At 68.7% G+C, this 56,673-nt stretch carries 52 protein-coding genes and 1 pseudogene (1 of these 53 cut by a window edge); 26 read left to right on the forward strand and 27 right to left on the reverse strand.

Annotation, left to right across the window (positions count from 1 at the left end; all coding sequences use genetic code 11):
• From ACIBG8_RS20780 to ACIBG8_RS20805, 6 genes are all read right to left on the reverse strand, one after another.
• The coding region (locus ACIBG8_RS20780; protein ID WP_397344493.1) for a hypothetical protein at window positions 1–954 on the reverse strand (954 nt) is incomplete at its 3' end.
• A gap of 173 nt (window positions 955–1,127) precedes the next feature.
• Window positions 1,128–2,120 carry an ABC transporter ATP-binding protein gene (locus tag ACIBG8_RS20785; protein WP_397344495.1) on the reverse strand — a complete coding sequence of 331 codons (993 nt, stop codon included), beginning with the start codon at window positions 2,118–2,120 and terminating at the stop codon, window positions 1,128–1,130.
• Entirely contained in the window at window positions 2,117–3,208 is a 1,092-nt protein-coding gene (locus ACIBG8_RS20790) for an ABC transporter ATP-binding protein (protein WP_397344496.1), read from the reverse strand. The genes ACIBG8_RS20785 and ACIBG8_RS20790 overlap by 4 nt, the downstream gene beginning before the upstream one ends.
• Window positions 3,208–4,170: an ABC transporter permease gene (locus tag ACIBG8_RS20795; RefSeq protein WP_397344497.1), complete on the reverse strand. Its 963-nt coding sequence runs from the start codon at window positions 4,168–4,170 to the stop codon at window positions 3,208–3,210. The genes ACIBG8_RS20790 and ACIBG8_RS20795 overlap by 1 nt, the downstream gene beginning before the upstream one ends.
• 10 nt (window positions 4,171–4,180) lie before the next feature.
• Entirely contained in the window at window positions 4,181–5,653 is a 1,473-nt protein-coding gene (locus ACIBG8_RS20800; RefSeq protein WP_397344498.1) for an ABC transporter permease, read from the reverse strand.
• 228 nt (window positions 5,654–5,881) lie between these two features.
• Complete coding sequence (locus ACIBG8_RS20805; RefSeq protein ID WP_397344499.1) at window positions 5,882–7,615, reverse strand: ABC transporter family substrate-binding protein; 1,734 nt, start codon at window positions 7,613–7,615, stop codon at window positions 5,882–5,884.
• Between the two features lie 748 nt (window positions 7,616–8,363).
• Between ACIBG8_RS20805 and ACIBG8_RS20810 the strand changes: the two genes are divergently transcribed.
• From ACIBG8_RS20810 to ACIBG8_RS20825, 4 genes are read left to right on the forward strand one after another with little or no spacing between them, the layout of a single operon-like run.
• Entirely contained in the window at window positions 8,364–9,320 is a 957-nt protein-coding gene (locus ACIBG8_RS20810) for an ABC transporter permease (protein WP_397344500.1), read from the forward strand.
• Window positions 9,320–10,159: an ABC transporter permease gene (locus ACIBG8_RS20815; protein WP_397344501.1), complete on the forward strand. Its 840-nt coding sequence runs from the start codon at window positions 9,320–9,322 to the stop codon at window positions 10,157–10,159. Before ACIBG8_RS20810 ends, ACIBG8_RS20815 begins: the two co-directional genes overlap by 1 nt.
• Window positions 10,156–12,234: a dipeptide ABC transporter ATP-binding protein gene (locus tag ACIBG8_RS20820; RefSeq protein WP_397344502.1), complete on the forward strand. Its 2,079-nt coding sequence runs from the start codon at window positions 10,156–10,158 to the stop codon at window positions 12,232–12,234. The genes ACIBG8_RS20815 and ACIBG8_RS20820 overlap by 4 nt, the downstream gene beginning before the upstream one ends.
• 10 nt (window positions 12,235–12,244) lie before the next feature.
• Entirely contained in the window at window positions 12,245–13,954 is a 1,710-nt protein-coding gene (locus ACIBG8_RS20825) for an ABC transporter family substrate-binding protein (protein WP_397344503.1), read from the forward strand.
• Here ACIBG8_RS20825 and treZ read toward each other — a convergent pair.
• From treZ to ACIBG8_RS20850, 5 genes are all read right to left on the reverse strand, one after another.
• The gene (gene treZ / locus ACIBG8_RS20830) at window positions 13,944–15,638 is read right to left on the reverse strand and encodes a malto-oligosyltrehalose trehalohydrolase (protein ID WP_397344504.1); all 1,695 of its coding nucleotides are present in this window, start codon (window positions 15,636–15,638) and stop codon (window positions 13,944–13,946) included. The genes ACIBG8_RS20825 and treZ overlap by 11 nt on opposite strands.
• Window positions 15,639–15,661: 23 nt before the next feature.
• Window positions 15,662–17,821, reverse strand: a complete 2,160-nt coding sequence (gene treY / locus ACIBG8_RS20835) for a malto-oligosyltrehalose synthase (RefSeq protein ID WP_397344505.1) — start codon at window positions 17,819–17,821, stop codon at window positions 15,662–15,664.
• Window positions 17,814–19,907 carry a glycogen debranching protein GlgX gene (glgX, locus tag ACIBG8_RS20840; RefSeq protein WP_397344506.1) on the reverse strand — a complete coding sequence of 698 codons (2,094 nt, stop codon included), beginning with the start codon at window positions 19,905–19,907 and terminating at the stop codon, window positions 17,814–17,816. The genes treY and glgX overlap by 8 nt, the downstream gene beginning before the upstream one ends.
• A 77-nt stretch (window positions 19,908–19,984) precedes the next feature.
• Window positions 19,985–20,536, reverse strand: coding sequence for a hypothetical protein (locus tag ACIBG8_RS20845; protein WP_397344507.1), 552 nt, complete (start codon window positions 20,534–20,536; stop codon window positions 19,985–19,987).
• Window positions 20,533–20,745 carry a hypothetical protein gene (locus ACIBG8_RS20850; protein WP_397344508.1) on the reverse strand — a complete coding sequence of 71 codons (213 nt, stop codon included), beginning with the start codon at window positions 20,743–20,745 and terminating at the stop codon, window positions 20,533–20,535. The genes ACIBG8_RS20845 and ACIBG8_RS20850 overlap by 4 nt, the downstream gene beginning before the upstream one ends.
• A gap of 306 nt (window positions 20,746–21,051) precedes the next feature.
• On the opposite strand from ACIBG8_RS20850, the gene ACIBG8_RS20855 reads away from it, so the two are divergent.
• From ACIBG8_RS20855 to mscL, 5 genes are all read left to right on the forward strand, one after another.
• Window positions 21,052–21,939 (forward strand): helix-turn-helix domain-containing protein, encoded by an 888-nt coding sequence (locus ACIBG8_RS20855; RefSeq protein ID WP_397344509.1) that lies wholly within the window; start codon window positions 21,052–21,054, stop codon window positions 21,937–21,939.
• A gap of 230 nt (window positions 21,940–22,169) precedes the next feature.
• Window positions 22,170–22,382 carry a DUF397 domain-containing protein gene (locus tag ACIBG8_RS20860; protein WP_397344510.1) on the forward strand — a complete coding sequence of 71 codons (213 nt, stop codon included), beginning with the start codon at window positions 22,170–22,172 and terminating at the stop codon, window positions 22,380–22,382.
• 375 nt (window positions 22,383–22,757) lie between these two features.
• Window positions 22,758–22,952 carry a DUF397 domain-containing protein gene (locus ACIBG8_RS20865; protein WP_397344511.1) on the forward strand — a complete coding sequence of 65 codons (195 nt, stop codon included), beginning with the start codon at window positions 22,758–22,760 and terminating at the stop codon, window positions 22,950–22,952.
• Window positions 22,953–22,957: 5 nt separating this feature from the next.
• The gene (locus ACIBG8_RS20870) at window positions 22,958–23,101 is read left to right on the forward strand and encodes a hypothetical protein (protein ID WP_397344512.1); all 144 of its coding nucleotides are present in this window, start codon (window positions 22,958–22,960) and stop codon (window positions 23,099–23,101) included.
• A 29-nt stretch (window positions 23,102–23,130) separates the two neighbouring features.
• Entirely contained in the window at window positions 23,131–23,580 is a 450-nt protein-coding gene (gene mscL / locus ACIBG8_RS20875) for a large conductance mechanosensitive channel protein MscL (protein WP_397344513.1), read from the forward strand.
• Here mscL and ACIBG8_RS20880 read toward each other — a convergent pair.
• Complete coding sequence (locus tag ACIBG8_RS20880) at window positions 23,543–25,168, reverse strand: hypothetical protein (RefSeq protein WP_397344514.1); 1,626 nt, start codon at window positions 25,166–25,168, stop codon at window positions 23,543–23,545. The genes mscL and ACIBG8_RS20880 overlap by 38 nt on opposite strands.
• Before the next feature lie 108 nt (window positions 25,169–25,276).
• Between ACIBG8_RS20880 and ACIBG8_RS20885 the strand changes: the two genes are divergently transcribed.
• Window positions 25,277–25,858 carry a hypothetical protein gene (locus ACIBG8_RS20885; RefSeq protein WP_397344515.1) on the forward strand — a complete coding sequence of 194 codons (582 nt, stop codon included), beginning with the start codon at window positions 25,277–25,279 and terminating at the stop codon, window positions 25,856–25,858.
• Here the strand turns inward: ACIBG8_RS20885 and ACIBG8_RS20890 are convergent.
• Window positions 25,845–26,276 (reverse strand): hypothetical protein, encoded by a 432-nt coding sequence (locus ACIBG8_RS20890; protein ID WP_397344516.1) that lies wholly within the window; start codon window positions 26,274–26,276, stop codon window positions 25,845–25,847. The two genes, ACIBG8_RS20885 and ACIBG8_RS20890, sit on opposite strands and share 14 nt — an antisense overlap.
• Window positions 26,277–26,287: 11 nt before the next feature.
• Window positions 26,288–27,199 carry a threonine/serine dehydratase gene (locus ACIBG8_RS20895; RefSeq protein WP_397344517.1) on the reverse strand — a complete coding sequence of 304 codons (912 nt, stop codon included), beginning with the start codon at window positions 27,197–27,199 and terminating at the stop codon, window positions 26,288–26,290.
• Window positions 27,200–27,246: 47 nt separating this feature from the next.
• On the opposite strand from ACIBG8_RS20895, the gene ACIBG8_RS20900 reads away from it, so the two are divergent.
• On the forward strand, window positions 27,247–29,430 hold the full coding sequence (locus ACIBG8_RS20900; protein ID WP_397344518.1) for an immune inhibitor A domain-containing protein: 2,184 nt from the start codon (window positions 27,247–27,249) through the stop codon (window positions 29,428–29,430).
• Here the strand turns inward: ACIBG8_RS20900 and ACIBG8_RS20905 are convergent.
• Together ACIBG8_RS20905 and ACIBG8_RS20910 are read right to left on the reverse strand one after the other, a co-directional pair.
• Window positions 29,427–29,936: a phosphatase PAP2 family protein gene (locus ACIBG8_RS20905; protein WP_397344519.1), complete on the reverse strand. Its 510-nt coding sequence runs from the start codon at window positions 29,934–29,936 to the stop codon at window positions 29,427–29,429. The genes ACIBG8_RS20900 and ACIBG8_RS20905 overlap by 4 nt on opposite strands.
• Window positions 29,937–30,004: 68 nt before the next feature.
• The gene (locus ACIBG8_RS20910; RefSeq protein ID WP_397344520.1) at window positions 30,005–30,295 is read right to left on the reverse strand and encodes a hypothetical protein; all 291 of its coding nucleotides are present in this window, start codon (window positions 30,293–30,295) and stop codon (window positions 30,005–30,007) included.
• Window positions 30,296–30,371: 76 nt separating this feature from the next.
• Here ACIBG8_RS20910 and ACIBG8_RS20915 point away from each other — a divergent pair, with 76 nt between their 5' ends.
• Window positions 30,372–31,166 (forward strand): universal stress protein, encoded by a 795-nt coding sequence (locus ACIBG8_RS20915; protein WP_397344521.1) that lies wholly within the window; start codon window positions 30,372–30,374, stop codon window positions 31,164–31,166.
• An 11-nt stretch (window positions 31,167–31,177) separates the two neighbouring features.
• On the forward strand, window positions 31,178–33,226 hold the full coding sequence (locus ACIBG8_RS20920) for a histidine kinase (RefSeq protein WP_397344523.1): 2,049 nt from the start codon (window positions 31,178–31,180) through the stop codon (window positions 33,224–33,226).
• Here the strand turns inward: ACIBG8_RS20920 and ACIBG8_RS20925 are convergent.
• Window positions 33,163–33,996, reverse strand: a complete 834-nt coding sequence (locus tag ACIBG8_RS20925; protein WP_397344524.1) for an alpha/beta fold hydrolase — start codon at window positions 33,994–33,996, stop codon at window positions 33,163–33,165. The genes ACIBG8_RS20920 and ACIBG8_RS20925 overlap by 64 nt on opposite strands.
• A gap of 5 nt (window positions 33,997–34,001) precedes the next feature.
• Window positions 34,002–34,610 carry a DNA-binding response regulator gene (locus ACIBG8_RS20930; RefSeq protein ID WP_397346152.1) on the reverse strand — a complete coding sequence of 203 codons (609 nt, stop codon included), beginning with the start codon at window positions 34,608–34,610 and terminating at the stop codon, window positions 34,002–34,004.
• A 98-nt stretch (window positions 34,611–34,708) separates the two neighbouring features.
• Here ACIBG8_RS20930 and ACIBG8_RS20935 point away from each other — a divergent pair, with 98 nt between their 5' ends.
• Window positions 34,709–35,440, forward strand: a complete 732-nt coding sequence (locus tag ACIBG8_RS20935) for an ABC transporter ATP-binding protein (protein ID WP_397344525.1) — start codon at window positions 34,709–34,711, stop codon at window positions 35,438–35,440.
• Window positions 35,440–37,743, forward strand: a complete 2,304-nt coding sequence (locus tag ACIBG8_RS20940) for an ABC transporter permease (protein WP_397344526.1) — start codon at window positions 35,440–35,442, stop codon at window positions 37,741–37,743. Before ACIBG8_RS20935 ends, ACIBG8_RS20940 begins: the two co-directional genes overlap by 1 nt.
• Here the strand turns inward: ACIBG8_RS20940 and ACIBG8_RS20945 are convergent.
• Both ACIBG8_RS20945 and ACIBG8_RS20950 read right to left on the reverse strand, forming a co-directional pair.
• On the reverse strand, window positions 37,703–38,842 hold the full coding sequence (locus tag ACIBG8_RS20945; protein WP_397344527.1) for a glycosyltransferase: 1,140 nt from the start codon (window positions 38,840–38,842) through the stop codon (window positions 37,703–37,705). The two genes, ACIBG8_RS20940 and ACIBG8_RS20945, sit on opposite strands and share 41 nt — an antisense overlap.
• Window positions 38,839–39,801, reverse strand: a complete 963-nt coding sequence (locus ACIBG8_RS20950) for a glucosyl-3-phosphoglycerate synthase (RefSeq protein ID WP_397344528.1) — start codon at window positions 39,799–39,801, stop codon at window positions 38,839–38,841. Before ACIBG8_RS20950 ends, ACIBG8_RS20945 begins: the two co-directional genes overlap by 4 nt.
• Before the next feature lie 105 nt (window positions 39,802–39,906).
• Here ACIBG8_RS20950 and ACIBG8_RS20955 point away from each other — a divergent pair, with 105 nt between their 5' ends.
• The gene (locus tag ACIBG8_RS20955; RefSeq protein ID WP_397344529.1) at window positions 39,907–40,839 is read left to right on the forward strand and encodes a Gfo/Idh/MocA family protein; all 933 of its coding nucleotides are present in this window, start codon (window positions 39,907–39,909) and stop codon (window positions 40,837–40,839) included.
• A complete protein-coding gene (locus ACIBG8_RS20960; protein WP_397344530.1) occupies window positions 40,832–41,932 on the forward strand; it encodes a zinc-binding alcohol dehydrogenase in 1,101 nt (366 codons plus the stop codon). The genes ACIBG8_RS20955 and ACIBG8_RS20960 overlap by 8 nt, the downstream gene beginning before the upstream one ends.
• A gap of 9 nt (window positions 41,933–41,941) precedes the next feature.
• Here ACIBG8_RS20960 and ACIBG8_RS20965 read toward each other — a convergent pair.
• From ACIBG8_RS20965 to ACIBG8_RS20975, 3 genes and pseudogenes are all read right to left on the reverse strand, one after another.
• Window positions 41,942–43,186: pseudogene (locus ACIBG8_RS20965) on the reverse strand (MGH1-like glycoside hydrolase domain-containing protein); the annotation flags it as partial.
• Window positions 43,117–43,902 carry a sugar phosphate isomerase/epimerase family protein gene (locus ACIBG8_RS20970; protein WP_397344531.1) on the reverse strand — a complete coding sequence of 262 codons (786 nt, stop codon included), beginning with the start codon at window positions 43,900–43,902 and terminating at the stop codon, window positions 43,117–43,119. The pseudogene ACIBG8_RS20965 and the gene ACIBG8_RS20970, both read right to left, overlap by 70 nt.
• Window positions 43,899–44,933 (reverse strand): zinc-binding alcohol dehydrogenase, encoded by a 1,035-nt coding sequence (locus tag ACIBG8_RS20975; RefSeq protein ID WP_397344532.1) that lies wholly within the window; start codon window positions 44,931–44,933, stop codon window positions 43,899–43,901. The genes ACIBG8_RS20970 and ACIBG8_RS20975 overlap by 4 nt, the downstream gene beginning before the upstream one ends.
• Before the next feature lie 252 nt (window positions 44,934–45,185).
• Between ACIBG8_RS20975 and ACIBG8_RS20980 the strand changes: the two genes are divergently transcribed.
• The 5 genes from ACIBG8_RS20980 to ACIBG8_RS21000 all read left to right on the forward strand — a co-directional run bounded on the left by ACIBG8_RS20980 (window position 45,186) and on the right by ACIBG8_RS21000 (window position 49,670).
• Complete coding sequence (locus ACIBG8_RS20980) at window positions 45,186–46,547, forward strand: ABC transporter substrate-binding protein (RefSeq protein WP_397344533.1); 1,362 nt, start codon at window positions 45,186–45,188, stop codon at window positions 46,545–46,547.
• Between the two features lie 232 nt (window positions 46,548–46,779).
• Window positions 46,780–47,523 carry a carbohydrate ABC transporter permease gene (locus ACIBG8_RS20985; RefSeq protein ID WP_397344534.1) on the forward strand — a complete coding sequence of 248 codons (744 nt, stop codon included), beginning with the start codon at window positions 46,780–46,782 and terminating at the stop codon, window positions 47,521–47,523.
• Complete coding sequence (locus ACIBG8_RS20990; protein ID WP_397344535.1) at window positions 47,484–47,690, forward strand: hypothetical protein; 207 nt, start codon at window positions 47,484–47,486, stop codon at window positions 47,688–47,690. Before ACIBG8_RS20985 ends, ACIBG8_RS20990 begins: the two co-directional genes overlap by 40 nt.
• Window positions 47,680–48,525: a carbohydrate ABC transporter permease gene (locus ACIBG8_RS20995; protein ID WP_397344536.1), complete on the forward strand. Its 846-nt coding sequence runs from the start codon at window positions 47,680–47,682 to the stop codon at window positions 48,523–48,525. The genes ACIBG8_RS20990 and ACIBG8_RS20995 overlap by 11 nt, the downstream gene beginning before the upstream one ends.
• Before the next feature lie 2 nt (window positions 48,526–48,527).
• Window positions 48,528–49,670: an ROK family transcriptional regulator gene (locus ACIBG8_RS21000; protein ID WP_397344537.1), complete on the forward strand. Its 1,143-nt coding sequence runs from the start codon at window positions 48,528–48,530 to the stop codon at window positions 49,668–49,670.
• On the opposite strand, the gene ACIBG8_RS21005 is transcribed toward ACIBG8_RS21000, so the two are convergent.
• A complete protein-coding gene (locus ACIBG8_RS21005; protein WP_397344538.1) occupies window positions 49,656–50,360 on the reverse strand; it encodes a helical backbone metal receptor in 705 nt (234 codons plus the stop codon). The two genes, ACIBG8_RS21000 and ACIBG8_RS21005, sit on opposite strands and share 15 nt — an antisense overlap.
• A gap of 82 nt (window positions 50,361–50,442) precedes the next feature.
• Between ACIBG8_RS21005 and ACIBG8_RS21010 the strand changes: the two genes are divergently transcribed.
• Entirely contained in the window at window positions 50,443–50,976 is a 534-nt protein-coding gene (locus ACIBG8_RS21010) for a YceI family protein (RefSeq protein WP_397344539.1), read from the forward strand.
• A 208-nt stretch (window positions 50,977–51,184) separates the two neighbouring features.
• On the opposite strand, the gene tpx is transcribed toward ACIBG8_RS21010, so the two are convergent.
• Together tpx and ACIBG8_RS21020 are read right to left on the reverse strand one after the other, a co-directional pair.
• The gene (gene tpx, locus ACIBG8_RS21015) at window positions 51,185–51,709 is read right to left on the reverse strand and encodes a thiol peroxidase (RefSeq protein ID WP_397344540.1); all 525 of its coding nucleotides are present in this window, start codon (window positions 51,707–51,709) and stop codon (window positions 51,185–51,187) included.
• Window positions 51,710–51,727: 18 nt separating this feature from the next.
• Window positions 51,728–52,669: a hypothetical protein gene (locus ACIBG8_RS21020; protein ID WP_397344541.1), complete on the reverse strand. Its 942-nt coding sequence runs from the start codon at window positions 52,667–52,669 to the stop codon at window positions 51,728–51,730.
• A gap of 331 nt (window positions 52,670–53,000) precedes the next feature.
• On the opposite strand from ACIBG8_RS21020, the gene ACIBG8_RS21025 reads away from it, so the two are divergent.
• From ACIBG8_RS21025 to ACIBG8_RS21035, 3 genes are read left to right on the forward strand one after another with little or no spacing between them, the layout of a single operon-like run.
• On the forward strand, window positions 53,001–53,921 hold the full coding sequence (locus ACIBG8_RS21025; RefSeq protein WP_397344542.1) for a sensor histidine kinase: 921 nt from the start codon (window positions 53,001–53,003) through the stop codon (window positions 53,919–53,921).
• Window positions 53,894–54,529: a response regulator gene (locus ACIBG8_RS21030; protein ID WP_397344543.1), complete on the forward strand. Its 636-nt coding sequence runs from the start codon at window positions 53,894–53,896 to the stop codon at window positions 54,527–54,529. The genes ACIBG8_RS21025 and ACIBG8_RS21030 overlap by 28 nt, the downstream gene beginning before the upstream one ends.
• 30 nt (window positions 54,530–54,559) lie before the next feature.
• Window positions 54,560–55,081: a DUF6609 family protein gene (locus ACIBG8_RS21035; RefSeq protein WP_397344544.1), complete on the forward strand. Its 522-nt coding sequence runs from the start codon at window positions 54,560–54,562 to the stop codon at window positions 55,079–55,081.
• Window positions 55,082–55,120: 39 nt separating this feature from the next.
• On the opposite strand, the gene icmF is transcribed toward ACIBG8_RS21035, so the two are convergent.
• Window positions 55,121–56,673, reverse strand: the 3' portion of a protein-coding gene (gene icmF / locus ACIBG8_RS21040; RefSeq protein WP_397344545.1) for a fused isobutyryl-CoA mutase/GTPase IcmF. It continues 1,639 nt past the right edge of the window; 1,553 of the gene's 3,192 nt are visible here — the last part of the coding sequence; its start codon lies off the right edge, out of view; the stop codon is at window positions 55,121–55,123.

A 56,673-nucleotide genomic window follows, 5' to 3' on the forward strand; every position in this document is an offset into this window, starting at 1 on the left:
GGTGGGCGGGGTCGTTGGGGTGGGCGGGGTCGTTGGGGTGGGCGGGGTCGTTGGGGTGGGCGGGGTCGTTGGGGTGGGCGGGGTCGTTGGGGTGGGCGGGGTCGTTGGGGTGGGTGTGGGGGTGCACCTGGTGGTTGGGGTTATGGGGCGGGCGGGGGTTGGGGGTGGGGGGTAGGGGGTTAGGTGGACGGTGAAGGGTGGGGATTGGGTGGTGTTGGGTTCGCCCCAGAAATGGGCCTGGTCGGCGGACTGCACGTGCAAGTGGTCGCTGATCGTCCTGGATCGGGCGGTCGGGTGGGATCTCAGGTAGGCCAGGTGGTCGGTCAGTAGGCGTTGGGCCACTGTGCGCAGGAGGGTGATCGCGCACAGGTTGTGGGCGCAGGCCGCACCGTCCAACGTGATCTCGGGCAGGGCGAACCTGCGCAGACCTCGGGAGGTCACGCGTAGGCAGGTGCAGGTTCTTGTCTCCGCCGGGTTCCAGGGTGGGCAGGTGGCGTCGTTGTGGACTTCCACGTCCCAACCGAGCCAGTCGTCGCCCAGGCGGAACTGGGCGCGTTCGCCGTCGCAGCCGGTGCAGCTGAAGACGCTGCCCCCGGCTATCGGGTCTATGACCAGGCCTTCGCAGTCTTCCGCGATCGCTCTCGCCGCGGCCCTGGCCATCTGGGCGTAGGTGGGTTGGGCGCTGGGCGGGGCCGTGCTGGAGACGATCACGTGGGTGCGGGATCGGCGCAGGGCTCTGCGGTCCTCGTCGGTGAGGTTGATGCCCTTGGGACGCCACGGGGACTTGTTGTGGGTGATGGTCAGGCGTGGGGTGCCGAAGGATCTCATGGCGGTGCGTCTGAAGGGGCGGCCCATGCGCCATGGCAGCAGTCTGTCGTTGGCCTGCGGCGTCTTGGTGATGGGGACGATGAAGGTGGTGGTCAGCTCCGGCGGGATGGGGAGGGTGATGGGCATCCTGGGCTCCTTGGCGAGGTGGGGTTCCAGGATGGGGAAGGTGGGGTGGGGGTTGGGGGGCCGAATGGGGCTCTGTGGACAACGGGGAGGGAAGGGGTGGGGGCTGTGGAAAAGCGCCCGGGAAACAGTGAAGCCCCGACCAAAGAGGTCGGGGCTTCACTGGACAAACGGGGCTACACGACGCGGCTGTTCACCTCGGCGAAGTGGCAGGCGACCGGGTGGCCGTTCCCCCGGTCCACCAGCTGAGGCTCCTCCGTCGCGCAGATCTCCTGCGCCTTCCAGCACCGCGTGCGGAACCGGCACCCGCTCGGCGGGTCCAGCGGCGACGGCACGTCCCCGGTGAGGATGACGCGCTCGCGCCGCCGTTCCTCCTCAGGGTTGGCCGTCGGCGCGGCCGACAGCAGCGCCTGCGTGTAAGGGTGCGCCGGCCGGTCGTACAGGTCGTCCCGGGGGCCGGTCTCGACGACCTTGCCCAGGTACATCACCGCGACCCGGTCCGAGATGTGCCGCACCACCGACAGGTCGTGGGCGATGAACATGTACGAAAGGCCCAGCGCGTCCTGCAGGTCCTCCAGCAGGTTCACCACCGCGGCCTGCACGGACACGTCCAGCGCCGAAACCGGCTCGTCCAGGATCAGGAGCTGGGGCTCCAGAGCCAGCGCGCGGGCGATGCCGACGCGCTGCCGCTGACCGCCGGAGAACTCGTGCGGGTACCGGTTGCCGTGCTCCGGCGAGAGCCCCACCAGCGACAACAGCTCGGCGACACGGGACGGACCGGTCTTGGCCCACAGCCCGTGGACCTTCAGCGGCTCGGCGATGATGTCGTTGACCGGCATCTTCGGGTTCAGCGAGGCGTACGGGTCCTGGAACACGATCTGCATGTCCCGCCGTACGGCCTGCATGGCCTTGCCGGTCAGCCCGGTCAGTTCCTTGCCGTTGAACAGCACCGACCCGGAGGTCGGCTTGTGCAACTGCAGGATGGCCCGCCCGGTGGTCGACTTGCCGCAGCCGGACTCGCCCACGACGCCGAGCGTCTCGCCCTTGTTGACGTGCAGCGAGACCCCGCTGACCGCCTGGACCTGGCTGACCACCCGGCGGAACAGCCCGTTGCTGCGCACGGGGAAGTTCATCACCAGGTCGGATACTTCGAGAAGCTTCTCGCTCATGGGTTGGCAACCCCCGTGTCAGTGCGGAAGAACGCGGTGGGATCCGGTGCGTCCGCCACCTTCCGCCAGTGGTGGCACGCCGCGTAGTGATCGGCCGCGTCGACGCCTTCGAGCATCGGCTCCGCCGTACGGCACTCGTCGGTAGCCAGCGGGCAACGCGGCGAGAACGGGCAGCCGGCCGGGATGTTGATCAGGGAAGGGGGGGTTCCCTTGATCGGGCGCAGCCGTCCGCTGTTGGAGGTCTCGAGCGACGGGATGGAGCCGAGCAGACCCGCGGTGTACGGCATGCGGGGCTGGTTGAACACCGTGTCCACGTCGCCGATCTCCACCGGCTTGCCGGCGTACATGACCAGCACGCGGTGCGCCATGCCGGCGATGACGCCGAGGTCGTGCGTGATGAGCACGATGGCGGCGTCGACGGCGTCCTTGACCTCGAGCAGCTTCTCCAGGATCTGCGCCTGGACGGTCACGTCGAGCGCCGTGGTCGGCTCGTCGGCGATGATCACGTCCGGGTTGTTGATGACCGCCATGGCGATCATCGCGCGCTGCCGCATACCGCCGGAGAACTCGTGCGGGTACGACTTGAGCCTGGCCTCTGCCTGCGGGATGCCGACGAGGTCGAGCATCTCCTTGGCGCGGGCCAGCGCCTCCTTGCGCGGGATGAGCTCGTGCGCGAGCACCGCCTCGGCGAGCTGGTCGCCGATGGTGTGCACGGGGTTGAGCGCGGTCATCGGGTCCTGGAAGACCATGGCGACCTTGCGCCCGCGCAGCGAGCGCCGCTTGCGACCGCTCATCTTGAGCATGTCGTCGCCGCGGTAGTAGATGTTGCCGCTGATCCTGGCGCTCTTGGGCAGCAGGCCCATGACCGCCATGGACGACACGGACTTGCCCGAGCCGGACTCGCCCACGATGCCGAGCACCTCGCGCTCGTGCACGGTGTAGGAGACGCCGCGCACGGCCTTGACCACGCCGTCGTCGGTCGGGAAGTTGACCTGGAGGTTCTCGACCCTGAGCACCTCGGCCTTGCCCGGCCCCTTGGAGTCGGCGACCGTCATCCCCAGGTGGGGAGCGTTCTGGGAGTCAGTCATCAGTCACGCACCCGGTTCTGTCGAGGGTCGAAGGCGTCGCGCAGGCCGTCGCCGATGAAGTTGACAGAGAGCGCGATCAGGATGATGAAGATTCCTGGCCACCAGAACAGCCACGGTCGGGTGATCATCGCGCTCTTGTAGTCGGTGATCAGCAGGCCGAGGGAGGTGTCGGGGGACTTGACGCCGAACCCGAGGAACGAGATGGCGGTCTCGAGCAGGATGCCCGAGGAGATCGCCAGCGTGGCGCTCACGATGATGACGCCGAGGGTGTTGGGCAGGATGTGCTTGAAGATGATCCGCTTGGAGGAGGTGCCGACGGCCCTGGCGGACTCGACGAACTCCTTCTCACGCAGCGACAGGAACTCGCCGCGCACCAGGCGGGCGACGCCGGTCCACGTGATGAGGCCCAGCATCACGGCCATGAAGTACGGGCCGAGGTTGCCGGCCATCTTGCCGACGACCGCCGCGATGATCAGCACCGGAATGGTGATCATGACGTCGGTGAAGCGCATGAGGACGGCCTCGACCCTGCCGCGGTAGAACCCGGCGATGGCGCCGAGCACGGTGCCGATGGCCGTGGCCACGATGCCGATCGTGATCGCCACGATGATCGAGATCTGGGCTCCGCGCATGGTCAGCGCGAAGTAGTCCTTGCCGATGTTGTCCTGGCCGAACGGGTGCTCGCCGAGGCTGAACGGCCACAGGCTGAGCGTCGGCTTGCCGCGGTTGAGCAGCGTGCCGCTGCCCGTCCACGGCTTGTCCCACCAGCCCGGGATCGGGCCGAAGCCGATCGAGGTGAAGGCGAGCAGGAAGACGAGGAGGAAGAGGACCATGCCGACCAGCGCGCCCCTGTGCCGGAAGAACCGGCGGAGGACGAGCTGCGCCTGCGTGCGGGCGACGACGGTCATGCCCTGAGCGGCGGACTCGGAGGCCGCGGCTGGCTGTTCTGTGTTGAGTGTCATCGATGCTCCCTCAGGACAGCCGGATGCGCGGGTCGAGGTAGGCGTAGGCGATGTCGGCGAGCATGTTCATCACGACGACGGCGGTGCCGGCGACGAGGAAGAAGCCCATGACCGGCATCGGGTCGACGTTCTTGAGTCCCACGGAGAACATGGAGCCCAGTCCGCGCCAGCCGAAGACCTGCTCGGTGATGACCGCACCGCCCACGACACCGGCGAAGTCGCCGGCGACGATCGTGGTGATGGGGATCAGTCCGTTGCGGAAGGCGTGCTTGACGACGACCGTCCGCTCCGGCAGGCCCTTGGCGCGTGCCGTACGGACGTAGTCCTGGTTCATCACCTCGAGCATGCTGGCCCGGCTGTAGCGCGAGTGGCTGGCCAGACCGACCAGGATCAGCGCCATCGTGGGCAGCAGCAGGTGCATCGAGGAGTCGAGCGAGGTCTGCCAGAAGTCGCCCTGGAAGTTGGGCGTCTGCGAGCCGATGGTCGAGACGATGCGCCCGTGGACCATGGCCGCGTAGCCGTCCCAAGCGCCCAGGAACCGGTCCATGAAGATCAGGGCACCGGTGAACACGCCGCTGATGATCGCCAGCGGCATGGCCTGGCGGCGCAGGAGCCCGCCGATCTGCCAGCCGAGGCCGGCGCTGACCGCCACGGTGAGGGCGAGCAGGCCGAGCAGCGTGAGGACGCTGGGGTCGTTGAGCATCGACTGCAGCGGGTAGTACAGGAGCGCGCCGACGCCGGCTGCCGCCAGCGAGGCGTACATGGGCTGCAGGTTCTCGAGACCGGCGATCAGGGCGGTCAGGCCCGCCGCGACCAGCAGCGACACGACCAGGATGAAGGGGAAGCCGAGCCCGGGGTCGGCGAACCAGCGGGTGACCGACAGCGCGTAGAGGATCACGGCGGTCACGCCGAGGCCGATGCCGAAGGCGATCAGCTTGCCCTTGCGCGGCCCGTTGTAGATCGAGGCCCACACCGCACCGGCGAACACCGAGACGATGGCGATGATCACGTTGGGGATGTACGGATCACGCAACCAGTCGTTGAACTCGATCGCGGCGAACTGCTTGAGCATCGTCGCCACCCAGAAAACCGGAAGCGAAAAGCAGACGAACGCGATAAAAGTAATGCCATGGTCGAAGGTGCTGTACTGCCGCAGCGCCGAGATGATGCCGATCGTGATGCCGATGACCGCGCCGAGCACGGTCGCGACGATGACGAGCTGCAGGGTGGCGGTCATCGCGCCGCCGAGGAGAGCAGCGACGGAGTTGCCGTCCCTGTTCACGCCCAGGTCGCCCTGGAAAACACCGCCCAGCCAGCTGAAGTAGCGGACGGGGATGGGGAGGTCAAGGTGGAGCGCCGCTGATCGCGCCGCCATCTGGCTCACTGCCTGGGGCGTGTTCTGCTCGCGCAGGTCCTGGAGCGGATCTCCGGAGAGAGCCGTCAGTACGTACACGATGAACGTCGCAGCCAGTAGGACCAGCACCGAAATGCCTAGCCTACGCGCGATGAATACAAGCAATTCCCCGACCTCCTGCAGGTAACGGGCCTCCGGGCGTCCACGGCGGGGGTTGGCTGGCGCTGTCCGGAGGGCCGGGCTCGCCGAGCAGCCTCGTGGGCTCGGTTGTCGACGGGCGTAAACGATCGTTGAGGGTTTTTCGCTGCGATGCGGGGCCGGACTGCAGTCGTCCGGCCCCGCATCAGGTGGTGCGATTTACTGCATCGCCCACTGCTGCATGTTCCAGGTCACGGAGGCCTGGCTCGGGTTCTGCTGAACCCCGGTCACCTTCTCGTTCCACGCGGTCAGCAGCGGCTGCGAGTAGAGCGGGATGGTGGCCAGGTCGTCCCAGAGGATCTTCTCGATCTGGTTGGTCAGCTCGAGCTGCTGGGCGCGGTCCGTGGTCTTGAGAATCTCCTTGAGGAGCTTGTCAGCCGCGGGGCTGGAGTAGCAGCCCTTGTTGTTGCCCTTGAGGGCCGGGGTGCACTTGCGGGGGCTGGTGTAGGTCGACGGCCAGCCGCTGACCAGCGAGGAGCCCGCCCAGCCGAAGAGCGCGATGTCGAAGTTGCCGTTGGCGAGGTCGCCGGCGTCGTCGAAGAACTTCTCGGAACCGGTGTCGGTGACCTCGAAGCCGGCCTGGTCACACGAAGCCTTGATCAGCTCGACGACCTGGGTACGACGGGGGTTCGGCTGGTTGTAGCCGATGCGGACCTTGACCTTCTTGCCGCCGAGCAGCTCCTTGGCCTTGGCGACGTCGACGGTGTTGAACTTGTCGCCACCGGCGGCCGCGACGGCCTCCTTGTAGCCCGGCTGGAACGGCGCGAGGTTACGCACGTCCATGGTCGTGGCGTTGGGGTCCTGCGGCTTGATCAGGTTGTCGACGATCTGCTGCCTCGGGACACACGCCGCGAACGCCTGGCGCGTCTTCAGGTCCTTGAACGGGCCCTTGTCGAAGTTGAAGTCCAGGTGGTCGTACAGGAACTGCGAACCGGTCTTGACCGTGACGCCGGGCAGGCCCTCGAGCTGAGCCACGATGTCGGGGTTGGACTGCGGCTCGATGATGTTCGTCTCACCGTTCTGCAGCGCCTGGACCTGCTGGTCCTGGGCGATGAAGCGGATGACGATCTTCGGCGTCTTGGCCTTGGTGCCCCAGTACTTGTCGTTGGCGACCAGGGTGACCGACTGGCCGTCAGCGAACGAGTCGAGCATGTACGGGCCGGAGGACGGGATGAGCGCCTTGTCCGGGAGCTTGCCGTTGAAGATCCAGCCCTTGTTGAAGAACTCGGCGGCCTTCTTGAGCTTGTCGTGCTCGCCCTTGCGGATCGCGTCGGCCATCTCGTCGATGGTCATGCCACCCTGCTTGGCCACGATGTGCGGCGGCAGCTGGACGACGGAGAGGGCCTCCCAGTCAGCGAAGACGCCGCTGTACTCGAGGGTGACTTCCTTGTCGCCGATCTTGCACTCCGGCATCTTCACCTGGTCCCAGCCAGTGGTGCTGATGTAGGAGAACTCGGGGAACTTGCCCGAGGCCACTGCCCAGGTGAACAGCGCGTCCGCGCAACCGATCGAGGCGCCGTCGGACCAGGCAGCCTGCGGGTTGAAGGTGTACTTCACCTTGAGCGGGCTGTCGGACACCTTCTCGTAGGTGGCCATCTCGGTGTTACGGCCGGTGCCGCCTTCGGGGCTGTAGAACCACACGTCCGGCTGAACCTGGTTCATGACGATGTGGTTCTTCGAGGAGTACTCCTCGGCCGTCTGGCCGTTGTAGGAGGAGATCGGCTGCTCGAACGCGTGGGTGATCGTCCCGCCCGCGGCAGCGGTGCCGGTGGAGGAGGACGAGGAGGAGGTCGCGGCCGGCGGCGTGGCGGAGTTGCCACCACAGGCCGTCAGCAGGAGGGAGGCTCCTGCGGCGACCGCCAGCACGCTGGTGGTCCTACGGGAAAAATGCACGGACGTGCTCCTTAGGGGTGAAGCGGTGAGAAGCCCACACGGGTGTGGGCCAAACGCGGAGGGGGCGAGCGGGGAAGCCCTGCAGCGAGTCACGGGTTGCCTTGTATGGTCGCCTGGCCGCGACCGCCCCCAAGAGCACGTTGTCCGTCGTCCTGCGCAACAGGAGTTTGCCCATCACCCTCCGTTCGAGCTGAACGGGGGCCCCTCCTGGAGATCCGCCCCCGCCACGAAGAGGCCGTCTTACGCCATGAGATAGCACTTGACGTAGTCGTGACGGCCATGCGCAGACTACCGGGCAAAATGTAACAGTCAGCAATGATTGACTATAACGGTCATATCACCGACCGGTAGATCACCATCTTGTGACAAACCCCCCGTAAACGGCCTCGACCAGGGGAAACACCCCTCAACCACCACCACGTTGTCCCAGGTCCTGGAACCGTCAATGTCACAGAATCCGGACAAAGTTTTACGATAACGCTGCGTGATCACGGTCGCATGATCAGTTGTCCCGCGCCGGGGAGGCTGGTCAGCCGAGCCGCATACACCACATCGTGTCACCGTTCAACCAATTATCGACTCAGTCATGTCCCGATGTGTCATGCATCCGTCACATTTACAAGCTCTGACGCTGGGTTGTTATGGAGGCGTGGGCGACCTGTTACGCGGCACTCCATAGCCTTCGATGACCCAACCCAAGCACAACTATGGATCCGGTGATATGGGGCGCTACCTCCTCAAAAGGATCTTGAGTCAGCTCCTCCTGCTGGCAGTCACCGTGGGAGCTACCTACTTCCTCGCGGCGTCCGTCCTGGTCCCAAGAGTCAACTACATGCAGCGCAACCCTCCCCCGCCCGCACAGGTGGTCGAGGCGACGCTGGACAAATACAACATCAACGACAAAACCCCGGTCCCCCAGCGTTTCGCCACCTGGGCGGCGGGCGCGATCAAGGGAGACTTCGGCAAGACCTGGCAGGGCGGCTCCGTCAACGACGAGATCGCCCGCAGGGCGGGCGTCAGCCTGCGCCTGCTGCTGGCAGGCACCCTCGTCGGCGTGCTGGCCGGCGTCCTGCTCGGCTCGCTCAGCGCGGTCAGGCAGTACGGTGTGACCGACCGCGCCATCACGGTGAGCTCGTTCGTCCTGCTCGCCGCGCCCACGGTGGTCATCGCGACCGTGCTGATCATCCTGGCGACCAAGTTCAACGCCGCGATGGGCGGCAAGGTGCTGGAGTTCACCGGCGAGTTCGACCCGTCGCGCGACTTCACCTTCCTGGGCGAGCTCGGCAACAGGCTCAACCACCTGATCCTGCCGACGCTCACGCTCGCGCTGATCGGCATCTCCTTCTACAGCCGCTACCAGCGCAACATGATGCTCGACACGCTCAACCAGGACTTCATCAGGACCGCCCTGGCCAAGGGCCTGTCGCAGCGCACGGCCCTCTACAAGCACGCGCTCCGCACCTCGCTGATCCCCACGGCGACCTACTTCGCCTTCAGCTTCGGAACGATCCTGACCGGCTCGATCTTCGTGGAGAAGATCTTCGGCTGGCACGGCATGGGCGCGTTCCTCGTCGACTCCATCCAGGCGCAGGACATCAACTCCGTCGTGGCAGGCAGCCTGTTCGCCGCCATCTGCGTCGTCTTCGCCGCGCTGCTGTCCGACCTCCTGGTGGCGGCGCTCGACCCACGGGTGCGGGTGAACTGATGCGTTCGAGAATCGTCCTCGGCCGGGTCCTGCGCAGCCGGGAGACCGTGGCCGGCCTGGTCCTGTTCGCCCTGCTGCTCGGGCTGGCCTTCATCGGGCCGTACTTCTCCCTGTGGGACTGGACGGAGAAGGACTTCGAGAACTTCCTCGCGCCCCCCTCCGACCTGCACCCCTTCGGCACCACCTCGATCGGCGGCGACGTCTTCGCCATCACGCTGCGCGGCCTGCAGAAGTCGATCCTCATCGGCCTGCTGGTCGGCGTGATCTCCTCCACGCTCGCCGCCGTGGTCGGCGGGTTCGCCGGCTACTTCGGCGGGTGGGTGGAGCGGATCCTGATGTGGGGCACCGACCTGCTGCTCGTCCTGCCGAGCTTCCTGATCATCGCGATCCTGGCGCCGCGGCTGAAGACGGCCTCCTGGCTCTGGCTGGTCGTGCTGCTCGCGGTGTTCAGCTGGATGGTCACCGGGCGGGTGGTCAGGGCCATGACGTTGTCGCTGCGCGAGCGCGAGTACGTCCAGGCGGCCGTCTACATGGGGGCCTCGGCGCCGAAGGTGCTGTTCAAGCACGTCATGCCGAACGTGTCCTCGCTGCTGATCATCGACGTCACGCTCGGCGTGGGGCTGGCGATCCTGGCGGAGACGGGGCTGTCGTTCTTCGGGTTCGGCGTGCAACCGCCCGACGTGTCCCTGGGCACGCTCATCGCCGACGGCACCTACAAGGCCACCACCCACACCTGGCTGTTCGCCTTCCCCGCCGGGATGCTCCTGCTGCTCGTCCTGGCGATCAACCTGATCGGCGACGGCCTGCGCGACGCGATCGACCCTGGGAGCACCACGTGAGTCCTGTCCTGTCCGTCAAGGACCTGGCCGTGAGCTTCCCCGGTGAGGTGCACGCCGTCCGCGGGGTCAGCTTCGACCTCGAGGCCGGGGAGATCCTCGGCATCGTCGGCGAGTCCGGGTCGGGCAAGTCGGTCACCTCGCTGGCCGTGATGGGGCTGCTGCCCAAGGCGGCGGCCGTGCGCGGCTCGGTGCTGCTGCACGGCAAGGAACTGCTCGGCAAGTCCACGGACGAGCTGTCCAAGGTCCGCGGCAAGAGCATCAGCATGATCTTCCAGGACCCGCTGTCCGCCTTCACGCCCGTCTACTCGATCGGCTACCAGATCGCAGAGACCGTGATGATCCACAGGGGCGTGTCCCGCGGCGTCGCTCTCAAGCGCGCCGTGGAGCTGCTCGACCTGGTCGGCATCCCGCATCCTGACGTGCGCGCGAAGTCGTTCCCGCACGAGTTCTCCGGCGGCATGCGGCAGCGCGCGATGATCGCCATGGCCATCGCCAACGACCCCGACGTGCTGATCTGCGACGAGCCGACCACCGCGCTCGACGTGACCATCCAGGCCCAGGTTCTGGAGGTGCTGAAGACGGCGCGGGCGGAGACCGGCGCGGGGATCGTGATGATCACCCACGACCTCGGGGTGATCGCCGGACTGGCCGATCGGGTGCTGGTGATGTACGCCGGGCGCCCCGTCGAGCAGGGCGAGGTGGACACGGTGTACGCGACGCCGCGCATGCCGTACACGATGGGGTTGTTGTCGTCGATCCCCAGGATCGACGAGGGCGACCAGCAGCGGCGCCCGCTGATCCCGATCGAGGGCAACCCGCCCTCGCCGTCCGACCTGCCGCCGGGATGCCCGTTCCAGCCGCGCTGCCCGATGGCTGTGGACATGTGCGCCGAGGAGGAGCCCGAGCTGGTCCGGGTGGGGATGAACGGGCATCACGCCGCGTGCATCCGCTCGCGCGAGATCGAGTCGCAGGGCCTCACCGCGCTCGACGTCTACCCGCTGCCCGAGCTCCCGCCCGCGCCGCCGGTCGCCCGGCTGCCCAGGGAGGAGCGCACCACGGTCCTGAAGGTCGACAACCTCATCAGGCACTACCCGCTGATGAAGGGCGCGATTCTCAAGCGCCGGGTCGGCACGGTGTACGCGGTCGACGGCATCGACTTCGAGATCGCCGAGGGCGAGACGCTGGCCCTGGTCGGCGAGTCCGGCTGCGGCAAGACGACCACGCTGCAGCAGATCATGCAGCTGACCCCGCCGCAGGGCGGCAAGATCGTCGTGCTCGGCAAGGACAGCTCCACGATGAGCCGCAGGGACAGGCACGGGCTCCGCGGCGACCTGCAGATCGTCTTCCAGGACCCGATGGCCTCGCTCGACCCGCGCATGCCGGTCGGCGACATCATCGCCGAGCCGCTGGTCATCCACGGCCACAAGAAGGACGCGGTCAGGGCGAAGGTCGCCGAGCTGCTCGAACTGGTGGGCCTGTCCCCCGAGCACGCCTCGCGCTTCCCGCAGCACTTCTCCGGCGGCCAGCGCCAGCGCATCGGCATCGCCAGGGCGCTCGCGCTGGAGCCCAAGGTGCTCGTCCTGGACGAGCCGGTCTCCGCGCTCGACGTCTCCATCCAGGCGGGGGTCATCAACCTGCTGGAGGAGCTCAAGAACCGGCTCAACCTGAGCTACCTGTTCGTGGCGCACGATCTGTCGGTCGTGCGGCACATCGCCGACCGGGTGGCCGTCATGTACCTGGGCAGGATCGCCGAGATCGGCGAGACCCGCTCGGTGTACGGCAGGCCGGCCCATCCCTACACCCAGGCTCTGCTGTCCGCCATCCCGATCCCCGACCCGCCCAAGGAACGCGAGCGGGTCAGGATCCTGCTGGAGGGCGACCTGCCGAGCCCGGCCTTCCCACCTTCCGGCTGCAGGTTCCGCACCCGGTGCCCCAAGTTCGCCCAGCAACTCTCCGCCGAGGAGCAGAACCGCTGCGTGGACGAGGAGCCCCTGGTCAGGACCGTCCGTGACGATCACGGAGCAGCCTGTCATTACGCCGAGGAGACCTCGGTCATCCCATCCCCCATTGGTTAAGGAGCCCTCCATGAAGGTGCAGTTCCGTGTGGTGGCGGGGGTCGCGGCGCTCTCGCTCGCCCTCACCGCCTGCGCTGGCGCGAAGGAGAAGAAGGCCGCACAGCAGCCTTCTGCCAACCCCAGCGCGTCGGCAGCCGCAATGGCCATCCCCGCGAGCGATCTCAAGCCGACGCCGCGCGACCAGGTGGCCGACGGCGGCACGATGACGTGGCCGATCTCGTCCATGCCCGAGCAGTGGAACCCCAGCCACTTCGACGGCTGGACCGGTGACCTGAACGACCTGCTCGGTGGAACGGTCTCACACCCGTTCCTGTTCAACGACAAGGCCGAGCCGACGATGGACAAGGACTTCGTGCTCGACGCGAAGCTCGAGACCACGCCGAAGCAGACGGTCACCTACACGCTGAACCCGAAGGCGGTCTGGAGCGACGGCAAGCCGATCACCGCGGCCGACTACATCGGCATGTGGAAGGCGCAGAACGGCAGCAACGAGAAGTTCCGCGTGGTCAGCACCACGGGTTACGAGCTGATGGACTCGGTGACCCAGGGCAAGGACGAGTTCGAGGTGGTCACCACCTACAAGTCGCCCTACCCCGACTGGAAGGGCATGTTCGACTTCCTGGTCCCCGCCGCGCTGACCAAGGACGCGGACGCCTTCGACAACCTGTGGAAGGAAAAGCCGCTCGTCTCGGCCGGTCCGTTCATCCTCGACAAGATCGACAAGACGGACAAGACCGCCACGTTCATCCGCAACCCCAAGTGGTGGGGCGAGCCGGCCAAGCTCGACAAGATCGTCTACCGGGCCCTGGACCTGACCGCCCAGGCGGGCGCCTTCGCCAACGGTGAGATCGACTTCTTCACCATCGGCTCCGACGTGGCGAACTACGAGAAGGCCAAGGCCGTCGCCGACGCCGACATCCGCAAGGCCAACACGCCCGACTACCGGCACTTCACCTTCAGCACGGTCAGCGAGCTGTTCAAGGACCTGAAGGTACGGCAGGCCATCGCGCTGGCCATCAACCGGGAGGCGGTCGCCAAGGCCGACCTCAACGGCCTGGACTGGCCGATCCAGACGGTCGGCAACCACATCTTCCTCAACACCCAGACCGGCTACAAGGACAACTCCTCCGAGTGGGGCACGTACCAGCCCGACAAGGCGAAGACGATGCTCGACGAGGCCGGGTGGAAGCTGGCCCAGGGTGACAAGTTCCGCAAGAAGGACGGCAAGGAACTCACGATCGACTTCATGATCCCGGCCGGCGTGGCCAACTCCAAGCAGGAGGCCGAGATCACCCAGACCATGCTCGCCGAGGTCGGCGCCAAGGTCACGATCGACACCGTGCCGCTGGACAAGTTCTTCACCGACTACGTCAACACCGGCAAGTTCGACATCACCGCGTTCCGCTGGGGCGGCACGCCGTTCCCGGTGTCGTCGAGCCTGAGCATCTTCCGTACGCCGGAGAAGGACAACATCCGCCAGAACTACGGCCGCGGCGGCTCGGCGGACATCGACAAGCTGCTGCTCTCCGCCTCGACCGAGTTCGACCCGGCCAAGGCCGCCGACCTGGTCAGCCAGGCCGACAAGCTCATCTGGGAGCAGGTCATGACCTTCCCGCTCTACCAGTACCCGGGCGCCGTGGCGGTGAAGAAGAAGCTGGTCAACTTCGGCTCCTTCGGCTTCGCCAACTACGACTACCTCAACATCGGCTTCACCAAGTAGTCCTGCAGATCGCCAGGCTCTGACCAGGCAGGTGCAGCCCGTCGCCGACGGGCTGCACCGCCTCGTCGGAGGCCAGCAGCACCGCCGCCTCCAGCGGCACCACGACGGAGTCGAGACCGAGGTTGGCGACCACCCGGATCGGCCCGCGCCGTACGACCAGCCAGCCGTCACGCTCCTCGGCCGACACCCTGTCCATGCGGGGGTCGGTGAGCTCGGGCAGCGCCTTGCGCATGGCGATCAGGTCGCGGTACCACGCCAGCAGCGACCAGTGCTCCTCCTCCTTGAGCTCGCCCCAGTCCAGCTTCGAGCGCTGGAAGGTCTCCTCGTCGCCCGGTTCTGGCGCCGACCACTCGTAGCCGAACCCCTCGAACTCCCGCCGCCTGCGCTCCCCCTCGCCGTCGCGCAGCGCCGGCTCCACGTGGTCGGTGAAGAAGAGGAACGGCGAGCGCGCGCCCCACTCCTCGCCCATGAACAACATCGGGGTGTACGGCGAGGTCAGCAGCAGTCCCGCGCCGAGCTTGAGCTGGGCCACGCTCATCCGGTCGCCCTGGGGCCTGTTGCCGATCTGGTCGTGGTTCTGCAGGCAGCAGACGAACCTGTAGCCGGGGACGTTCCTGGCGGGAGCGCCGTGCGTGCGCCCGCGGAAGGACGAGTACGTGCCGTCGTGGACGAACCCCTGCGTCAGCGCCTTCACCAGGGATCCGGCGAAATCGGCGTAGTAGCCGTGCGTCTCCCCCGTCACCGCCACGTGCAGCGCGTGGTGCACGTCGTCGTTCCACTGCGCGGTCATGCCCAGCCCGCCCGCCTCGCGCGGGGTGACCATGCGCGGGTCGTTCAGGTCGGACTCGGCGATCAGCGTCAGCGGCCGGCCCAGCGTGCAGGCCAGCGCGTCCACCTCGTCGGCCAGCTCGGCCAGCAGGTGGGTGGCGCGCCTGTCGTGCAGCGCGTGCACGGCGTCCAGGCGCAGCCCGTCGACGTGGTAGTCGCGCAGCCACTGGACGGCGTTGCCGATGAAGTAGCGGCGCACCTCGTCCGAGCCCGGGCCGTCGAGGTTGACCGCCTCGCCCCAGTAGCTGCCCTGGACGCCGGAGAAGTACGGGCCGAAGGGGTGCAGGAAGTTGCCCGACGGGCCGAGGTGGTTGTAGACGACGTCGAGGATGACGCCGATGCCCTTGCCGTGGCAGGCGTCCACGAAGGACTTCAGGCCGTCCGGCCCGCCGTACGTCTCGTTCACCGCGTAGAGGTCGACGCCGTCGTACCCCCAGTTGCGCCCGCCGGGCACGGGCGCTACCGGCATGATCTCCACGAAGTCGACGCTGAGCTCGACCAGGTGGTCCAGCCGTTCGATCGCGCCGGCGAAGGTGCCCTCGGGGGTGAACGTGCCGATGTGCACCTCGTAGATGACCGAGCCGCGCAGGTCGCGTCCGGTCCACTCGTGGTCGCTCCAGGTGAAGCGGGCATGGTCGTAGACGGCGCTGGGGCCGAAGATCCCCTCCGGCTGGCGGCGCGAGCGGGGGTCCGGGTACGGCCCGTCGCCGTCGACGTAGAAGGCGTACGGCGAGCCGTGCGCGGCCTCCGCCACGTCGGCCGACCACCACCCGCCCGCCTCGGCCATGGCTCTGCGCTCGCTTGCGACCAGCAACTCGACCAGCGACGCCCTGGGTGCCCAGACCTCAAAGATCATGTCTCTCCCTGCTCACGAGTCGTTCACCACTCCTCATTCGCTCCGCGGAGTCCCTCCTCCGCCGGGCCTCCACTCCACTCACTGCGTCGGGTTCTCTCCATGAGTGCGACGGGATACCTGTTGAGCAGATGCGCGAGCGGGATACGACCCGTGTAGACGCCGCCCGCGAGAAGGTCGCGCCAGTGGCCTGGAGGCAAGGTGAGGGTGGTGGCGCCCCAGCCGCCGCGTGCTGCCAGCCGTACGGGCAGGCGGGTCGCCACGACCACCGCCTCCGTCCCCCTGGCGAAGGCGATCACGTGCTCGTCCTCTATCACGAGCGGCTGGTACGGCGCGGCCGGGTCGAGCCTGCGGCGCAGCCGGAGCGCCTGGCTGGTGACCAGCAGCTTGGCCGCGTCCCAAGCGGTGACGGGCACCCTCGGGAACTGGACCGGCCGCCGGTTGTCCGGGTCGACCAGCGAGAAGTCGGTCGTCTCGTTGCCCTGGTAGACGTCGGGCACCCCGGGCAGCATCAGCTGGACGAGCTTCTGCCCCAGCGAGTTGCACATCGCGTAGCCGTCGATGGCCGCGGTGAACTCCCCCACCGGCAGCTCGACGGCCCTGTGGGCGAACGCGCGCAGGCCGTCCTCGTAGGCGAGGTCCCTGTCCATCCACGACGTGCGGGTCTTGGCCTCGCGGGCGGCCTTGAGCAGGTAGTCGGCGAACCGGTCGGCCGAGATGGGCCAGGCGGCCACGAGGTTCTGCCAGGCCAGGTAGTCGAGGTGCGGGTCGAAGGACAGCCGCGCCGACCACCCACGCACCGCATCCGCCCATTCTTCCGGCATCTCCGACAGGACGGCCAGCCTGGCCCTGACGTCCTCCGAGCGTTTCGTGTCGTGGGTGGACAGGGTGGTCATGCTGTGCGGGCGCATCGTGGCGGCGTAGGCGTGGAACTCCTCGACCGGCAGCCCGAACGCGTCCGGCTCGCCGCCCACCTCGTTCAGCCCGGCCAGCGGGAACCAGCGGTAGAGCGCGGTGTCCTCCACGCCCTTGGCCATGACGGGGCCGCAGGTCTGCTGGAAGCGCGTGACCAGCTCGGGCGGGCCGTACAGCAGTTGCTCGGCCAGGGCCCTGTCAGGCGTCGCTCCCTCGACGATCGCCACGGACTCGGGCGGCGGCTCCTCCCCCGGCACCACGTAGGCCCGGTAGACGGGCATGGCCACGAGAAGCTCCTCGACGGGCCCGTCCACGGCCAGGCGCGCCACCTCGGCGCCGAAGAACAACCTGATGGCGTCGCGCTTCGACTGGACCATGACCTCGCGGTAGTCGGTCGGCCATCCCGTCATTTCCGCATATAGCGCGATTAGCTGGTCTTTGGAGCTTGGGTCGACGAACAGGCGGTTGATGCGGTTCAGCACCTCGTAGCCGGTCGTGCCGTCGCACGCCCAGTCCTGCGGCAGCCGCTCGTCGCCGATGAGGATCTTCTCCACGACCGTCCACGCGCCGCCGGTGCGCTCCCGCAGCCGCGCCAGGTAGCCGCGCGGATCGGCCAGCCCGTCGGGATGGTCGACCCGCAACCCCTCGACCAGGCCCTCGTCGAGCAGCCAGAAGATCACCTCGTGCGTGGCGGCGAAGACGTCGCGGTCCTCGACCCGCAGCCCGATCAGGCTGGAGACGTCGAAGAAGCGCCGGTAGCCCGGCCCCTCGCGCCAGTCCACGAGCCGGTAGTGCCCCGGGTAGGGGAACTCGTGATCGTGGTAACGCAGCACGTCACCGTCCCGTACCGGCTCGGTCGCATCCCCCAGGACGGGCATGGCGACCGTCCCGTCGACCCAGTCGATGTCGAACCACTTCGCGTACGGCGAAGCCGTACCGTCACGGAGCACCGACCAGAGCTGGATATTTCCGGACTCGGGCACGGGGACGGTCATGTGGTTCGGCACGATGTCCACCACGATCGCCAGATCGTGCGCGGCGAGCTGGTCGGCCATCTCCCTGAACCCCTTGGCGCCGCCGAACTCCGCCCTGATCCGCGAGTGGTCGGTGACGTCATAGCCGTGCCGCGACTCGGGCACCGCCTGGAGGATCGGCGACAGGTACACGTGCGTGACGCCCAGATCCCGCAGATACCAGGCGATCTCCGCCACCTGCTGGAACCCGAAGTCGGGCGTCAGCTGCACCCTGTAGGTCGAAACGGGTCTAGACACGGCGCAACACCCGCACGGAACGCCCGGCCACCTGGACGCCCTCTCCGGCCCGGCAGACGCGGTTGTCGAGGATGATGGGCATCGCGGTGTCGATCTCGGTCAGCCACATCTCGCCGTAGTCCTTCGGGATGGTGAACCTGATCCCCTCGTGGTGGGCGTTGAACAGCAGCAGGAACGAGTCGTCCACGATGCGCCTGCCCCTGCGGTCCGGCTCGGTGATGGCCTCGCCGTTGACGAAGACCGCCAAAGACCTGGCGTAGCCGACGTTCCAGTCGGAGTCCGTCATCTCATCTCCGGACGGGGTCAGCCAGGCGATGTCGCTCAGCCCCCTGACCGGCCTGCCATAGAAGAACCGCCTGCGCCGGAACACCGGGTGGTCGCGGCGCAGCTTGGCCAGGCGCTGGGTGAACTCCAGGAGCAGCCAGTTCTCCCTGACGTCCGACCAGTCGACCCAGCTCAGCTCGTTGTCCTGGCAGTAGGCGTTGTTGTTGCCCCGCTGCGTACGGCCGAGCTCGTCCCCGTGGCTCAGCATCGGCACGCCCTGGGACAGGAACAGCGTGGTCAGGAAGTTGCGTTTCTGCTGCTCACGCAGCGACTCCACGGCCAGGTTGCCTGGACCCTCGACCCCGCAGTTCCAGCTCCTGTTGTCGTCGTTGCCGTCGCGGTTGTCCTCGCCGTTGGCCTCGTTGTGCTTGCCGTTGTAGGAGACGAGGTCGCGCAGGGTGAAGCCGTCGTGGCAGGTCACGAAGTTGATCGAGGCGGCGGGGCGGCGGCTGTCGTCCTGGTAGAGGTCGCTGGAGCCGGTCAGGCGGCTGCCGAACTCCGGCAGCGTCGCCGGCTCGCCGCGCCACAGGTCGCGGATGGTGTCGCGGTACTGCCCGTTCCACTCCGTCCACCTGGGCGGGAAGTTGCCCACCTGGTAGCCGCCGGGGCCGACGTCCCACGGCTCGGCGATGAGCTTGACCTGGCTGAGCACCGGGTCCTGCTGGACCAGGTCGAAGAAGGAGCTGAGCCGGTCGACCTCGTGCAGCTCCCTGGCCAGCGTGGAGGCGAGGTCGAAGCGGAAGCCGTCCACGTGCATCTCGGTGACCCAGTAGCGCAGCGAATCCATGATCAACTGCAGGACGTGCGGGCTGCGCATGAGCAGGCTGTTGCCGGTGCCCGTGGTGTCCAGGTAGTAGCGGCGGTCGTCGTCGACGAGGCGGTAGTAGTCGTCGTTGTCGATGCCGCGCATGCTCAGCGTGGGCCCGAGGTGGTTGCCCTCGGCGGTGTGGTTGTAGACGACGTCGAGGATGACCTCGATGCCCGCCTCGTGCAGGTTCTTCACCATCGCCTTGAACTCCAGCACCTGGCCGCCGCGCTGGCCCTGGCTGGAGTAGGCGTTGTGCGGGGCGAAGAAGCCGATGGAGTTGTAGCCCCAGTAGTTGGACAGGCCCTTCTGCTCCAGGATGTCGTCGGTGACGAACTGGTGGACCGGCATCAGCTCCAGCGCCGTCACCCCGAGCCCGGTCAGGTGATCGATGATCTCCGGATGCCCGAGGGCGGCATAGGTGCCGCGGATCTTTGACGGGATCTTGGGGTGGGCGATGGTGAGCCCTCTGACGTGCGCCTCGTAGATCACGGTGTCGTGGTACGGCGTAGCCGGCGGCCGGTCGTGCCCCCACCCGAAGAACGGATTTATCACGATAGACCGCGGCACATAGGGCGCCGAGTCCTTGTCATTACGACTCTCCGGCTCCCCGAAGGTGTACCCATAGACGGCCTGATCCCAGCGCACCGCTCCTTCAACAGCCTTGGCATAGGGATCGAGCAGCAACTTGGCCGGGTTGCACCGCTGCCCGTTGGCCGGATCGTAGGGCCCGTGCACGCGATACCCGTACCGCTGACCAGGACCGATACCCGGCAGATACCCGTGCCAGACGAACCCTTCGATCTCGGTGAGCGAGACCCTGGTCTCCTGGTCCTCCTCGTCGAACAAACACAACTCAACCTGGTCGGCAGCTTCGGTGTAGAGGGCGAAGTTCGTACCGGCACCGTCGTAGGTGGCACCGAGCGGATAGGGGTCTCCGGGCCATATGTCGATCATCGGGGCGGCTCCCTTAGCGATATGCCCCATGTTCGCCCAGTCCTCGGCGGGTGCCTAGAGACACCCGCCGTCTTCCCTCACGGCCAGGGGCAGTGCGTTCTCGCCGACGTTTCGGCGCCCATGGCCCTGCCCCGCCGTACGACCTCTAACAGCACCCAGTGCGGCGCCCGCTCGTGCGGCAGGACCCGCACCTCGCTGGCCCAGCAGGCGGAGGCGATGACCTCGGCCACCTCCCGGACGTCGGTCACCGTGATCCCGGCCCTGCACCACACCCAGGCCCGCTCACCGAACCCCGCGGGCGCGCACCACAGGATCGCCGGGATCCTGCCGCGCCTGTTGACCACGTACCCCTCGACGAACCCCACCCGGATCCGGTGCGCGGTGGCCACGCACCGGATCCGCCCCCACGCCTCGGACCGCGCCTGCGGCCAGAGGACGATCGCGACCGGCACCGTCGCCGCCCACCAGGAGACGGGCCCGACGCTGACGACCAGCTCGTAGACGAGGACCGGCCCGAGCACGACCAGCCCGATCTCATACCGCCACCGCCACACCACGACCAGGGGGTTGGGCCGTGCGATGGGGGTGGTTGCACGATTGAGCTCGTCCAGCAGGCGGCGATCCCTCACGGCCGCCCCCTCCCCGACCCGAGACACCCGTGGCAGATGCCTCGCCTGGTGAACCCCTCCCCGAGGCAGTGTTTGCAGAGGCCGAGGTTGGAGTTGCGGTAGACCCGCATGAGCGGCGCGGGACGCCGGACCTCCCAGCCCTGCTCGCGGGCGCGACGGTCGAGCTCGTCGAAGGCCCAGCGATCGAGGAGGTGCAGGAGCGTAACCATAAGGCGACGGACCGGTATACGGAGGCGTCGCTGAATGGCTACGTTGCTAACATCCATGGTGATTGTCCTTTCGCTTTGCGTGGCGGCGGATGATCATCCAGCGGGGTCGATGCGGCTACATCGACCCCGCTTCGTCTCGGCACCCTGACGGACATCGGGGCCTCCTTCCCTTTGCGATGCCTTTACCCGGTTTGCCACATGCCTATGGCAATTACCAAAGGAACGTGCCGGTGACGATTTCCTAACCGCCCGCGCGAGAGACTGCTGCGGCGGTACGCTCGCGACAAGTAGCGGAGAGGACGTTCTGTGGCTGACGCGAACCCCACCCTTCGTCAGCGCCAGCTGGCCAACCGCCTACGCGAACTGCGCAAACAAAGCGGCTTGAACCTGGCGGAGGTTGCCGAGCAGATCTTGCTCTCTCCAGCCCAGGTGAGCCGCATCGAGAATGCCAAGCGCATCGCAAGCCCACGCGACGTTCGCGCGCTCTGCAAGCTCTACGGCGTGCCGGAGGCGGAACTGCTGAAGCTCGCCAAAGAGTCAAGGAAGCGGGAGTGGTGGTTGGACCACGACGACCCCGACTTCCGCCAGATGATCGGCCTCGAATCAGAGGCCAGCGAGATCATCGAGTACGAGACAACGACGATCCCCGGCCTCCTGCAGACCGAGGGCTACGCACGGGCCATCTTCAAGGGCTACCTGCCGCGCATCGATCCCGAGGTCCTCGAAAGCCGCACTCAGGGCCGCATGAAGCGCCAGGAGTTGCTGTACAGGCAACATCCGCCAATCTACTGGGTTCTGCTCGACGAGTCGGTTCTGCACCGGCATGTCGGGGGGCTGCAGGTCATGGCCGACCAATTGGAGCAGCTGACATCCCTGGCAGAGCTCCCTCAAGTGAATGTCTTGGTGATTCCCTTCACTGTGGGCGCGCACATGGGATTCGACACAGCATTCAGAATGCTCAGGTTCCCGCAGGACGCAGATATATCTGACACGCTTTTCACGGAAGACTCGATGGGAGGCGAAACCCATGAGGACTATGGGCCAAGTAGGGCGAGAATAGAGCGTTACAGAGAGATTATTGACCACTTGCGCGCCGCAGCCGCAAATCCAACTCAGTCAATAGAAATGATCAGAGCGAAGGCAATGGAATTTGCACAACAATACAACGAATCACAGGCGCCGACTAGCCAATAGAAGCCTCTTGATCACAGCTTGGCATCACATATCGGACAAATCCATCACAGCAGGCGAGATGGCCGGGAAGCAGGGTTCGAATCCTCTTTGTTAACGGGCGTTGCTGAGTGCCAGATGGTACGCTCTGATGCTCTCGGGCCGCCTGGTCCGACAAGGGATCCCGCCCAGCCCTCCGCTCTCGTCGGCAAGCGCGTCCGGTCGGCCCAACGGGCGCGATAGAAGGAGAGAGCATGCCGATACATGCGACGCATAGCAGCGAACTACCACAATGGCGCAAAGCCAGCTTCTGCAATAACGGGACTTGCGTAGAAGTCGCAGAGCTTTCATCGGGCAACATCCTGGTGCGCGACGGCAAGAATACAAGCGGCCCTTTCCTCACATTCGAACCGATCGAGTGGGCGAATTTCGTCGGGGAGCTTAAGAACGTCAAGCGAGGTGGATAACCGCTACGCTGAGCAGAGCCCGGGGCAGGCGAGAGTCATCGTCTGCCCCTGCCGCATTTCCCTATCTCATCAGCCCCATCACTTTCTCCACTAAGGGGTTGAAACGACCAGTCGGGGTAAAATCACGGGGCGCGATGCCTACAGCCGACCCAGCGGGAGGTAGCGCATGAGGCCCCCACCAGCCATCAATCGGGATGTCGAGCACGCGTGCGACAGGGGCGACATGCCATACGGCCCGACGCGGGCGCGGGCCAGCGGGGACACCGAGGTCACCGTTCTTCACCCTGTCTACATTCGACCTTGAGAGACGGTCGCACCCGGGCGGCGCGATCCACCCCGGATGGCCCCCGGCTCGAAGCCTCAGGAGAGAACAGAATGTCCTCAGCACACGCAGGCGAACCCATAGCGTGGAGAGTAGCCGCACGCTGCAACAATGGCAGCTGTGTCGCGGTGGCCGCGTTCCCCGGCGAGCTCGTCGTCATGCGAGACACCAAAGCTCCCGACGGTCCATTACTGGCCTTCTCGAGGTCGGAGTGGGCTGCGTTCATCTTGCGCATCAAGGCGAGCTAGCCCGCATGAAGCGACAAAACGTCGTGGTGACCGAGCAGGATGGCGCCGTCGTGATCCGTAACGCACAGGGCGTATCGCTGACATTCAGCACTGAGGAGTGGCTGACATTCGTGTCCGCGGTCAAAGCAGGCGAGTTCGACGAGGTTTGACCACCGCCCCATGGGCACTGGTCGATTCCATGGGTGGTTTCAAGAAGTTCTTACTGCGGGGCAACATCGTCGAGCTCGCTGTCGCCGTCATCGTCGGGGCCACCTTCAGCGGTCTCATCCAGGCCATGGTGGTCGATCTCATCACCCCGCTCGTCGGGGCGGTCACCGGGGGCAAGCAGCCCGACTTCGCCGACTACTCCTTCACCCTCAACGGGAGCCAGTTCAAGTACGGTGACTTCCTCAATCACCTTCTCACGTTCCTGATCATCGCCGCGGTCGTCTACTGGCTCGTGGTGATGCCTATGACGCGGCTGGTCAGCGTGTTTGATCGGGATAAAGCGACTGAAGAGCGTAAATGTCCGGAGTGTAGGAGTGATGTTCCTGTCGACGCACGGCGGTGTGCGTTCTGTACCGTCTCGCTCGTTCCGGAGACGGAAATGCCTACTGAAGGACAGCCACCTTCTCGCCCAGCTCGTTGACCGCTGACAGCTTGCCCGGGCCGGTGAACGCGTGGTGTCCCTGAGTGGTTTTCGAGCCTACGGTGATGGCCACTACTCGGCGGCTGCCTGCTGCTACGTAGTGGCGTTTGCCCGATGGGCCCCTCCACCATGTTCCGGCGACTATGTCGCGGCTGAGCCTGCTGCAGTCCCAGGTGTTGGTCCTGGTGCCGGTGATCGTCGCCGCCGTGCGGGTGAGCAGGACGCCGGTGATCGAGCTGCCGCCCGTCGCGTCCGTCAGGCGCAGGCAGACCCAGCGTCCCGCGACGCCCTCGGGAAGCTGTCCGGCCCAGAACTCCCACGCCGTCGCCGCCTGGATCTCCCCCGACGGCCGGTCCAGCGCGCATCCGAGCCGCTTCCACACCTCGAACCCGCCGGGCACGGTGTCGAGCTCGTTCGGCCCGTAGCGGTTGATCTCGGCGGGCGGCGGTGGCTGGTAGTAGGCGTTCGCCATCACCAGGCGCCCAAAATCGATCATCGTGTACGGCAGGCCGTGCGCGATCTCCGGGGCGCGCAGCCGTACGACAGGCCCTCGCCAGCAGCCCTTGGAGGCTGCGGCCGGGATGGGCTCGGTGACGCCGCCCTTCGACCTGCCCTTACGCCAGTGCGGTGACGACCCGGTCAGCGAAGCGATCGAGAACTCGCGCACCCACGGCGGCAGCAGGTAGCGGCTGCCCGCCGCGGTGGTGCGGAGTTTGAGCGGGCTCGCCCCGTCTGGCTTGGATCGGGGCTCCGGCATGACCTCCAGCGTGGGCCGCCCGCCGTCCTCGGTGTAGCGCGCCACCAGCGACGGCGCCCGCAGCAGCACCACCTGGGCCCCGTCCACCCGCCCCGCGTAGATCAGCTGCGCCTGCCGCCACGCCGCCAGAGCCCGCTTGACCAGCGCCCTGTCCCCGACGAGCGAGCCGCGCGGCGCCCAGGTGGTCAGGTCGAGGTCGGTGCTGGTCCGCCACGCGCCCGCCGCCGCCACCGACGGCTCGGCCTGGCGCGGGGTGACGGCCATTCCCGGGCGGGAGAGGTCGAGCTTGGGGACGACGAACAGGGCCGCCAACGCGCAGGCGGCCACGCCCACGACGACCTTGCGCGACGGCCTGACGGGCCGCCTGCCGTACATCCTGGCGAGGTTCGGGTCGGCGGCCGGGCGGCGCAGGGGCTCCAGGCGGGAGACCTGGTAGACGACGTGCTGGGCGTCGGGCACCCCGGCGCCGGTCAGGATCTCCTGCACCTGCTCTGGCGGGCGCTCCTCCAGAGTCAGGAGCACGTAGGCGGCTCTGACCTGCGGGGACAGTCGGTGGAGCGCGGCGGTGAAGTCGGCCTCGGCGCTCCGCGTGACGGCCGGTTCGACGTCGACGAGGGCCAGGCGTCCCGACCAGGGCCAGATGCGGGTACGCAGCAGCCGTCGCAGGAAGGTCTGGCGCAGCCGTACCGGATCGCGGGATGCGCCGGAAAGGGCCGCTGCGGCCAGCCGGTGGGCGAGGACGAGGCGGCGCTGCTCGCCGAGCGTGACGGGGAGGACGAGGTAGGCGAGCCACACGAGGTCGCGGTACGGCTGGGCCAGCGGCACGGGCACACTCCTCACCATAGGTAGCCGTGAGAACACCGAAGGTTAGCGGCAGACTTGACCATCGCGCGGCAAATGCCGGGAAGTTGCCAGAGGTTCGGGTGGAAAGATGGCGGGATGAGCGTTGAGTTGTTGGTCTGGCGTGCGGCAGACCATCTGTCCAGAGATCAGGCGCGGGCCGTGTACCTCGCGGTCAAGGACGCGCCGCCGTCTACTGGACCGGCGCCCGACTTCGCGAGGGAGCTCCCCGGCCAGATCCGGATTTTTCGGGATCAGGTGTTGGTGGGGATGGATCTTGACACGATGGATGAGATGTCGGCCAAGGTCTTCGCCGTCGCCAAGGCGAACGGCCTGGTCTGCTACGACCCGCAGCGCGACCTCGTGCACAACCCAGGCCCGCTCGGCGTGTACCCCGGCATGCAGCTGCACACGGGCGACGGGATGATCGTCACCGACCCCGACCTCGGGCTGATCCACGACGCGCTCGCCACGCTCTCGCCGCAGAACCCGTTCAGCGCGCTGGTCAACTTCGGGATGCACTTCATCCAGGTCTCACCCGTGGAGGGTGGTTACGAGCTGGAGTACAAGGAGGGCACGATGGCGTCGGCGCTCGTGCCCGAGCTTGCGGAGGTGCAGCGGGCCTTCGAGGAGTACGCCACGGGCGGACGCGGTTTCACCAAGCTCCTCAAGCCGGCTTAGCCTCCACGAGCACCGCCCACTTGGCCCCCGACGGCACCACAACGGCGACGGAGCGTTGACCTCCCGAAACATCCACCTCGTGCATGCTCGGCTCGCCGCCGCATTCGTCGGTGAACCGGGTGGAGCCGACCTTGGTGACGATGTCCCCGACCACCTCGCCGGGGATGCAGTGCAGGTGCAGCCGGTAGCCCTTGGCCACCCTGAGCTCGCTGGACCAGGAGGGCTCCTCCCCCTTGGGGTCGGCGTGCTTCAGCAACACCTTGCCCTCCAAACCCAAGGACAGGTCGGCGAGCTTGTCCGGCGCCATCGTCGTGGCGGTCGTGCTGGGCTTGGGGGCGGCCTGAGTAGGCACGACCTCAGGCGATCCCGAACAACCAGCCAGCACGATCATCGCCACCGCAGCCACTAACCAACGCATGTCTCGTGAGCTTAGATCACCTCGCGCAGGAGCGCCGGGTCAACGTTCCCTCCCGAGACCACGACCGCCGTCCTGCCGGAGGGCACGCGACCGGAAAGAAGGGCCGCGGCGGCCGTCGCGCCGCTGGGTTCCGCGACCAGCCGCGCCGACCTGGCCAGACTCCCCATGGCCGAGCGGATCTCCGCCTCGGACACGGTGACGATGCCGTCCAGGTGCCGCCGCAGGTGCGCCAGCGTCAGCTCGGACAGGTTCGCCCGCAACCCGTCGGCGATCGTCCTGAACGTCAGCGACGGCTCCCACGTCACCACCCGCCCGGCCGCGAGGCTCTCCGCCGCGTCGGCCGCCAGTTCGGGCTCCACCCCGAGCACGGTCACCTCCGGGTTCAGCGCCTTGACGGCCGTGGCGATGCCCGAGGCCAGCCCGCCCCCGCTGACCGGGACGAGCACCACCTCCACATCGGGCAGGTCGGCCATGATCTCCAGCCCGATCGTGCCCTGCCCGGCGATCACGGCGTGGTGGTCGTAGGGCGGGACCATCGTCAGCCCGCGCTCCGCGGACAGCCGCTCGGCAGCCACCAGCCGCTCTGCGGGCGGCACCACGACGAGCGTGGCCCCGTGCCCGCGGATCGCGTCCGCCTTGACCTGCGGGGTGCCCTCCGGCACGACGACGACGCAGGGAATGCCGAACTGGGCCGCCGCGTAGGCGAGCGCCTGCCCGTGGTTGCCCGAGGAGTGCGTGACCACCCCGGAGGGCTTCAGCGAGGCCACGGCGTTGTAGGCGCCCCTGATCTTGAAGGAGCCGACCCGCTGGAGGCTCTCCGGCTTGAACCACGCGTCCAGGGCGGGGACGAGCGGGGTGCGGACCGCAACGGGCGCGATGCGCGAAGCGGCTGCCCTGATGTCATCGATCGTGACGAGATCCATGGATTCACTCTAGATCTCGGGCAGTAACATTTGACATATTACCTCTCATGCGGATCCCCCCATTAATCGCAGCCGCCACGCTGGTGGCGACAGCCGTACTCGTCCCCCTGCCCGCGACGGCGGCGGTGCCGGCGCCCAAGGCCACCTCCAGGGACGTGGCCCCGCTCAGCCCGCAGCAGCAGGAGCAGGCGAGCCTGCGCAGGCAGGCCGTCGAGCAGAGCCTCACGGAAGGCCCGTCGCTCAGGTCCCGCGGCAAGACCGTCAAGGTCGGGCACAGGTACGTGGAGCTGGCCCAGGAGCGCCAGGACCAGATCTTCGTCGTCCTGGCCGAGTTCGGCGACCAGGTCGACCCGAAATACGGCGGTACGCCAGGGCCCAGGCACAACCAGATCACCAAGACGCCCGAGGACAACCACACGCTCCTGGTGTCCGACTTCAACCGCCGCTACTACGAGAAGTCCTACTTCGGTAGCGGCAACTCGCTCAAGAGCTTCTACAACCTGCAGTCCTCCGGCCGCTACGACATGGACGGCACCGTCTCCGACTGGGTCAAGGTGCCCTACAACGAGGCCCGCTACGGCGGCGACAAGTGCGGTCCCGAAGAGGGCGGCATCTGCTGGAACAACTGGGACCTGGTGCGCGACTCGGCCAACGCCTGGTACGAGCGGCAGAAGGCGGCAGGGAAGTCCACCGCGCAGATCAAGGCGGAGCTCGCCAGGTACGACGTCTGGGACCGCTACGACCACGACAACGACGGGAACTTCGACGAGCCCGACGGCTACCTCGACCATTACCAGGTCGTCCACGCCGGCGTCGACGAGACCTGGGGCGGCGGCGCGCAGGGCGCCGACGCGGTCTGGGCGCACCGCTACTTCGCCTACTGGAACCAGCGCGGCCAGGCCGGCCCCGACGGCAACAGGAACGGCGGCACGCAGATCGGCGACACCGGCATCTGGGTCGGCGACTACCTGACCGCGGGCGAGAACAGCGGCGTCGGCCTCACCGCCCACGAGTTCGGCCACGACCTGGGCCTGCCCGACCTGTACGCGGGCGAGGGCGAGAACGCGGTCAACTTCTGGTCGCTGATGTCGTCGGCCTCCTACCTGGGCACGAAGAACGGTCCCACCGGCGAGTACCCGGGCGACCTGGACGCGTGGAGCAAGCTGCAGCTCGGCTGGCTGGACTACGACACGGCCGAGGCGGCGACCGCCTCCAGGCACACGCTCGGCGTCAGCTCCTACAACACCGACGACCCGCAGGCGCTGCTGGTGAAGCTGCCGCCGCGCCGGGTGGAGACGCCGCTGGCCAAGCCGTACCAGGGCCAGTGGCAGTGGTGGAGCGGCAAGGGCGACAACCTCGACCAGACGCTGACCCGCGAGATCGACCTGACCGGGCTCACCTCCGCGACGCTGCGGGCCAGGGCCTGGTACAAGATCGAGCAGGACTACGACTACCTGTACGCCGAGGCGTCCCTGGACGGCACCACCTGGACCAGGCTCGGCGCGCTCACCGGGCAGTCCGACTGGACCGAGGTGGCCTACCCGCTCGACAACTACGCGGGCAAGAAGATCCAGTTCAGGTTCCGCTACGTGACGGACACCAACACGCAGGAGGACGGCGCGCTGCTCGACACCATCGCGGTGGACGGGGTGTTCAGCGACGACGTCGAGGCGGGCGAGGGCGCCTGGACCGCGGTCGGCTTCAGCAGGTCGGGCGAGGTCGGCGTCAAGGACCACGCGCGCGCCTACCTGGCGGAGAACCGCCGCTACACCGGCTACAACGCGTTCCTGCAGACGGGACCGTACAACTTCGGCTGGACGGGCAGCCAGAAGGTCGAGCACTACCCGTACCAGGAGGGCGTGCTCGTCTGGCTCTGGGACACCTACTTCGCCGACAACACCACCAGGAACCACCCGGGCGAGGGCCTGATCCTGCCGATCGACGCCCGTCCCGCGCCGCTGCGCTGGGCCGACGGCACCGCGGTCAAGGGCAGGTTCCAGGTGTTCGACGCGCCCTTCGGGCTGAGCCGTTCTGACAAGGTGACGCTGCACCTGGCCGGGCAGCCGACGGTCTTCCTCCGGCAGCCGGCTGTCAGGTCCTTCGACGACAGGCACGGCGTCTACTGGGACGCCGCGCTGCCCGAGCTCGGCGTGAAGGTGCCGGACACCGGCACCAGGATCGACGTCGTGCGCGAGGGCAAGCGGACCGTCCTTGAGGTCCGTCCGGCCTAACCCGGATACGGCTCCGCTGGACGCGCTCTGCGCACGACGGGTGTGACAGCACCCACGAGCAGGAGCGCGAACAGCGGAGCCAGTACCAGCCCGAGCGCCAGACCGCCGAGCACGTCGTGCAGGTAGTGCACGCCGACGAACACCCGCGAGTACGCCATGACGGCGGCCAGCGGAAGCACCACCCAGGCCAGCGCGCGCCAGGCGAGCACGAGCGCCCCCGCGGCGCCGCCCGCGATCACCGCGTGGTTGCTGGGGAAGGACCAGTCGCCCGTCGGCGGGCAGGCCACGATCGTCGCGGCGCCGCCGCGGCACGGCCGCTCCTCCTTGACCAGGAGCTTCACGACCTCGCTGACGACGTACGCGCCCGTCACCCCGACGGCCCCGGCCACGACCAGGGCGAGGTCGCGAGCGGGGCGTTTCAGAGCGCGCCAGGCAGCCACGACGAAGAGGACTGCGAAGAGCACCAGCCCCAGATCGGTTCCCGTTTTCGCGAGCTCGTTGAACAAACCTGGTCTCCTCCGTGAAAGGGCGATGAACCACCCTACGGAGCTACCAGGTCAGTAAATATCGGCCTTTAGGTTAGAACTCTGCGCTTCAGCTCGGCCTGACGGCTGATCAGCTCGCCCTCGGTGATGAGGCCGCGGTCGAACGCCTCGGCGGTGGCGTCACGCTCGGCGACGTAGTAGGCGGCCATGATCTCGCTGCGGAGCGGGGTGAACCCGCGTTCCACGCAGTCGGAGAAGATGCTGACCTTGGTGTCGACCACGTCGGCGGAAACACTGCACGCCAGGTCGTGAGCTCGGAGATCGGCTACCGCTTCGCGCAGCGTGACTCCGTTGAAACGAGTATCAAGTGTGATCTTCAACTTCTCGCGCCTCCAAGGTCAACAACAACCGGAAATGGTGGCGTATTCCCTGTTCAGAGCGGGTAGGGACCGGTTCGTGATCGGAGAGCACGTGATCGTCGGCTACACGAACGACCCCGGTGGGCGTGACGCTCTCACGCTCGGGGCCGCGATCACCCGCGTCACCGGCGGTGAGCTGACGGTCGCCACCATCTACCCGCCCGGCAGCCCGGGCATGGCCGTCGAGGCGCAGGCGAACCTGGCGCACGCGGCGATCGAGCTGGGCGACGTCCAGGCGGAGTACATGGCGTTCGAGAGCCGCGGCGCGGGACGCGGACTGTCGGTGCTGGCCAGCAGGATCAGGGCCGACCTCATCGTGGCCGGCTCCGCGGAGGGCGGGCAGCACGGCCGCATCGCCATCGGCAGCACCTCGGACCACCTGCTGCACCTGTCGTCCGAGGCCGTCATGCTGGCCCCGGCCGGATACGAGCCGCCCGAGGGCCCCGAGCGGCTCACCCTCGCCTACGTGCACCGCCCGCAGTGCGACGAGGCGGTGGAGCGGGTCTCCCAGGCGGCGCTGCGGCTCGGCGTGCCGCTGCGGCTCATCACGCTCGACCTCCGCACCGAGGACGCGGGACGCCTGCGCGACGACCTGGCGCTGGCCGTACGGCTGGCCTGGGAGAGCACCGGCATCGAGGCGGAAGCGGAGATCGCCGAGGGGCACGACGTGGTGGCCGCCATGGAGGACGTCGAGTGGCTGCCCGGCGAGCTGCTCGTCTGTGCCGCCAGCGAGGACGCGCAGGCGCATCGGGTCTTCCTCGGCGAGGTGGCGATGAAGGTGCTGCGTGCGGCGGCCTGCCCGGTTACCGTGCTTCCGCGGGGTTTCGCTTAGTATCTGCCCTCGTGGCACGTTGGATCGTGGTGGCCGTGTTGGCCTCGTTCGCCGCGGTCTATGCGTTGACCGGGGCTTTTCTGGCGATCCCGGTGTTCGGCCTGCAACTGGTGTACCTGTGGCGGCGCGCGCCGGGGTGGTGGCTGCTCGCCGTACAGGCCGCGGTCGTCTACACGACCACGCTGGCGTTCGGCACATCCGTCGGCATCCTCGGCTTCCTGGCCGGATCGCTGCTGCTGACGAGGTTATGGCCGCTCGCGCCGCTCGTCGCGGCCAGCGGGGCGCTCATCGCGCCTGCCGACAAGGTGGACATGACGATCTCCCTTGTCCTCATCGGCCTGGTGATCTACGGGCTGACCCGGCTGACGCAGCGGGTGGACGAGGTCAGGGCGGCCAGGCTGGGGCTGGCCGCGGCCGCCGTGGCCGAGGAACGGCTGCGCATCGCGGCCGAGCTCAACGACGGCCTCGGCAGAGGGCTGGCCGAGATCACCCGCGGAGCCACCGCCGCCCTGTCCGGGGACCGGGAGCGGCTCGGCGAGGTCGTCGCCGCGGCCAGGCGGTCGCTCGCCGACGCCCGCGCGGCCGCCGCCGGTTTCCGCGCGATGTCGCTCGGCCCCGAGATCACCACGGCCCGCGCGATGCTCGCCGCGGCCGGCGTCGAGGTCACCGTGCACGTCGCGCACGCGGAGCCGCTCGGCCCCGCCGGATCGCTGCTGGCCAACATCCTGCGCGAGGCCGTCACCGACGTCATCCGGCGGGGCGCGGCCACCACCTGCGCCATCGGGACGAGCCAGTCGGGCGCCGAGGTCACCCTCACGGTCACCGACGACGGCGTGCTCTCGGCGGGCGAGGAGAGCCTGGGCGACCTGCCGGGCCAGGTGGAAGCCGCCGGTGGGACGCTCACCTCCACGCTGTCCGACCAGGGCCTGCACACGATCACCGCGACGCTGCCCGCGTTGCGCGAGGTCGCCCGGGTGCCGCAGGAGCACGTCCTGTCGGTCGCGCTGGTGGCCGCGGTCGTGGTCGGCTTCAGCATCAAGGCCCTGCTGGGCGTGCCGCCCGAGCTGCTGCCCCCGGCCATCGGCCTCCTGACGCTGATCGGCGTGCTGCAGCTCAGCTCGATCAAGGGCCGCCATCCGTGGCGGCTGGTCCTGATGGCCGTCCTCACCTTCGCGCCGATCCCGCTGTTCGGCCGCACGTGGCTCGGCACGGCGGGTTTTCTGGCCGGTCCCATCCTGCTGGCCCTGCCCGCCTCCGCGGCCTGGCCGGCGGTGGCGGCGTTCATGGGGGTCACCGCGTACGCCGGGGCCATGCTGGGGCTGCCGCTGGCCGTCACGGTCAACTACACGGTGAGCACGCTGGTGACCGGGCTGGTGATGTACGGCCTGCTGAAGCTGGCGCGGATCGTCAACGAGCTCGACGCCGCCAGGGACGAGCTGGCCAGGGCGGCGGTCGTCGAGGAGCGGCTGCGCGCGGCCAGGGACCTGCACGACCTGCTCGGGCACAGCCTGGCGGCGATCATGCTCAAGGTGGAGCTGGCCAGGCGGCTCGACCCGGACCGCGCGCGGGCCGAGCTGGAGGACGTCCTGGAGATGGCCGCCGGGGCCGAGGCCGACCTGCGCGCGGTGTCCGGCGAGCACCGGGAGCTGTCGCTGACCGCGGAGGCCGAGTCCGCCCGGTCGGTGCTCGGGGCTGCTGGGATCAAGGTGGCGGTGTCGCTGTCCCACGAGGACCTCTCCCCCGAGGCGGAGACCGTGCTGGCCACCGTACTCCGGGAGGCCGTCACCAACGTGCTCAGGCACAGCACCGCGCGGACCTGCACGATCACGACAGAGCCCGGCGTACGGCTGCGCGTCTCCAACGACGGCGCGACGCGGTCGGCCGGACGTCACGGGTCGTCGGGCATCGGGAACCTCACCACCCGGGTCGCCGCCCTGAACGGCACGCTCGCGACGTCCTACGCCGACGGGCTGTTCACCCTCGAAGCGGTCGTACCTCAGGCCAGGAACGCGGCGACCGTGCGGGTGAACCAGGCGGGGTCGTCCAGCCAGGGGAAGTGACCGGCGCGCGGCTGGACGGTCAGCGTGCCGTTCCGGAACAGCTCGGCCGCCTGTGCGGCGACGGACGGGCGCGGGCCCATGTCGTACTCCCCCGCCAGGACCAGGACGGGCGCGTCCAGCTTGGCCAGCGCGGCCCTGGTGGCCTCGGGGTCCATCGCGCCTTCCGCGTAGTAGTGCGGGATGGCTTCCTCGTTGATCCTCGCTCCCGCGGCGAACGCGCGGATCTCGTCGTCCCAGCGGCCGTAGAAGAACGGCTCCATGGCATCCCAGTCGTCCTCGGTGGCCTCACCGTCCAGAACCCTCTCCATGGCGGCCCAGGCCTCGGGGTACCAGGACTCGCCCGTGCGCAGCGAGGCCGCCTCACGCCGGTGGTCGGGCACGAAGTCGATCCCGACCGCCCTGAGGCTGGGGGTGACGAGCGCGAGCTTGGCGACACGGGCGGGATGGGCGGCGGCATAGAGCATGGCCAGGTTAGCTCCGGCGGAGTGCCCAAGAACGTCAGCGGTCTCCAGCCCCAGGTGCGCGCGGAATGCCTCGACATCGGCGACCTGCCGATCGACCCGATAGGTGCCGAGATCCCCGGGCACCCCGGACGCCCCGGTGCCGCGCAGGGAGAGCAGATGCAGCGTCCGGTGCTCGGCCAGACCACCCAGGTCCCCCAGGTAGACCTGATCCCGCATAGGCCCACCCGGGACCACCAGAAGCGGCTCACCTTGCCCGGTGGTCCGATAGGCGAGCTCGGTGCCGTCATAACTCGTGAAAGTGCTCATGGCCGTTAAATCCATCCGGCTTCGGTGGCGATTCTGATGGCGTCGGTGCGGTTTCTGGCGTTGAGTTTGGTGACGATGCCGGTCAGGTAGTTGCGGACGGTTCCGGCTGACAGGTGCAGGCGGGAGGCGATCTCCGGGGCCTCGGCGCCCTCCGCGGCCACGCGCAGCACGTCGGACTCGCGCGCGGTCAGCGGGTTGTCCGACAGGTCCCACGCGGTCACGGCCAGGGAGGGGTCCAGGACGCGCTCGCCCGCCACCACCCGGTGGATCGCGGCCACCAGGTCCTCGGGCGGGGCGGTTTTGAGCAGGAAGCCGTCCACCTGGGAGCCGAGGGCACGCTTGAGGTGGCCCGGCTTGCCGTACGCGGTCAGCATGAGGGTCTTGCATCCGGGCAGCTTCGACCTGATCGCCGCGGCCGCCTCCAGGCCGTCCATGGCGCCGGGCATGTCGATGTCCAGGACGGCCACGTCGGGCTCGTGGACCAGGGCGGAGGCCAGCGCGGCGTCGCCCGAGGAGACGGCGTCGACCACCTCGAGACCTGGTTCGAGGCCGAGCAGCGCGACGAGGGCGCCCCTGATGACGTGCTGGTCTTCCGCCAGCAGCACGCGAATCACAGCCATATGTCTATCAGTGTCCGAATCATGATGACGTCATATGGCGCTCGTGATGCCGTCTCTGGCTCAGGACCGCCCAGGTCAGCAGGGTAGAAGGCATGACAGACGTGGTGCGCTTGGACGCGGTGAGCAAGGTTTACGGGAAGGGCCAGGGCGCGGTCGCCGCCCTCAGGGAGGTGTCGATCGGCATCCCCCGAGGCTCGTTCACGGCCGTGATGGGCCCGTCGGGCTCAGGCAAGAGCACGTTCCTCCACTGCGCGGCCGGTCTGGACGTCCCCTCCTCCGGGTCGGTACGGCTGGGCGGCACGGAGCTCGCCGGGATGGACGAGACGAAGCTCACCGAGCTCCGCCGGGAGAAGATCGGCTTCGTGTTCCAGTCGTTCAACCTGATCTCCTCGCTGAACGTCGTGGAGAACATCACCCTGCCGCTGCGCCTGGCCAAGAGCCCCGTCGACCAGGCGTGGCTCGACCAGGTGATCCGCCGCGTGGGCCTGGACGGCAGGGCCGGGCACCTGCCCTCCCAGCTCTCCGGCGGTCAGCAGCAGCGCGTGGCGATCGCCAGGGCGCTGGCGACCAGGCCCGAGGTGGTGTTCGGCGACGAGCCGACCGGCGCGCTCGACACGATGACCGCCCGCGACGTGCTCCTGCTGCTGCGCCAGGTGGTCGCCGAGATGGGCCAGACCGTGGTCATGGTCACCCACGACCCGGTCGCCGCCTCCTACGCCGACACCGTGCTGTTCCTGGCCGACGGCAGGATCGTGGACGCGATGTCCGCGCCCACCGCCGACAAGGTCGCCGAGCGCATGACCCGCCTGGGAGCGTGGAACTGATGATCGGCTTCGCACTCAAGACGCTGAAGCACCGCAAGGCGGGCTTCACCGGGGCGTTCGTCGCCCTGGTGTTCGCGGCCGCGCTGGTGTGCGCGTGCGGGATGTTGCTGGACACGGGGTTGCGCGGCAGCGTCACGCCCGAGCGGTACGCCGGGGCGCCGGTGATCGTGACGGGCGACCAGTTCGTCCGCCAGGTGCAGGAGAAGGGCAAGACCAAGGAGAAGCCGCTGTCCGAGCACGCCTGGATCCCCGCCGAGCTGGCGGACCAGGTCAAGGCGATGCCGGGGGTCGAGAAGGTCGTCACCGAGGTGACCTTCCCCGCCGGTGAGGCGCAGGGCCACGGGTGGGAGTCGGCCGCGCTGACCCCGTTCACGATCGCCGAAGGGCACGAGCCACGCGGGGCCGATGAGGTCGTCGCGGACCGTGGCGAGATAGGCCGAAAAATCACCCTTAACGCAAAGACATACCGGGTTGTGGGCATCACCCAGCAGCAACTGCCCAGCCAGGAGACGATCTTCTTCCAGACGCAGGAGGCTCGGCGCCTGGCCAACCGTCCCGGCCAGCTCAGCGCCATCGGCGTCTTCCCCGATGTGCCGATCAAGGTGGAGAAGGGGGTGGTCTACACGGGTGACGACCGCGGCAAGGTCGAGTTCCTCGACGCGGAGAAGTCACGCGTGCAGCTCATCAGCCTCGGCGGCGCGCTCGGCGGCACCTCGCTGCTCGTCGCCGTCCTCGTGGTCATCGGCACGTTCGCCCTGTCCGTGCAGCAGCGCCAGCGCGAGCTCGCCCTCCTGCGCGCCGTGGCCGCCACCCCCAAGCAACTGCGCAAGATGCTCGGCAGCGAGGCGCTCGTGGTCGGCCTGGCCGGTGGTCTGGTCGGCTCCGCGCTGGGCGTCGGGGTCGGGTTCTGGCTGCGCGGCCGGTTCGTCGCGCTCGGCGCGATGCCGGCGAATCTCCCGCTGGTGGTCAGCCCGTTCCCGATGATCGCCGCGGTGGGCGCCACGGTGCTGGCCGCGTGGGCGGCGGCGCGCGTCTCGGCTCGCCGTACGGCAAGGATCCGGCCGGTCGAGGCGCTCGGCGAGGCCGCTGCTCCGTCGGCGAAGCTGCCGGTCGTCCGGCTCGTCGCCGGGGTGCTGTTCTTCGCCGCCGGCGTGGTCATGGCGGTCGTGCTGTCCGGGTTGCGCACCGAGTCAGCCGCCAGCCCCGTCGTCATGCTGACCGCGCTGCTGTGGTCGATCTCCGTCTCGCTGCTCGCGCCGGCCGTCCCCAAGTTCGGGCTGGGCGGCGGGACCACGGGCTTCCTGGCGCGCAGGAACGTGCGGGCCGGCGCCAAGCGGTTCGGCTCCGTGCTGTCGCCGCTGACCCTCATGGTGGCCATGGCGTGCACGACCCTGTTCGTCCAGACCACGATGGACCACGCGGCCACCGAGCAGGCCGCAGCGGGCAACCGCGCCGACTATCGCCTCACCGGGGCCAGCGCCGCCGCCGTCGCCAAGCTGCCCGGCGTGGAGTCGGTCACCGAGGTGCTGCGCACGTCGGTGCGGATCGACCTCGACAAGTACGCCGCGCAGGCCGTCTCGGGCACCGGCGAGGGCATCGACCTGGGCGTGACGCAGGGCACGATGGCCGGGTTCGGCAAGGACTCGATCGCGGTCAGCCGGTCGGCGGCCGACCGGCTGGAGGTCGGCGTGGGCGGGCAGGTCAGCCTGACGCTCGGCGACGGCACCCCGGCCGTGCTCAAGGTGGCCGCGATCTACGAGCGCCACCTGGCGTTCGGCGAGCTGACCCTGCCGCACGAGCTGGTGGCCGCGCACGTCGACAACCCGTACGGCGTCCTGCTGGTCAAGGGCGGCTCGCTCGACACGCTCGCCAAGGTCGCCAGGGTGGACCCGGTGATGGGCAGCAGCGGCAGCCAGGCCGTCAACTTCGTGGCCATGGGCCTGATCATCGCCTTCACCGCGATCGCCGTGGTCAACACGCTGGCCATGTCCACCTCGGACCGGTCGCGCGAGCTGGCCCTGCTCAGGCTCGTCGGCACCACCAGGCGCCAGGTCCTGCGCATGCTGCGCCTGGAGACGGCCGCGGCGGTGCTCACGAGCGTGGTGATCGGCACGGTCATCGCGGCGGTCACGCTGGTCGCGTTCAGCCTCGGCATGACCGGCTCTGCCCTGCCGTACGTGCCGCCGCTCACCTACGTCGCGGTGATCGCCGCGGCCGCGGCGCTCGCGCTGGCCGCCACGGTGCTCCCGGCCAGGCTGGCCCTCAGGCAGCGCCCCGCTGACGCCGTCGGCGCGCGACAGTAGCCTCGTACAGCTCCACGTAGCGCCCGGCCATCACCGACGGTGAGAACCGGGCGCGCGCCTCGCGCCTGCACTCCTCGGGATCGATCTCGTCCACGCGCAGCACCCACTCGGCCAGCTCCTCCTCGGAGTCGGCCAGGAAGCCGGTGCGGCCGTGGTCGACGAGCTCCGGCAGACAGCCGCGGCGCAGCCCGACGGGCGGCACGCCGAGCGCCATGGCCTCCACGACGGCCGTCCCGCCCGGCTCGTCCCACTGCAGGGGGAACAGCGCGGCCCTGGCCGAGGCGTACAGCAGGTCGCGGGCGCAGCCGCTGACCGCGCCGATCCAGGTGACCAGGTCGCCGTCGAGGTAGGGGCGCACCTCGTCCAGGTAGTAGCGCACGTCGGGGTGGCCGTGCAGCGGGTGGTCGGCGTCGTGGACGACGGTGTCGAGCTCGACCTCGGTGTCGAGGCCGCTGACCGGTCCCGCCAGCACGAGCGGCAGGCCGAGCTTCTGGCAGACGCGGGCGGCGACGTGCTGGCCCTTGAGCCGGCAGATGCGGCCCATCACCACGAACCGCTCGCCCCTGGGGGCCAGGGGCGGCGCGTCGGCGAGGGGCGTGGCCAGGTGGACCGAGCCCAGCGCCGCCTCCCGTAACTCGGCGGGAGCCCTGGCGAGCTGGGCGTCGGAGACGCCGTTGACGGCGATCGAGTCCGGCCAGTTCCCGTAGAAGGCGGGGTGCTTGCGCAGGTCCCAGTGCAGGGTGTGCAGGACGGGCGGCCCGCCGTACGCGGACAGGACGGCAGGGCCGACGACCTCCAGGTGATCGTGCACCAGGTCGATGTCGTCGCGCGAGCGCAGCTCGCGCACCACGCCGAGCTGGTGGGCGTGGGCCAGGCCCATGACCTGGTTGTACGGCTTCTGCAGGTCCCTGAACTGCCCCTCGTCGAAGACGCAGACCAGCTCGTCCGCCTCGATCGTGCTGGAGCGCACCGAGGCGAGCACGACCTCCACCCCGAGCCTGCGCAGCGCGGGGACGAGGGTGGCGACGACGTTCTCGATGCCGCCGTAGCCGCCCGGCGGCACCCGCAGCCACGGTCCGGCGTTCATGAGGATCTTCATGCGACGTCCTCCTCCGTGATGAGGCCGACCACCGAGGCCAGCGGTGGCCGTTCCGCCACGCCGACGTGCGCGAGGGCCGCGCCCGTCCCAGGACCGAACTGCAGGATCGAGGTCGCCGGCGGCTCCGAGGCGACGAGCCTGCCCTCGCGCTCCAGCCGCGACCAGGCGGTGAGCATGATCTGACCGGCCATCCTTCCCAGCGCGGCCGTGCTCTGGTGGGTGTGCTCCCTGACGCCCAGATCCACCTGGGCCATGGCATCCAGGCCGACCATCTCCAGCAGGTCGACCAGCAGGCCGAACTCCACGCCGTACTCGGTGACGAACGGGACCTGTTCGAGCGCGGTACGGCGGGCCGCGTACTCGCCGCCGAGCGGCTGGACGAACCCGGCCAGCTCCGGCCAGAACAGGTTCAGCAGCGGCCTGGCCACCAGCTCGGTGACCCGCCCGCCCTCTCCGGGCCGCCCGGCGAGGGGCCGCTCGTAGGCGCCCTTCACGAACTGGATTCCCGGGTCGGTCAGCAGCGGCCCGATCAGCCCTGAGACGAAGTGGGCGCCGAAGTGGCGCAGGTCGGCGTCGACGAACACCACGATGTCGCCCGTCGAGGCGGCCAGCCCCTTCCACAACGCCTCGCCCTTGCCGGACAGCGGCGGCAGGTCGGGCAGGACCGCGTCCTGGCGGACCACCCTGGCGCCGGCCTCCGCCGCCCTGGCGGCCGTCGCGTCGGTGGAGCGCGAGTCGACGACGACGATCTCGTCGACCAGCGGGACGCCTTCGACGAGGTCGCGCCGGATCACGTCGACGATGGTGCCGACGGTCCGCTCCTCGTCGCGCGCGGGCAGGACCACGCTGACCGTCGTCGGCCCCTTGGCGAGTACGAGCGCGTCCAGCGGCCAGTCGACCGCGGCGCTCGTGTGGGGTCCGAACCAGTCACTGACCCTGGCGAGCGTTCTTCTTTCCATCCAGACAGCCCCGATCTCGTGCGGTCACGGTCGGCAAAGCTGCCCCGAGAGCGACAGAATGAACGTGTCTGTTTGTTTGTCGGCTCAGGTGGGATATGCCGGACTGTGCCCCCACTTACCAGAATCGGCATCATCGGCGCTGGAAATGTCGCCGCCCGCCACGCAGACGTCCTTTCCTGCTTCCCCGACGTGACGATCGTTGGAGTCGCCGACACAGACCCCCACAGGGCCGAGGCTCTGGCCTCGAAGCACGGCGCCCTCGCATTTGGCGGCCATGCGGACCTTCTTGCTGCCGGCGGTCTTGATGCGATCTACGTCTGTGTGCCTCCTTTCGCGCACGGTAACCCGGAGTCAGATGCCTTGGCATGCGATCTGCCGATATTTGTAGAAAAGCCGCTCGCGCTCGATCTGGAGACGGCAGAAAGGATCGCGGCCGAGATCAGGCGGCGCGATCTGCCCTCCGCTGTCGGCCATCACTGGCGCTACCTGGACATCCTTCAGCGGGCGCGCGAACTGCTCGGCGACCGTCCTGTACGGCTGGCCGTGGGGAGCTGGCTGGACAAGGTGCCGCCGGTCCCCTGGTGGCTGGATCCAGAAATGTCGGGCGGGCAGATCGTGGAGCAGGCCGTCCACGTGCTCGACCTCGCCCGGGTGCTCGTCGGGGAAGTGGAGATGGTGCACGCCGTACCCGCGGCAGGAGGGCGGGCCACGGCCGCGGTGTTGCGGTTCACCGGCGGCGCGGCCGGAGTGCTGGCCGCCACGTCGCTGCTGGAGCACAAGCACCGGGCGGGCCTGGAGGTGCACGCCGAGGGGATCGTCCTGGAACTGGGCGAGACGGAGCTCGTCGTCGACGGGACCACGTCGATCGCGGCGGACGACCGGGCGAAGACGCTGGTGGACCGGGCCTTCGTGGACGCGGTGCAGGGGAAGGAGGCCGACGTGCGCGTGCCGTACGAGGAGGCGGTCAAGACCCACCGGCTCGCGCTCGCCGTCGCGCGGTCGGCAGCGGAGGGCGGGCCGGTGACGCTCGGTGGGTGACATCCTCAGCATCGAGGCGGCGGGCGAGATCGCCTGGGTGCCGGACACGCCGCGCGCCATCGAGGGCGGCTTCCAGGTGGAGACCCTCTACAGCGGGATCTCGGCCGGTACGGAACTCACCTTCGTGAAGGGTCTCAACCCCTGGATGCACGCGAGCTGGAACGCCGTCTACGGCCTGTTCCGCCCCGGCCAGCCGTCCAGCCCCTACCCCGTGCGCGGGTTCGGCTACATGCAGGTCGGCCGCGTCGTCGCGAGCAACACCACCGCCGTCGACAAGGGCGCGGTCGTCGCCATGGCCTACGGGCACAGGACCGCCTACACCGCGCACCCGCTGAACGACCGGTTCGTGGTGCTGCCAGATGACCTCGACCCGCTGCTCGGCATCTACGTCGCGCACATGGGACCCATCTGCGCCAACGGCCTCCTCCACGCAGCGCACGACCTGCACGGATCCCACGTCCAGGCGCTCGGCGACGGCGTGCGCGGCCGCAGGGTCGCGGTGACCGGCGCCGGGGTCGTCGGGCTGCTGGTCGCCCTGTTCGCCGAGGCGCTCGGCGCCGCCGAGGTCGTGGTCGTCGACGAGACGGCGGAACGGCTGCGCGTCGCGGCCGCGCTCGGCCTGCGCACGCTGTCCGTGCACGAGGACACCCCGGTGGAGCTGAAGAAGCGCTGGCGGCACACCCAGTACGACAGGGGCGCCGACGTGGTCTTCCAGTGCCGCGGCCAGGCCAGGGCGCTGGCCCTGGCGCTGAAGCTGCTCCGCCCCCAGGGCACGGTCATCGACCTGGCCTTCTACACCGGCGGCGCGGAGGAGGTACGGCTGGGCGAGGAGTTCCACCACAACGGCCTGTCCATCAGGTGCGCCCAGATCGGCCGGGTGCCGCGCGGCCTGGCGCACGCCTGGGACAGGGAACGGCTCTCCCACGAGACGGTCGCCGGGCTGCGGATCTTCGGCGACGCGTTACGTGAGCACGTGATCACCGACGTCGTCGGCTTCGGCCAGGCGCCCGAGCTCCTCGCCGACCTCGCCGCCGGACGCAGGCACGCCGTTCAGGCCGTGCTCGGCGATCACGTCCAGGATCAGCGCGGCTGACCAGCTGAAGTCGCGGCAGCCGTGCCCGTCGAGGGTGAAGGGGTCGAAGTACTCGCGGAACCCGGCGTGCGCCACCGCGTTGACCATGCCGTCGGCGAGCAGCGCGGCCAGGTCGGGACGGCGGTGCCTGAGCCCCTGCCAGACCAGCCAGGTCAGGTTGATCCAGCTCGGCCCGCGCCAGTAGCGCGCCGGGTCGAACTCCTTCGCGCCCGGAGCGAACGACGGCAGCATTCCGCGCTTGATGTCGAAGCGGTCGAGCGCGGTGCCGATCAGCGCGTGCGCCAGGTCGCGGGGCAGGTCGGGCAGGATGAGCGGCACCAGCCCTGCCGCGCTGCTGGAGCGGATCGCGCAGCCGGTGCGTGCGTCGCGGGCGTGGAAGAGCCCGTCGTCGTAGAGGTGCTCGACCATGGCCGCGGTGATCGCCGCCGCCTCGCGGTGGTGCGGGTCCGGGTCCAGGCCGATGGCGGACGCGATCTTGGCGAGGGCCGACTCAGCCACGCCGTACGCGGCGTTGAACAGCGGGTCCTCGACGGCGAAGTCGCCGGCCCGCCGGTAGCCGGTGTCGCGGTAGGCGCGGGCCAGCGCGGTGTAGCGCTCGTAGTCGCGGTCGGTGGGCCGCTCGTCGGCGCTCACGTGCGCCAGGTCGCGTCGGGTCGCGCCGAGCGGGGCGGCGTCGACGGCGGCCAGCGGTCCGTCCCAGGCCGGGCTGTTGTCCATGCCCGACTCCCAGGGGTGCACGATCGAGACCAGCCCCTCGGGCGAACGGCGCGCCGTACGCAGGAACTCCTGCTGGGCGACCAGGCGCGGGTAGATCCTGCGCAGGAACGCAGGGTCGGGCGCCGCCCTGTGCACCTGCCAGGCGGCCAGCGCGTGCACCGGCGGCTGCACGATGCCCGAGGTGGCCGAGCCTGAGGGCGCGCGCACGTCCCAGAACCCGGGCCCGGGGAAGTAGGCGCCGTCGGGCACGCCCGGGTTGAACACGATGTGCGGCACCCGGCCGTCCCGCCACTGCGCGCCGAACAGCGAGAGCAGCTCGGACTTGGCCCTGCGCGGCGACCAGCGGGCGTTGCCGATCGCGATGAAGGCGGAGTCCCAGCTCCACTGGTGGGGGTAGAGGCGCCGGGAGGGGACGGTGTAGCTGCCGTCCCAGTTGGCGACCAGGACGCGCACGGCGTCGCGCAGGATCATAGGAATTTCCTGATGAAGGATGCTGTCTGGGGAAGGACGATCTCCGGCTCGCCGCGCAGCCGGCATTCCAGCGCGAGGTAGCCGTCGTAGCCGATGGCGTCGAGCGTGGCGAGCTGGGTGGCCCAGTCGAGGTGGCCGGTGCCGGGCTGGTTGCGGTTCGACTCGCTGATCTGCATGTGCGCCAGGTGGGGCGCCGCGTCGACCAGCGAGCGGCAGGGGTCGTCCTCCTCGATGTTCATGTGGTAGGTGTCGCCGACGACCTTGATCGAGTCCATGGAGCAGTACGCTGCCGCATCGGCGAGGGTGTTGACCATGTGGTTCTCGTAGCGGTTGAGCGGTTCCAGCATGATGAGCACGCCGTTGCGCGCCGCGTGCTCGCCCAGGATGGCCAGCGCCTCGGCCAGCACCTCGCGGTCCTCGTGCGGGTTGCGCGGCGGGGTGAACGGCGGCAGCCGCAGCGAGAACTGGCCCCACGAGGCCGGGGTCATCACGCCGACGCCGCCGAGCTCGGCGATGACGGTGAGCTGGGAGCGGAGCTGCTGGATGGCGTCCTTTCGCAAGGCGGGGTCGAAGTCGCCGATGAAGTGCGGCATGTCCACGCAGACGGTCGGCATCACCACCCCGTCGCCCAGCGCCCGTTTCAGCTCGGTCAGGCGGCCGGCGAAGTGGAAGTCGCCCTTGCCGCGCAGCTCGATGGCGTCGAACCCGGCCTCGACCGCGAAGACGAACTTCTCCTGCAGCGTACGGCCGGGCAGCAGCTGTTCCTGTACGGCGAGCTTCACGCGTCTTCTCCAAACTTGAAAACCAGCTGCAGCACCTCGGCGGGGTGCCGGTCGAGCAGGTCGAAGGCCTCGGGCGCGGCCTCGACGTCCATCACGTGGCTGATCAGCGCCTCCACGGCCACCTCGCCCCGGTGGACGAGGTCCATGAAGGTGCGTTGCAGCCGCTCCACGTCCCAGCGGTGCGACAGCCAGGACGCCACGCCGCCGATCTGGGCGGAGACGAGCTGCACCTGGTTGTGGTGGAACTCCTCGCCCAGCCGCAGCCCGGCGCCCTCGCCCTGGTAGAAGCCCGCCGCGACCACGCGGCCGCCCCGCCGCACGGACCTGATGGCCTCGTGGAGGCCCGCGTGCGAGCCGGACAGCTCGATCGCGGTGTCCGCTCCCTCGACGCGTTTGCGGACGAGCTCGGCGACCGAGCCTTCCCGGATGTCGAACGTCTCGGCCGCGCCGTACGCCTCGGCCAGGCTCAGGCGCGCGGGGATGGCGTCGGCGGCCACCACCCTGGCCCCGTTGAGTACGGCGAGGCGGGTGGCCAGCAGGCCGATCACCCCCTGGCCGAAGATCGCGAGCTGGTCGCCCAGGTGCACGTCCGCCGCGTGCACCGCGTTCAGCGCGATCGCACCCACCCGGGCGAAGACGCCGGTGATCGGGTCGGCGTTCGGCGGCAGGATATGGCCGACGAGCCTGGCGGCGGGCAGCACGGCCTCGGCCCGGTGCCCCCACACGCCCCACACCAGGGCGCCGACCGGCGGGTCAGCGACGTCGGGCGCCGCCTCCACCACCTCGCCGACCTCCTGGTAGCCCCACCCGGCCAGCGGGTAGGCGTGCGTATGGCCGTCGACGAACAGCCTGCGCTCGGTGTCCCAGCGGCGGCTGAGGTAGGGGTTGGTGCCCCGGTAGGCGGTCAGCTCGGTGCCCGCCGAGACGCCGGAGTAGAGGGTGCGTACTCGCACGCAGCCCGGCTCGAGCTCGCCGGACGCTTCCAGGCTCACGCGCACGACGCCTGGCTCATGAATGGTAATAACGCGCATTCCCCACACTTACGCTTATTGATCAAACAAAAGTTTGCGGTTTAGCGTTTGTTAGCACGCAATAGATTGCCATACACCAGTCATAAGTCTAGGGCTTTCGTCCCACCGGCTGCGTGCCTAGCGGTAAGGGATCTTTCCGATATACCAGTGCGCGCCACTGACCAGTGGATGGGCGCGCGGACATGGCGGAAATCACATCAACTCGAGAGCTGGGGGTAATGGCTCCACAACCCCACTTCCGAGGAGCGTGCCATGCCGAAGAAGGTAACCGCCGTCCTCTCCGCCGCACTGCTGGCCGTACCGCTGGCCGCCTGCGGCGGCAACGCGGAGCAGCCTGCCAACGCCATCACCGTCTGGACGGAGGAGAACCTCCCCGACCGTCTCGACGTGCAGAAGGGCATCGTCGCCGAGTTCACCAAGAAGACCGGGATCAAGGTGAACCTGGTCGGCGTCGCGGAGGACCAGTTCAGCCAGATCGTCACCGCGGCGGCGGCCGCGGAGAAGCTGCCCGACGTCATCGGCGCGCTGCCGCTGGCGGCCGTGCGCGAGCTGGAGGCCAACGACCTGCTCGACACCGCGACCGCGGGGAAGGTGGTCGACGGGCTCGGGCGCGGGACGTTCTCGGCGCGGGCGCTGGAGCTCGACACGTCGGACGGCAAGCTGCTGGCCGTGCCGAGCGACGGGTGGGCGCAGCTGATCCTTTACCGCAAGGACCTGTTCGCGAAGGCAGGGCTCGCTCCGCCCGACACCTACGAGGCACTGGAGGCCGCGGCGGCCAAGCTCAACACGGGCGGTACGGCGGGCATCACGCTGGCGATCGCGCCGAAGGACTCGTTCACGGCGCAGAGCTTCGAGCACGTGGCTCTGGCTGATGGGTGCGAGTTAGTCGACAAGACCGGAAATGTCACCCTTTCGTCGCCGCAGTGTGTGCGGGCTTTCGCGTTCTACGCGAAGCTCGCCAGGAGTTACTCGGTCAAGGGCATTCAGGACGTCGACTCCACTCGGGCCACGTATTTCGCGGGGAAGGCGGCCATGATGATCTGGTCGTCGTTCATCCTCGACGAGCTGGCCGGGCTGCGGGACGACGCGATGCCCAGCTGCAAGGAGTGCGCGGGGGACAAGGAGTGGCTGGCCAAGAGCACGGGCGTGGTCACGGCGCTCAAGGGCCCGGACGGTGCGGCGCCCGCGCAGTACGGCGAGATCGTGTCATGGGCGGTCACCAGGGACGCCAACAAGGACGCGTCCGCCCAGTGGATCTCGTACGTGATGAACGAGGGCTACGAGAAGTGGATCGGGATGGCCCCCGAGGGCAAGTTCCCCACCCGCAAGGGCTTCGAGGACAAGTGGAACAAACTCCCCGCCGGCGTGACGACCAAGAAGCCCCTGGCCTCCGTGTACCCACCCGAGGTCCTGGACGCGCTGCGTAAGAGCCCCGACACCTTCGCCCGCTGGGGCATCCCCCAGGGCCAGGGCAAACTCGTCGGCGCCACGATGGGCGAACTCCCCGTCCCGAAGGCCCTGTCAGGCGTGGTGGACGGCTCCCTGACCCCGGAGGCGGCGGCCTCGCAGGCGAAGACCGACGTGGAAACCATCAAACGCGGACTCCACGAATGACCCCCCGACCGGGGACCTCCCCAACAACCACAGAGCTCCTAAAGAGACCGCGACCACCCGAGACAGCGACTCCCCCAGCGAGGGTGACCCGTCCGAGGAGAGCGGGCCATCCGGAGGGAGCAAGCGGTCTGGGCGCCGGGCCAGGGCTTTCCGTGGGAAGCGCAGAGCTGCGGGCCGGGCCGTACAACGACGTGGGGGCATGGAGGGCGTGCGGCTGGGCAGGGGGTCGCGCGTGAAGGGGCGCGGTGGGACGTTGCGCCAGCAGGAGGCGAGGGCCGGGCTGGCGCTCATCTCCCCCACCCTGATCATCACGCTCACCGTCGTCGTCCTCCCCCTCCTCTGGGCGATCATGCTCGCCTTCCAGGACGCCAGGCTGATCAACATCAGACGCAACGGCATCTTCGGCCACTACACCCTCGACAACTTCACCTACGTCATCACCGAGCCCGGCTTCTGGTCCGCACTGATCAACACCCTCGTCTACACGGTCGCAGGCACCGCGCTCTCCATCGCCATCGGCCTCGTCGCGGCCCTGGCGCTCAAGGGCAGGTTCCCCGGCAGGACCCTGGTCAGAGCCTCCATCCTCATCCCCTACGTAGCCCCGGTCGTCGCGGTGACGTTCCTCTGGCAGGTGATGCTGAACCCGCAGTTCGGCCTCGTCAACACCTGGCTGGCCGAACCCGTCGCCTTCCTCAGCCAGGCCAAAGGCACCTTCCTCGGCCTCCAGGTCCCCGTGGCCCTCCTCACCGTGATCGCGTTCGAGGCCTGGCGCTACTTCCCGTTCGCCTTCCTGTTCATCCTCGCCAGACTGCAGGCGCTACCGGCAGAACTCGACGAGGCGGCGGTCGTGGACGGCGCCACCCCACCCAGCGCTTCCGCTACGTCGTGCTCCCGCAGCTCTGGCGGATCATCGCGTTGCTGTCGGTGCTGCGGTTCGTGTTCACCTTCACCAAGTTCGACGACGTCTACCTGCTGACCGGCGGCGGCGCGGGCACCGAGGTGGTCAGCGTGCGGGTCTTCAACCTCCTGACCGCCCGCGACGACATCGGCGCCTCCGCCGCGCAGGCGATCGTGCTGGCCGCCGTCCTGGTCGTGTTCCTGGTGATCTATCTGCGGATGGGGGCGAGGCAGGGTGACGCGTGACCGGTTCGAGCGCGCCCTGTTCAGGGTGCTGCGGCCCTTGGTGATCGCCTTCCTGTTCGCGATCACCGCCTTCCCGTTCCTGTACATGGTCATGCTGAGCGTGCGCGACATCCAGGAGCTGATCCGCGAGCCAGGCTCGCTCTGGCCCGAGCACTTCACCCTGGCCACCTACGCCGACGTGCTGGGCAGGCAGGGCTTCCTCACGTTCATGCGCAACAGCGCGATCGTGGCGGTGGCCTCGGTGGCGGTGACGCTGCTGCTCTCGATCCCCGGTGCGTACGCCGTGGCCAGGCTGGACTTCTTCGGCCGCCGCCAGGTGCACTTCCTGTTCCTCGCCGTGTACCTGTTCCCGGCCATCGTGCTGGCGATCCCGCTGTTCGTGCTCTTCACGATGCTCGGGCTGCGCGGGTCGCTGGTGGGGCTGATCCTCGTCTACATCGCCCAGACGGTGCCCGTCACCGTGTACATGCTGCGCAACTACTTCGAGACGGTGCCGCGGAGCATCGAGGAGGCGGCCGCGATCGACGGCTGCACCCGGTTGTCCACGATCTGGCGGGTGGTGCTGCCGCTGTCGAAGCCGTCTCTCATGGCGACCGGGCTCTACGCCTTCATGATCGCCTGGAACGAGTTCCTGTTCGCCCTGCTGTTTCTGGTGGAAAAGCGGGAAAGCTGGACGGTCTCCCTCGGACTGTCACAGCTGGCGGGCAGTATCGAGATCCCCACGACGGTTCTCATGGCAGGATCGGTGGTTCTGACGCTGCCCATCGTGGTGGTGTTCTTCGCGAGCGAGCGGCTGCTCACGGAGGGCCTCACGGCGGGGGCGGAGAAAGGTTGATCATGCTGACGGCGGGAAACATCCTCCAGCTCATCCGCGAGGGCACCTGCCGTACCCGCAAGGAACTGATCGAGTACACCGGGCTGTCCCGCTCGACGATCACGGATCGGGTGGACCGGCTGATCGAGGCCGGATACATCCACGAGTCAGGCGTCGCCTCGTCGGGCGGCGGGCGTCCACCGTCCGTCCTGGACATCGACTCGGCCAACCGCCTGGTCATGGTCGCCGACCTGGGCGCGGCGCACGCGCGCGTCGCGCTCACCGACCTGGCGGCCAGGACGCTGGGCGAGGAGTCCGTCGAGATGCGCATCGACCTCGGGCCGGACCTGGTGCTCAACTGGGTGGTCGAGGGGTTCCAGCGCCTGCTCGACCGGGCCGGGCGGTCGGCGGACGACGTGTGCGGCATCGGCATCGACCTGCCTGGCTCCGTCGACCACAAGACGGGCCGGGTGCTGAGGTCCTTCCTCATGCCCGGCTGGGACGACCACCCGATCAGGGAGGTCGTCCGCGACTCCTTCGACGTGCCGATCCTGGTCGAGAACGACGCCAAGGCGATGGCGCTGGGCGAGTGGTGGTGGCACTGGCGCGACTGCCCGTCGCTCCTGCTGATCAAGGTCTCGACGGGCATCGGCGCGGGCATCGTGCTCGACGGCCGCATCTACCGGGGCGTGGAGGAGGCGGCGGGCAACATCGGTCATGTACGGCTGCGCGAGACCGACGACCGCGTCTGCACCTGCGGTTCGCGCGGCTGCGTCGCCTCGATGGCCAGCGGGCACGCGCTGGCCGCCGACCTGGGCCAGGCGTCGAGCCGCGACGTGGTGCGGCTGGTGCAGGCGGGCGATCCCACGGCGATCGCGCTCACGCAGGAGGCCGGCCGTACCCTCGGGGTGGTCCTGGCGACGGCGGTCAGCCTGCTCAACCCTGGGGTGCTGGTGCTGGCCGGGGACATGGCGGACACGGGCGAGCACTATCTGACCGGGATCAGGGAGATCGTCTACCGGCGCAGCCTGCCGTACACCACCAGGAATCTGGACATCGTCACCACCGGGCTGGGCGACCGGGCCGGGATCGTGGGGACGGCCGTCATGGTGATGGAGCACGTGTTGTCGCCAGAAGAGGTCGATCTCGCGCTAAACCACGGCTAGCGCCTTACGGAGCACGCCGGGGGCCTCGACGAGGGACGGTCCGTACCAGGTCAGGTAGCGGCCGCTGACGAGCGCCGACCTGATGCCGGGGAAGCTCTCCGGGCCGTCGTCGGGGGTGAAGGCGTACGGCTCGTCGGGCAGGACGACCAGGTCGGGGCGCTTTCCCGTCAGCTCGTCGAGCGGGATCTTGGGGTAGCGCTCCGGGTGGTCGTCGTAGAGGTTGTCGACGCCGAGCCTGCGCAGGACGTCGCCGGTGAAGGTGTCGCGGCCGACCACCATCCAGGGGCGGCGCCAGATGGGGATGATCGCCTTCAGTCTGGTCGCGGGCTCGGGCAGTCGCCAGGCCCGCTCGGCCGCGTCCAGCCAGGCGGGTGCCTGGGTACGGCAGGCGTCCTCGAACATGGCGCGCAGCTCGGCGAAGGCCTCGTCGACGGTCCTGATCTTCGTCACCCAGACCTTGAGTCCCGCGTCCTTGAGTGCTTGGAGGTCGGGTTCGCGGTTCTCCTCCTCGTTGGCGAGGACCACGTCGGGTTCCAGGTCGATGATCTTCTCGAGGTCGGGGTTCTTCGTGCCTCGGATCCTGGTGACGTCGAGGTCGGCCGGGTGGGTGCACCAGTCGGTGGCGCCGACCAGCGCGCCGGTGGCCGCGACGGACTCCGTCAGGGAGGGAACCAGGGAGACGATCCTCATGTGCCCAATAGTTGCACACTGAAATTCTTTATGTGTACTGTCGTGAGCAATTGTTCAGCACTGAAGTATTTGGGGATACGTCATGATCGTCACCGGGAAGTATCGGATCGACCCCGTGCACAGCAGGATCGGGTTCGTGGCCAGGCACGCGATGGTCACCAAGGTGCGGGGGCACTTCACGTCCTACACGGCGGACCTGTACCTGGACGCGGAGCGGCCGTCGGAGTCCCGTGCGCGGGTGGTCATCCAGGCGGACAGCGTGCACACGGGCAACGACCAGCGCGACGGGCACCTGCGTACTGGGGACTTCCTGGAGGTGGACCGGTTTCCGGAGATCACCTTCGAGAGCACGTCTGTGGAGCGGGTGGACGAGGAGACCTTCCGGCTCACCGGCGATCTGACCATCAAGTCGGTGACCCGCCCTGTGACGCTGGACCTGGTCTTCAACGGCACAGCCATCGACGTGACGGGCGCTCAGCGGGCGGGGTTCGAGGGGAAGACGGTCATCAACCGCAGCGACTACGGCGTCACGTTCAACGCGGTGCTGGAGACGGGCGGGGTGATGGTCTCAGAAAAGATCACCCTCGAGTTCGACATCTCCGCCATCAAGGAGTAACCCCATCCAAGGGGCCGGGGTCCTTGAAGGCCCGGCGTCCTGGAAGAGCCGAAGGTCTCAAGGGGCCGGGGTCCTTGAAGGCCCGGGGTCCCGGAAGAGCCGAAGGTCTCAAGGGGCCGGGGTCCCGGGAGGGCCAAGGGACCAAGGGGTTGGCGGTCTTGGGGGTTGGGGTGAGGCCGCCCGGTTGTTGGGGCGGCCTCCGGGGGACCTACGCGAGGGCCTTGAGGGCGCTGTCGTAGTCGGGTTCCTGGGTGATCTCCGGGACCAGCTCGGTGTAGAGGACCTGGTTGTCCCCGTCCAGCACCACCACGGCGCGGGCGGCGAGACCGGCCAGCGGCCCCGACTCCATGAGCACGCCGTACTCGGTCAGGAACTCCCTGCCGCGCATCATCGACAGCGTCACCACCTGGTCCAGCCCCTCCGCCCCGCAGAAGCGGTTCTGCGCGAACGGCAGGTCGGCCGAGACGCACACGACGACCGTGTCCGCGTACTCCCCCGCGACCTGGTTGAAGTGCCGCACCGAAGCCGCACAGACCCCGGTGTCGACGCTCGGGAAGATGTTGAGGACCTTCTTCTTGGACCCGAAGTCGGCCAGCGAGACCTCCGCGAGATCCTTGCCGATCAGCGTGAAGTCCGGAGCCTTCTCGCCGACCTGCGGGAACGTGCCGGACACGGTGATCGGGTTGCCCTTGAAAGTGACGTCGGACATGTAGTTGCCTCCTGAAAGCGTCATCGACCTGCGATCGTATCTTCAGGGCTGCACCCGCCTGCGCAGGTGGTAGGCCAGTGCGGCCGCGGCGAGCGCCCCGCCCCACACCGGCCAGAACGTCTCGGGCAGCCACGCGCCCCACTCCTCCATCAGCCACTCCCCCGACAGGGCCTTGCGCAGGTAGGTGAACCCGGCCTCCGCGATGATGATCGCCACCAGCGTGGCGGGGACGACGGCGAGCTTCGGCGGCACCCGCCGCCCGCGCAGGAACGGGATCCACCGGGGGAACACCTCGCCCCAGCGCTGGATGAGCCCCAGCGTCAGCAGCCCGCCCAGCGCGCCGAAGGTCGCCAGGTACGCCCCGGCCAGCCAGATCCCCGGCGCGTCCTTGGCGCCCTCGACCAGGAACTCCCTGTCGACCCCCAGCGGGATCCCCAGCGCCCACGCCCACCGCGTCGAGCAGTAGATGAGCGGTACGGTGACCGCCACGTACACCGCCCACCGCCCCCACCGCGCGGCGCTCTCCGGCGAGGTCCATCCCGTACGGCGGGGCCGCCAGGCCGCGGCGATCAGCAGCACGCCGCCGAGGACGCAGAGCAGCTGGTTGACCACCTCCCAGGGCCAGGCGTCGGCGAGGCTGACGTCGGCGTCTGGCCAGCCGGTGAGTGGTTTGACGGCGAGCAGGGGCGAGTAGGCCAGGCCCATCATGAGCCGGGAGTCGGGGATCACGAGGATGAGGGTGGCGGCGAGAGGATAGAGGAACCAGCGGGCGCTCGTCAGGACAGCCACGGCCGCCGCGGCCCCGAGCCCGGCGATCCACCACCCGGCGACCTCGGGGGTGGCGGTGGCGAGGATGGAGAGGGCGCGGTCGGGGTCGGGGTCGGTGGCTCCCCAGGGGAATCGGGGTGCGCCGAGCGCCCATGCCAGGCCGAGTGATCCGTAAGCCAGCGACCAGATCGTGGCCGCGACTGCCTTTCTGTTCATGGCTCAAGCCTTGTGTGTGGAGGGGTGGCGGCCCAGATGCCGTTCGGCGCATTCCGGGCGAGGCGACCCCTGCCATTCGGCACGGGTCGGCCTTCTCGGGACGGGCCCACCCTCCTCGGACGGGCAACCCTCGGTTGGGAGTCACCGTCTCAGGTGGTTGCGCTCCTTTAGAGGCGGATCGGGCTTGGGCCCTCCTCGGGACGGGCCCACCCTCCTCGGACGGGCAACCCCCGCAGGGGAGTCGCCCTCTCGGGTGGTTGTGCTCCTTTTAGGGGCGTTGGGGTGGGCCTGGGTGGGTTGTGGGGGGCTGTACGGGTTAGCGTTTGGTGGCGTGAGAGGGCATACGACCTGGGTGGCCGGAGGGCTCGCGGCGGCGTCGCTGGTGGTCACCGTGGTGTGGGCGCTGCTCGGCACCCGGACCACCGGGGAGGCCGTCGCCGGGGTGTGGGGGCTGGGCGAGACGCTGGTGCTGGCCGTGCTCGCCGGAATGGTGGCACGCTGGTCGGCGCCGCGGCGGGCGGCCCTGGTGCTGGCGGTGACCGGTGTCGCCTGTGCGGCCATGGTGTTCCGGTTCTTCCAGCCCGCCTCGCCCCTGGAGGCGGTCGGGGTGGCCGCGTTCTGGACCGCGCCCGCAGCCGTGGCCGCCGGGCTCGGGCTCTACCTGCGCTCCCAGGACACCCGGCGCGTCACCGCCCTCGCCGAGCACCGGCTGCGCGTGGCGCGCGACCTGCACGACTTCGTGGCCCACGACGTGAGCGAGATGATCGCCCAGGCCCAGGCGGCGCAAATAGCCTTCGACCCCACGATGCTGGTGCGCATCGAGCAGGCGGGCCAGCGCGCCATGGACTCCATGGACCGGATGGTCGGCATGCTGCACGGCCCGGAGACGTCCACCGCGCCCGCCCCGGGGATCGACGACATCCCGGCGCTGGCCGCCCGCTTCTCCCCGCCGGTCGAGGTCGACATCGCGGTGGGCGCGGTCAGGCGTGAGGCGTCCGCCCTGGCGTACAGGATCGTGGTCGAGGCGCTCACCAACGTCCGCAGGCACGCGCCCGAGGCGACCTGGGTACGGATCTCCGTACGCGAAGGACTGCTGGTCAGCGTGGTGAACGACGGGGTGCGCGAGCGCCCGGTGAGCGGGCGCGGCGGGTACGGCCTGCCCGGCCTGACCGAGCAGGCGAAGCTGCTCGGCGGCGCCCTGGAAGCGTCCGCGCGCGGCGGCGAATGGCACCTGGAAGCGAGGATTCCTTGATCCGCATCATGATCGCCGACGATCAGGAGGGCATCAGGAGCGCCTTCCGCATGATCCTCGACGCCCAGCCCGACATGACGGTCGTCGGCGAGGCGGCCGACGGGCTGGCGGCCATCGCGACCGCCAGGCGGCTGGAGCCGGACGTCGTGCTCGCCGACATCCGCATGCCCGGCGCCGACGGGCTGGAGGTCACCAGGGCGCTGGCCGCGTCGATGAAGGTGGTGATCGTCACCACGTTCGGGCTCGACGAGTACCTGCACACCGCTTTGCGCGACGGCGCGAGCGGTTTCCTGCTCAAGCGCTCGTCACCCGCGTTGCTGGTCGAGGCGGTGCGCGCGGCCGTTGAGGGCGACACGCTGATCAGCCCCCAGCTCACCGTGCACCTGCTCAGCCAGGCCGCCCCGCGCCAGGTCCGCAAGGACAACCCGCTGACGGGCAGGGAGACGGAGGTCGCCAGACTGGTGGCCCGAGGCAGGACCAACGAGGAGATCGCCACCGAGCTGTTCCTGTCGCCAGGCACGGTCAAGAACCACCTCGCGACCATCCAGCGCAAGCTTGGCGCCCGCAACCGCGTGGGCGTCGCCACCTGGGCCTGGGACCTGGGTTGACACCACTAACGAAGAGGAAGCACTCCCCCTTTGAACACCATTGCCACACTGACCCACCCCTACCCCCTGATCCGCGGCGGCGGGCTCTTCCTGATCTGCGTCGGGCTGGGCTTCCTGCTGAGCTGGCTGGTGCCGCGCTACTGGCTGCAGTTCATGATCGGCGGCGGCGTCGCCGGGCTGATCGCGAGCGGGCTCAGCGCGCTGCTGCCCAAGATCGGCCACATCTCGTGGGTGCACATCGCCGGTCTGGTCGGATCGCTGGTGCTGGAGATGGGGTTGATCTACCTGGTGATCTCACGGCTGAAGGACGCCGACCAGCGAACGATCACGTTGTGGATCCTGTTCGTGGTCGGCCTGCACTTCGTCCCGATGGGGATCGCACACGGCCCGATGATCACCATCCTGGGCGTGGTGACCGCGATCAACGCGGGGGTGGGGCTGTGGCTGGCCAGAGGGGCCTCGCTGCGCGCGCTCGGCATCGTCGACGCACTGCTCAAGCTCGGCTTCGGCCTGGTGATGCTGCTCGCCTACCCCACCCTCACGTTCACGTAGTCACCCCAGAACCACAACCCAAGAGACCCATAGGTCGGGTCAGACGTTGCGCCGGTACTGACCGCCCGCCTCGAAGAGTGCCTCGGTGATCTGGCCGAGCGAGCACACCCGCGCGGCCTCCATCAGCACCTCGAAGGCGTTCTCGTCCGTCATCGCCACCTCCCGCAGCCGCTTCAGGGCCGCGGGAGCGTCGGTGCGGTGGCGGGCCTGGAAGGCGTGGAGGCGGTCGAGCTGCGACTGCTTCTCCTCCTCCGTGCCGCGGGCCAGCTCCAGCGGCCCGTGCGCCACTTCACCGCGCGGGTTCCTGAAGGTGTTGACGCCGATGATCGGCAGCGACCCGTCGTGCTTGCGCGTCTCGTAGACCATCGACTCGTCCTGGATCTTGCCGCGCTGGTAGCCGGTCTCCATCGCGCCGAGCACGCCGCCACGGTCGGACAGCCGCTCGAACTCCTGCAGCACCGCCTCCTCCACCAGGTCGGTGAGCTCGTCGATGATGAACGAGCCCTGCAGCGGGTTCTCGTTGCGGGCCAGGCCCCACTCCCTGTTGATGATCAGCTGGATCGCCATGGCCCGCCGTACCGAGTCCGCTGACGGGGTCGTCACGGCCTCGTCGAACGCGTTGGTGTGGAGGCTGTTGCAGTTGTCGTAGATCGCGATGAGCGCCTGCAGGGTGGTGCGGATGTCGTTGAAGTCCATCTCCTGGGCGTGCAGCGACCTGCCGCTCGTCTGGATGTGGTACTTCAGCTTCTGGGCCCTCTCCGCCGCGCCGTACCGCTCGCGCATGGCCACCGCCCAGATGCGCCTGGCCACGCGCCCGAGCACCGAATACTCCGGGTCCATCCCGTTGGAGAAGAAGAACGAGAGGTTGGGCGCGAAGTCGTCGATGTCCATGCCGCGCCCGAGGTAGGCCTCGACGTAGGTGAACCCGTTGGCCAGCGTGAAGGCGAGCTGGCTGATCGGATTGGCCCCGGCCTCCGCGATGTGGTAGCCGGAGATCGACACCGAGTAGAAGTTGCGCACCTTCTGCCTGATGAACCACTCCTGGATGTCGGCCATCATCCGCAGCGAGAACTCGGTGGAGAAGATGCAGGTGTTCTGCCCCTGGTCCTCCTTGAGGATGTCGGCCTGTACGGTCCCCCGCACGGTCGCCAGCGTGCGCGCCCGCACCTCCGCCGCCTCCTGCTCGGACGGCTCCCGCCCGTGCTCGGCGCGGAAGCGCTCCATCGACTGGTCGATGGCGGCGTTGAGGAAGAACGCCAGGATCGTCGGCGCCGGCCCGTTGATCGTCATGGACACCGAGGTGTTGGGCGCCACGAGGTCGAAGCCGTCGTAGAGCACCTTCATGTCGTCGAGGGTGGCGATGGAGACGCCGCTCGTGCCGACCTTGCCGTAGATGTCGGGGCGCAGGTCGGGGTCGTTGCCGTACAACGTCACCGAGTCGAACGCCGTGGAGAGCCGCGTGGCGGGCTGCCCCTCGGACAGCAGCTTGAAGCGCCGGTTGGTGCGGAACGGGTCGCCCTCGCCGGCGAACATCCGGGTGGGGTCCTCGTCGTCGCGCTTGAACGGGAAGACGCCGGCCGTGAACGGGAACC

Source organism: Nonomuraea sp. NPDC050556 (assembly GCF_044457355.1).
Lineage (GTDB): Bacteria > Actinomycetota > Actinomycetes > Streptosporangiales > Streptosporangiaceae > Nonomuraea.

Coding starts and splice junctions, on each gene's coding strand:
- ACIBG8_RS20785 (WP_397344495.1), bottom strand. CDS start 2,120: ATGAGCGAGAAGCTTCTCGAAGTATCCGACCTGGTGATGAACTTCCCC.
- ACIBG8_RS20790 (WP_397344496.1), bottom strand. CDS start 3,208: ATGACTGACTCCCAGAACGCTCCCCACCTGGGGATGACGGTCGCCGAC.
- ACIBG8_RS20795 (WP_397344497.1), bottom strand. CDS start 4,170: ATGACACTCAACACAGAACAGCCAGCCGCGGCCTCCGAGTCCGCCGCT.
- ACIBG8_RS20815 (WP_397344501.1), top strand. CDS start 9,320: ATGCGTTCGAGAATCGTCCTCGGCCGGGTCCTGCGCAGCCGGGAGACC.
- ACIBG8_RS20825 (WP_397344503.1), top strand. CDS start 12,245: ATGAAGGTGCAGTTCCGTGTGGTGGCGGGGGTCGCGGCGCTCTCGCTC.
- treZ (WP_397344504.1), bottom strand. CDS start 15,638: ATGATCTTTGAGGTCTGGGCACCCAGGGCGTCGCTGGTCGAGTTGCTG.
- glgX (WP_397344506.1), bottom strand. CDS start 19,907: ATGATCGACATATGGCCCGGAGACCCCTATCCGCTCGGTGCCACCTAC.
- ACIBG8_RS20850 (WP_397344508.1), bottom strand. CDS start 20,745: ATGGTTACGCTCCTGCACCTCCTCGATCGCTGGGCCTTCGACGAGCTC.
- ACIBG8_RS20860 (WP_397344510.1), top strand. CDS start 22,170: ATGCCGATACATGCGACGCATAGCAGCGAACTACCACAATGGCGCAAA.
- ACIBG8_RS20865 (WP_397344511.1), top strand. CDS start 22,758: ATGTCCTCAGCACACGCAGGCGAACCCATAGCGTGGAGAGTAGCCGCA.
- ACIBG8_RS20870 (WP_397344512.1), top strand. CDS start 22,958: ATGAAGCGACAAAACGTCGTGGTGACCGAGCAGGATGGCGCCGTCGTG.
- mscL (WP_397344513.1), top strand. CDS start 23,131: ATGGGTGGTTTCAAGAAGTTCTTACTGCGGGGCAACATCGTCGAGCTC.
- ACIBG8_RS20885 (WP_397344515.1), top strand. CDS start 25,277: ATGAGCGTTGAGTTGTTGGTCTGGCGTGCGGCAGACCATCTGTCCAGA.
- ACIBG8_RS20890 (WP_397344516.1), bottom strand. CDS start 26,276: ATGCGTTGGTTAGTGGCTGCGGTGGCGATGATCGTGCTGGCTGGTTGT.
- ACIBG8_RS20895 (WP_397344517.1), bottom strand. CDS start 27,199: ATGGATCTCGTCACGATCGATGACATCAGGGCAGCCGCTTCGCGCATC.
- ACIBG8_RS20900 (WP_397344518.1), top strand. CDS start 27,247: ATGCGGATCCCCCCATTAATCGCAGCCGCCACGCTGGTGGCGACAGCC.
- ACIBG8_RS20925 (WP_397344524.1), bottom strand. CDS start 33,996: ATGAGCACTTTCACGAGTTATGACGGCACCGAGCTCGCCTATCGGACC.
- ACIBG8_RS20935 (WP_397344525.1), top strand. CDS start 34,709: ATGACAGACGTGGTGCGCTTGGACGCGGTGAGCAAGGTTTACGGGAAG.
- ACIBG8_RS20940 (WP_397344526.1), top strand. CDS start 35,440: ATGATCGGCTTCGCACTCAAGACGCTGAAGCACCGCAAGGCGGGCTTC.
- ACIBG8_RS20945 (WP_397344527.1), bottom strand. CDS start 38,842: ATGAAGATCCTCATGAACGCCGGACCGTGGCTGCGGGTGCCGCCGGGC.
- ACIBG8_RS20950 (WP_397344528.1), bottom strand. CDS start 39,801: ATGGAAAGAAGAACGCTCGCCAGGGTCAGTGACTGGTTCGGACCCCAC.
- ACIBG8_RS20975 (WP_397344532.1), bottom strand. CDS start 44,933: ATGCGCGTTATTACCATTCATGAGCCAGGCGTCGTGCGCGTGAGCCTG.
- ACIBG8_RS20980 (WP_397344533.1), top strand. CDS start 45,186: ATGCCGAAGAAGGTAACCGCCGTCCTCTCCGCCGCACTGCTGGCCGTA.
- ACIBG8_RS21000 (WP_397344537.1), top strand. CDS start 48,528: ATGCTGACGGCGGGAAACATCCTCCAGCTCATCCGCGAGGGCACCTGC.
- ACIBG8_RS21005 (WP_397344538.1), bottom strand. CDS start 50,360: ATGAGGATCGTCTCCCTGGTTCCCTCCCTGACGGAGTCCGTCGCGGCC.
- ACIBG8_RS21010 (WP_397344539.1), top strand. CDS start 50,443: ATGATCGTCACCGGGAAGTATCGGATCGACCCCGTGCACAGCAGGATC.
- tpx (WP_397344540.1), bottom strand. CDS start 51,709: ATGACGCTTTCAGGAGGCAACTACATGTCCGACGTCACTTTCAAGGGC.
- ACIBG8_RS21020 (WP_397344541.1), bottom strand. CDS start 52,669: ATGAACAGAAAGGCAGTCGCGGCCACGATCTGGTCGCTGGCTTACGGA.
- ACIBG8_RS21030 (WP_397344543.1), top strand. CDS start 53,894: ATGGCACCTGGAAGCGAGGATTCCTTGATCCGCATCATGATCGCCGAC.